Source organism: Agrobacterium sp. SUL3, assembly GCF_001263295.1.
GTDB classification, from domain to species: domain Bacteria; phylum Pseudomonadota; class Alphaproteobacteria; order Rhizobiales; family Rhizobiaceae; genus Agrobacterium; species Agrobacterium tomkonis.
On sequence record NZ_KQ414506.1, the window covers coordinates 175,351 to 230,878 of the forward strand.

55 protein-coding genes, 2 tRNA genes, 1 pseudogene and 1 riboswitch (2 of these 59 running past the window's edge) are annotated in these 55,528 nt (G+C 59.2%); of the genes and pseudogenes, 29 read left to right on the forward strand and 29 right to left on the reverse strand.

Features of this window, described 5'->3' with window-relative positions:
* The 4 genes from trpD to AKG12_RS17405 form a co-directional block, all read right to left on the reverse strand.
* Positions 1-43, reverse strand: partial view of an anthranilate phosphoribosyltransferase gene (gene trpD / locus AKG12_RS17390; protein WP_046798349.1) — the 5' end (the start) only. Its footprint begins 1,001 nt before the window's first position; only the first 43 of its 1,044 coding nucleotides appear in the window; its start codon is at positions 41-43; the stop codon falls past the left edge of the window.
* A gap of 16 nt (positions 44-59) precedes the next feature.
* Complete coding sequence (locus AKG12_RS17395) at positions 60-1,952, reverse strand: peptidyl-prolyl cis-trans isomerase (RefSeq protein WP_046798350.1); 1,893 nt, start codon at positions 1,950-1,952, stop codon at positions 60-62.
* A 270-nt stretch (positions 1,953-2,222) separates the two neighbouring features.
* Positions 2,223-2,357, reverse strand: a complete 135-nt coding sequence (locus AKG12_RS31045) for a hypothetical protein (RefSeq protein WP_256367998.1) — start codon at positions 2,355-2,357, stop codon at positions 2,223-2,225.
* 40 nt (positions 2,358-2,397) lie between these two features.
* Complete coding sequence (locus AKG12_RS17405) at positions 2,398-2,577, reverse strand: hypothetical protein (protein ID WP_046798466.1); 180 nt, start codon at positions 2,575-2,577, stop codon at positions 2,398-2,400.
* A gap of 437 nt (positions 2,578-3,014) precedes the next feature.
* Here AKG12_RS17405 and coaD point away from each other — a divergent pair, with 437 nt between their 5' ends.
* The 6 genes from coaD to AKG12_RS17435 all read left to right on the forward strand — a co-directional run bounded on the left by coaD (position 3,015) and on the right by AKG12_RS17435 (position 8,299).
* Positions 3,015-3,509: a pantetheine-phosphate adenylyltransferase gene (gene coaD / locus AKG12_RS17410; protein WP_046798351.1), complete on the forward strand. Its 495-nt coding sequence runs from the start codon at positions 3,015-3,017 to the stop codon at positions 3,507-3,509.
* Positions 3,510-3,538: 29 nt separating this feature from the next.
* Positions 3,539-4,108, forward strand: a complete 570-nt coding sequence (locus AKG12_RS17415) for a peptidylprolyl isomerase (protein ID WP_052819792.1) — start codon at positions 3,539-3,541, stop codon at positions 4,106-4,108.
* Positions 4,109-4,144: 36 nt separating this feature from the next.
* Positions 4,145-4,654: a peptidylprolyl isomerase gene (locus AKG12_RS17420; protein ID WP_046798353.1), complete on the forward strand. Its 510-nt coding sequence runs from the start codon at positions 4,145-4,147 to the stop codon at positions 4,652-4,654.
* A gap of 238 nt (positions 4,655-4,892) precedes the next feature.
* Positions 4,893-5,975 carry a tRNA preQ1(34) S-adenosylmethionine ribosyltransferase-isomerase QueA gene (queA, locus tag AKG12_RS17425; protein WP_052819793.1) on the forward strand — a complete coding sequence of 361 codons (1,083 nt, stop codon included), beginning with the start codon at positions 4,893-4,895 and terminating at the stop codon, positions 5,973-5,975.
* Complete coding sequence (gene tgt / locus AKG12_RS17430; protein ID WP_052819794.1) at positions 5,975-7,105, forward strand: tRNA guanosine(34) transglycosylase Tgt; 1,131 nt, start codon at positions 5,975-5,977, stop codon at positions 7,103-7,105. The genes queA and tgt overlap by 1 nt, the downstream gene beginning before the upstream one ends.
* A 36-nt stretch (positions 7,106-7,141) precedes the next feature.
* Positions 7,142-8,299: an aminodeoxychorismate synthase component I gene (locus AKG12_RS17435; RefSeq protein WP_052819795.1), complete on the forward strand. Its 1,158-nt coding sequence runs from the start codon at positions 7,142-7,144 to the stop codon at positions 8,297-8,299.
* Here AKG12_RS17435 and AKG12_RS17440 read toward each other — a convergent pair whose 3' ends face one another.
* The 5 genes from AKG12_RS17440 to AKG12_RS17460 all read right to left on the reverse strand — a co-directional run bounded on the left by AKG12_RS17440 (position 8,300) and on the right by AKG12_RS17460 (position 13,614).
* Positions 8,300-9,577 (reverse strand): type III PLP-dependent enzyme, encoded by a 1,278-nt coding sequence (locus AKG12_RS17440; protein WP_052819796.1) that lies wholly within the window; start codon positions 9,575-9,577, stop codon positions 8,300-8,302. It lies immediately after the preceding gene.
* A complete protein-coding gene (locus tag AKG12_RS17445) occupies positions 9,561-11,093 on the reverse strand; it encodes an AMP-binding protein (RefSeq protein ID WP_052819797.1) in 1,533 nt (510 codons plus the stop codon). Before AKG12_RS17445 ends, AKG12_RS17440 begins: the two co-directional genes overlap by 17 nt.
* Positions 11,090-11,353 carry an acyl carrier protein gene (locus AKG12_RS17450; protein WP_046798361.1) on the reverse strand — a complete coding sequence of 88 codons (264 nt, stop codon included), beginning with the start codon at positions 11,351-11,353 and terminating at the stop codon, positions 11,090-11,092. Before AKG12_RS17450 ends, AKG12_RS17445 begins: the two co-directional genes overlap by 4 nt.
* Before the next feature lie 106 nt (positions 11,354-11,459).
* The gene (locus AKG12_RS17455; RefSeq protein WP_052819872.1) at positions 11,460-12,200 is read right to left on the reverse strand and encodes a hypothetical protein; all 741 of its coding nucleotides are present in this window, start codon (positions 12,198-12,200) and stop codon (positions 11,460-11,462) included.
* A 286-nt stretch (positions 12,201-12,486) separates the two neighbouring features.
* Complete coding sequence (locus AKG12_RS17460) at positions 12,487-13,614, reverse strand: S-(hydroxymethyl)glutathione dehydrogenase/class III alcohol dehydrogenase (RefSeq protein WP_046798362.1); 1,128 nt, start codon at positions 13,612-13,614, stop codon at positions 12,487-12,489.
* A 647-nt stretch (positions 13,615-14,261) separates the two neighbouring features.
* Here AKG12_RS17460 and AKG12_RS17465 point away from each other — a divergent pair.
* The 3 genes from AKG12_RS17465 to AKG12_RS17475 are packed head-to-tail and all read left to right on the forward strand — an operon-like array spanning position 14,262 to position 16,508.
* The gene (locus tag AKG12_RS17465) at positions 14,262-15,410 is read left to right on the forward strand and encodes a pilus assembly protein (protein ID WP_285277756.1); all 1,149 of its coding nucleotides are present in this window, start codon (positions 14,262-14,264) and stop codon (positions 15,408-15,410) included.
* Entirely contained in the window at positions 15,391-15,933 is a 543-nt protein-coding gene (locus tag AKG12_RS17470) for a TadE/TadG family type IV pilus assembly protein (RefSeq protein ID WP_052819799.1), read from the forward strand. The genes AKG12_RS17465 and AKG12_RS17470 overlap by 20 nt, the downstream gene beginning before the upstream one ends.
* Complete coding sequence (locus AKG12_RS17475) at positions 15,930-16,508, forward strand: TadE/TadG family type IV pilus assembly protein (protein ID WP_046798365.1); 579 nt, start codon at positions 15,930-15,932, stop codon at positions 16,506-16,508. The genes AKG12_RS17470 and AKG12_RS17475 overlap by 4 nt, the downstream gene beginning before the upstream one ends.
* A 41-nt stretch (positions 16,509-16,549) precedes the next feature.
* On the opposite strand, the gene trmFO is transcribed toward AKG12_RS17475, so the two are convergent.
* From trmFO to AKG12_RS29470, 3 genes are all read right to left on the reverse strand, one after another.
* Entirely contained in the window at positions 16,550-18,004 is a 1,455-nt protein-coding gene (trmFO, locus tag AKG12_RS17480; RefSeq protein ID WP_052819800.1) for a methylenetetrahydrofolate--tRNA-(uracil(54)-C(5))-methyltransferase (FADH(2)-oxidizing) TrmFO, read from the reverse strand.
* A 494-nt stretch (positions 18,005-18,498) separates the two neighbouring features.
* Complete coding sequence (locus AKG12_RS17485) at positions 18,499-18,642, reverse strand: DUF1127 domain-containing protein (RefSeq protein WP_003495735.1); 144 nt, start codon at positions 18,640-18,642, stop codon at positions 18,499-18,501.
* Between the two features lie 480 nt (positions 18,643-19,122).
* Positions 19,123-19,269: a DUF1127 domain-containing protein gene (locus tag AKG12_RS29470; RefSeq protein ID WP_004433052.1), complete on the reverse strand. Its 147-nt coding sequence runs from the start codon at positions 19,267-19,269 to the stop codon at positions 19,123-19,125.
* A 663-nt stretch (positions 19,270-19,932) separates the two neighbouring features.
* Between AKG12_RS29470 and AKG12_RS17495 the strand changes: the two genes are divergently transcribed.
* The 5 genes from AKG12_RS17495 to AKG12_RS17510 all read left to right on the forward strand — a co-directional run bounded on the left by AKG12_RS17495 (position 19,933) and on the right by AKG12_RS17510 (position 23,383).
* Positions 19,933-20,015: transfer RNA gene (locus tag AKG12_RS17495), tRNA-Leu, on the forward strand.
* Between the two features lie 240 nt (positions 20,016-20,255).
* On the forward strand, positions 20,256-21,734 hold the full coding sequence (gene tig, locus AKG12_RS17500; protein ID WP_046798367.1) for a trigger factor: 1,479 nt from the start codon (positions 20,256-20,258) through the stop codon (positions 21,732-21,734).
* A 20-nt stretch (positions 21,735-21,754) separates the two neighbouring features.
* Positions 21,755-21,967 (forward strand): hypothetical protein, encoded by a 213-nt coding sequence (locus AKG12_RS31050; RefSeq protein ID WP_285277757.1) that lies wholly within the window; start codon positions 21,755-21,757, stop codon positions 21,965-21,967.
* Positions 21,946-22,509 carry an AAA family ATPase gene (locus AKG12_RS31055; protein WP_082178916.1) on the forward strand — a complete coding sequence of 188 codons (564 nt, stop codon included), beginning with the start codon at positions 21,946-21,948 and terminating at the stop codon, positions 22,507-22,509. The genes AKG12_RS31050 and AKG12_RS31055 overlap by 22 nt, the downstream gene beginning before the upstream one ends.
* 223 nt (positions 22,510-22,732) lie before the next feature.
* Positions 22,733-23,383 (forward strand): hypothetical protein, encoded by a 651-nt coding sequence (locus AKG12_RS17510; protein WP_046798369.1) that lies wholly within the window; start codon positions 22,733-22,735, stop codon positions 23,381-23,383.
* Between the two features lie 247 nt (positions 23,384-23,630).
* On the opposite strand, the gene sthA is transcribed toward AKG12_RS17510, so the two are convergent.
* The 3 genes from sthA to AKG12_RS17525 all read right to left on the reverse strand — a co-directional run bounded on the left by sthA (position 23,631) and on the right by AKG12_RS17525 (position 28,357).
* Positions 23,631-25,034 (reverse strand): Si-specific NAD(P)(+) transhydrogenase, encoded by a 1,404-nt coding sequence (sthA, locus tag AKG12_RS17515; protein WP_046798468.1) that lies wholly within the window; start codon positions 25,032-25,034, stop codon positions 23,631-23,633.
* Positions 25,035-25,767: 733 nt separating this feature from the next.
* Positions 25,768-26,301: a DUF1003 domain-containing protein gene (locus AKG12_RS17520; protein WP_046798370.1), complete on the reverse strand. Its 534-nt coding sequence runs from the start codon at positions 26,299-26,301 to the stop codon at positions 25,768-25,770.
* 115 nt (positions 26,302-26,416) lie between these two features.
* Complete coding sequence (locus AKG12_RS17525) at positions 26,417-28,357, reverse strand: LTA synthase family protein (protein ID WP_052819803.1); 1,941 nt, start codon at positions 28,355-28,357, stop codon at positions 26,417-26,419.
* 221 nt (positions 28,358-28,578) lie between these two features.
* On the opposite strand from AKG12_RS17525, the gene AKG12_RS17530 reads away from it, so the two are divergent.
* Positions 28,579-30,258, forward strand: a complete 1,680-nt coding sequence (locus tag AKG12_RS17530; protein WP_052819804.1) for an NAD+ synthase — start codon at positions 28,579-28,581, stop codon at positions 30,256-30,258.
* Positions 30,259-30,479: 221 nt separating this feature from the next.
* Here the strand turns inward: AKG12_RS17530 and AKG12_RS17535 are convergent, their stop codons facing one another.
* Positions 30,480-30,857, reverse strand: coding sequence for a glyoxalase superfamily protein (locus AKG12_RS17535; RefSeq protein WP_052819805.1), 378 nt, complete (start codon positions 30,855-30,857; stop codon positions 30,480-30,482).
* 191 nt (positions 30,858-31,048) lie between these two features.
* Between AKG12_RS17535 and AKG12_RS17540 the strand changes: the two are divergent.
* Positions 31,049-31,878: pseudogene (locus AKG12_RS17540) on the forward strand (TolB family protein).
* A gap of 72 nt (positions 31,879-31,950) precedes the next feature.
* Positions 31,951-32,132: riboswitch (cobalamin riboswitch) on the forward strand.
* A gap of 96 nt (positions 32,133-32,228) precedes the next feature.
* Entirely contained in the window at positions 32,229-32,942 is a 714-nt protein-coding gene (gene bluB / locus AKG12_RS17545) for a 5,6-dimethylbenzimidazole synthase (protein WP_052819806.1), read from the forward strand.
* A 52-nt stretch (positions 32,943-32,994) separates the two neighbouring features.
* On the opposite strand, the gene AKG12_RS17550 is transcribed toward bluB, so the two are convergent.
* The 4 genes from AKG12_RS17550 to AKG12_RS17565 all read right to left on the reverse strand — a co-directional run bounded on the left by AKG12_RS17550 (position 32,995) and on the right by AKG12_RS17565 (position 38,721).
* A complete protein-coding gene (locus AKG12_RS17550) occupies positions 32,995-33,948 on the reverse strand; it encodes a chymotrypsin family serine protease (RefSeq protein ID WP_052819807.1) in 954 nt (317 codons plus the stop codon).
* Between the two features lie 210 nt (positions 33,949-34,158).
* Positions 34,159-34,818: a hypothetical protein gene (locus tag AKG12_RS17555; protein ID WP_052760219.1), complete on the reverse strand. Its 660-nt coding sequence runs from the start codon at positions 34,816-34,818 to the stop codon at positions 34,159-34,161.
* 351 nt (positions 34,819-35,169) lie between these two features.
* On the reverse strand, positions 35,170-36,273 hold the full coding sequence (locus tag AKG12_RS17560) for a DUF2865 domain-containing protein (RefSeq protein WP_052819808.1): 1,104 nt from the start codon (positions 36,271-36,273) through the stop codon (positions 35,170-35,172).
* A 132-nt stretch (positions 36,274-36,405) separates the two neighbouring features.
* Positions 36,406-38,721, reverse strand: a complete 2,316-nt coding sequence (locus AKG12_RS17565) for an NADP-dependent malic enzyme (protein ID WP_046798378.1) — start codon at positions 38,719-38,721, stop codon at positions 36,406-36,408.
* Positions 38,722-38,949: 228 nt separating this feature from the next.
* Between AKG12_RS17565 and AKG12_RS17570 the strand changes: the two genes are divergently transcribed.
* Positions 38,950-39,789: a UDP-2,3-diacylglucosamine diphosphatase gene (locus AKG12_RS17570; protein WP_046798379.1), complete on the forward strand. Its 840-nt coding sequence runs from the start codon at positions 38,950-38,952 to the stop codon at positions 39,787-39,789.
* Positions 39,790-40,056: 267 nt separating this feature from the next.
* Here the strand turns inward: AKG12_RS17570 and dgcA are convergent, their stop codons facing one another.
* Positions 40,057-41,040, reverse strand: a complete 984-nt coding sequence (gene dgcA / locus AKG12_RS17575; RefSeq protein WP_052819809.1) for an N-acetyl-D-Glu racemase DgcA — start codon at positions 41,038-41,040, stop codon at positions 40,057-40,059.
* 143 nt (positions 41,041-41,183) lie between these two features.
* Between dgcA and AKG12_RS17580 the strand changes: the two genes are divergently transcribed.
* From AKG12_RS17580 to AKG12_RS17600, 5 genes are all read left to right on the forward strand, one after another.
* Positions 41,184-42,344, forward strand: coding sequence for an ABC transporter permease (locus AKG12_RS17580; RefSeq protein ID WP_046798381.1), 1,161 nt, complete (start codon positions 41,184-41,186; stop codon positions 42,342-42,344).
* Positions 42,345-42,354: 10 nt separating this feature from the next.
* A complete protein-coding gene (locus AKG12_RS17585; RefSeq protein WP_046798382.1) occupies positions 42,355-43,191 on the forward strand; it encodes an ABC transporter ATP-binding protein in 837 nt (278 codons plus the stop codon).
* Between the two features lie 7 nt (positions 43,192-43,198).
* Positions 43,199-44,569, forward strand: a complete 1,371-nt coding sequence (locus AKG12_RS17590; RefSeq protein ID WP_052819810.1) for an MlaD family protein — start codon at positions 43,199-43,201, stop codon at positions 44,567-44,569.
* 15 nt (positions 44,570-44,584) lie between these two features.
* Entirely contained in the window at positions 44,585-45,190 is a 606-nt protein-coding gene (locus tag AKG12_RS17595; protein ID WP_046798384.1) for an ABC-type transport auxiliary lipoprotein family protein, read from the forward strand.
* 102 nt (positions 45,191-45,292) lie between these two features.
* Positions 45,293-46,261 carry an alpha/beta hydrolase family protein gene (locus AKG12_RS17600; RefSeq protein WP_052819874.1) on the forward strand — a complete coding sequence of 323 codons (969 nt, stop codon included), beginning with the start codon at positions 45,293-45,295 and terminating at the stop codon, positions 46,259-46,261.
* A gap of 46 nt (positions 46,262-46,307) precedes the next feature.
* On the opposite strand, the gene AKG12_RS17605 is transcribed toward AKG12_RS17600, so the two are convergent.
* Positions 46,308-46,742 (reverse strand): PACE efflux transporter, encoded by a 435-nt coding sequence (locus AKG12_RS17605; protein ID WP_046798385.1) that lies wholly within the window; start codon positions 46,740-46,742, stop codon positions 46,308-46,310.
* A 377-nt stretch (positions 46,743-47,119) separates the two neighbouring features.
* On the opposite strand from AKG12_RS17605, the gene AKG12_RS30755 reads away from it, so the two are divergent.
* Both AKG12_RS30755 and AKG12_RS17610 read left to right on the forward strand, forming a co-directional pair.
* Positions 47,120-47,278, forward strand: a complete 159-nt coding sequence (locus AKG12_RS30755; RefSeq protein ID WP_197283332.1) for a hypothetical protein — start codon at positions 47,120-47,122, stop codon at positions 47,276-47,278.
* 151 nt (positions 47,279-47,429) lie between these two features.
* Complete coding sequence (locus tag AKG12_RS17610; RefSeq protein ID WP_046798386.1) at positions 47,430-47,681, forward strand: hypothetical protein; 252 nt, start codon at positions 47,430-47,432, stop codon at positions 47,679-47,681.
* A 190-nt stretch (positions 47,682-47,871) separates the two neighbouring features.
* On the opposite strand, the gene AKG12_RS17615 is transcribed toward AKG12_RS17610, so the two are convergent.
* From AKG12_RS17615 to AKG12_RS17630, 4 genes are all read right to left on the reverse strand, one after another.
* Positions 47,872-48,060 (reverse strand): hypothetical protein, encoded by a 189-nt coding sequence (locus AKG12_RS17615; RefSeq protein WP_046798387.1) that lies wholly within the window; start codon positions 48,058-48,060, stop codon positions 47,872-47,874.
* A 291-nt stretch (positions 48,061-48,351) separates the two neighbouring features.
* Complete coding sequence (locus AKG12_RS17620; protein ID WP_046798388.1) at positions 48,352-48,582, reverse strand: hypothetical protein; 231 nt, start codon at positions 48,580-48,582, stop codon at positions 48,352-48,354.
* A gap of 201 nt (positions 48,583-48,783) precedes the next feature.
* Positions 48,784-49,035: a hypothetical protein gene (locus tag AKG12_RS31305; RefSeq protein WP_046798389.1), complete on the reverse strand. Its 252-nt coding sequence runs from the start codon at positions 49,033-49,035 to the stop codon at positions 48,784-48,786.
* Positions 49,036-49,197: 162 nt separating this feature from the next.
* On the reverse strand, positions 49,198-49,530 hold the full coding sequence (locus tag AKG12_RS17630) for a hypothetical protein (RefSeq protein WP_046798390.1): 333 nt from the start codon (positions 49,528-49,530) through the stop codon (positions 49,198-49,200).
* Positions 49,531-49,964: 434 nt separating this feature from the next.
* On the opposite strand from AKG12_RS17630, the gene tolA reads away from it, so the two are divergent.
* Entirely contained in the window at positions 49,965-50,405 is a 441-nt protein-coding gene (gene tolA, locus AKG12_RS17635) for a cell envelope integrity protein TolA (RefSeq protein WP_082178920.1), read from the forward strand.
* 166 nt (positions 50,406-50,571) lie between these two features.
* Here tolA and AKG12_RS17640 read toward each other — a convergent pair.
* The 3 genes from AKG12_RS17640 to AKG12_RS30315 all read right to left on the reverse strand — a co-directional run bounded on the left by AKG12_RS17640 (position 50,572) and on the right by AKG12_RS30315 (position 51,311).
* Positions 50,572-50,647, reverse strand: a tRNA-Lys gene (locus tag AKG12_RS17640).
* A gap of 155 nt (positions 50,648-50,802) precedes the next feature.
* Positions 50,803-51,057: a GlsB/YeaQ/YmgE family stress response membrane protein gene (locus AKG12_RS17645; protein ID WP_003524764.1), complete on the reverse strand. Its 255-nt coding sequence runs from the start codon at positions 51,055-51,057 to the stop codon at positions 50,803-50,805.
* A 26-nt stretch (positions 51,058-51,083) separates the two neighbouring features.
* Positions 51,084-51,311: a hypothetical protein gene (locus AKG12_RS30315; RefSeq protein WP_156316071.1), complete on the reverse strand. Its 228-nt coding sequence runs from the start codon at positions 51,309-51,311 to the stop codon at positions 51,084-51,086.
* On the opposite strand from AKG12_RS30315, the gene AKG12_RS17650 reads away from it, so the two are divergent.
* The 3 genes from AKG12_RS17650 to AKG12_RS17660 form a co-directional block, all read left to right on the forward strand.
* A complete protein-coding gene (locus tag AKG12_RS17650; RefSeq protein ID WP_052819812.1) occupies positions 51,205-53,853 on the forward strand; it encodes a mechanosensitive ion channel family protein in 2,649 nt (882 codons plus the stop codon). The two genes, AKG12_RS30315 and AKG12_RS17650, sit on opposite strands and share 107 nt — an antisense overlap.
* A gap of 406 nt (positions 53,854-54,259) precedes the next feature.
* The gene (locus tag AKG12_RS17655; protein ID WP_285277758.1) at positions 54,260-55,372 is read left to right on the forward strand and encodes a hypothetical protein; all 1,113 of its coding nucleotides are present in this window, start codon (positions 54,260-54,262) and stop codon (positions 55,370-55,372) included.
* On the forward strand, positions 55,369-55,528 hold the 5' portion of the coding sequence (locus AKG12_RS17660) for a hypothetical protein (protein WP_052819814.1). The gene runs 164 nt beyond the window's last position; the window shows 160 of its 324 coding nt (coding positions 1-160); its start codon is at positions 55,369-55,371; the stop codon falls past the right edge of the window. The genes AKG12_RS17655 and AKG12_RS17660 overlap by 4 nt, the downstream gene beginning before the upstream one ends.

A 55,528-nucleotide genomic window follows, 5' to 3' on the forward strand; every position in this document is an offset into this window, starting at 1 on the left:
CTCCGTTCGCGACCTTGGCGATCAGCGGCTTCAGTTCGGCCATGGTTTCCGCCCCCCGGTCAGAAGCCGACCATCGCCTGATCGGCGAGGGCCTGATTGATGGTCACACCATAGTCGTTCTGCAGACGGTTGACCATCTGGTCCAGCATATCGTCGCCGGCTGCACGGGCAATGGCGGTAAATTGCTGGTCGTCATTGGCAAGCGCGTCGGCCGGGGCGTTGGTGTCAACCGAGGTGACCTTGAAGAGGATGCGGCTGGAACCCTCGGCATCTGCCGCCGTGCCAACCACGCCTTCAGCGCCGGAGAAAACGGCAGCAATCGTCTGTCGGCCGAAAATCGCATCCTCACTGGTGCGGCGCAGGCCGGATTTCTGTTCGACGGCAAGGCTGAGCTCGCCGGCAACAGCCTCAAGTGTTTCGCCCTTTTCAACGCGGGCCTTCAGCTCGTCGGCCTTGGCGGCAAGTGCTGTGCGCTGCTGCTCGGACGTCCAGTCGGCCACGACATCGTCGCGTACTTCGGCAAGCGTGCGGTCACGGGCGGGGATGATCTGCTCGGCATCGAACCAGATGTAACCTTCGCGGCCGAGATTGATCGGCAGGGCTTCGGTGCCGGGTTCGGTCTTGAAGACTTCCTGCGCCAGTTGCGGCGAAGGCAGGCCTTCGACCGCGTCGCCCTTTTCATCGAGGCCGGCGGCATCGATGGCGGCAATGGTGACGGGCTTGAGGTTCAGCTGCTTTGCGGCATCGGCAAGCGACGAACCACCGGCGCGCAGATCCTCGTAACGGTCGTGTACATTGGTGACTTCTTCCGCCGCTGCGGCAGTAGCGAGGTCCTTGCGGATATCTTCCTTGGCTTCTTCCAGCGTGCGGGTGGTTTCCGGCTTGATGCCGGTGACGCGCAGGATGACCGGGCCGAAGGAGCCTTCGACGACGGCAGACACGCCGCCATCCTTCTGGATGCCGAAGGCTGCGTCGGCAATCGACTGGTCGGGGATCGTGTCCTTGGTGAATTCGCCGAGCGTCACGTCGGAAGCGGTCTTGCCCTGATCCTTCACCACCTGATCATAGGTGGTGTTGCCGAGACGGATCTGTTCGGCGGCAGCGGCAGCCATTTCCTTGTCCGTAAAGGTCAGCTGTTCAACCGTGCGGCGGCCGGCGGTGCGGAAGCTGTCCTTGTGGCTGTTATAATAGTCGGCGATCTGCGCGTCGGTCACCGAAGCCTGATCGGCAATGTCTGACGGCTCCAGCTTCACATAGGTGAACTTGCGGAATTCCGGTGCGCGATATTTCGTCTTGTTGGTTTCAAACCACGGCGTGAGCACATCGTCGCCCGGTGCCTTGACCGGCGGGATGACGGCGTTGGAAAGAATGACGTAATCGACCGCGCGCTGCTCATTGCGATACTGCTTCAGTGCATCCACCAGCACCTGCGGTGCGGCAAAACCATCTGACACGGCTTCGACAATCTGGCTTCTGACGGCAACCTTGCTGCGTTCCTTGATATAGTCGTCCTCGCGGAAGCCGGAATTGCGCAGGCGTTCGCTGAACAGATTGCGGTCGAACTGGCCGTTGACCGACTTGAAGGCCGGGTCCTCGGCAATGAGCTTAGCAAGGCGATCTTCCGAAAGGCCGAGATTCATCTTGGATGCAAGCTCGTCGAGCGATGCCCCTGCCGCAAGCTGGCTGAAGACCTGCCGGTCGATGCCGAAGGCCTTGGCCTGTTCGGTCGTCAGCCTTGTGCCGAACTGGCGGCTGAGATCGGAAATCTGGCGCTGATAGGCGAGGCGGAACTCCTGCGGGCTGACCGTCTGGTCACCCACCGTCATGACGGCGTGGGAATTGGCGGTGACAAGCGATGCGGAGACGCCCCAGACGCCAAACGAAACAACAAGCAGGAGAAGCAGCAGCTTGGCTGCCATGGTTCGAGAAGCATTTCTCAGGGAATCGAGCATCGTTATGCAAACCTCACAGGAACGTCATCGCGGTCGCCAGCCTTCCGGCCCGCAACGTATCGGCGTTCCTTAAATCAATCCAAACGGAAATTGAAGGGAATTTCCCTTGGAAAAACGGGGTTTTGAAAACGCTTATGTGATTGGAGCGGAGTTTTTCCGCCTTCATCTTCGCCGGATTGCTGTCATGAGGCGCAAAATAAAACCGCCCGGAGCGCCCAGGCGGTTGCGAAGAATCGTTTTTTAATCGGCTGTTAGGACCGCCCGCCGCGCCTAGAAAGCGCGGTCGCGCCGGATCGTCGCCTTGAATTCCTCGTCTTCACGCCGCATCTCGGCGATGACGGAGATCATCGATGTCACGAACATTACGCTGATCAGGGCCAGAAGCATCGTCAGAAATGTGAACATGATATCGTCTCCGGGAGTTTCGAGGAAATTTTCCCCGTTATCAGTAATAATTCATATACTGGTAGCGGGCGGTCAGCTGCGGGTAGTCCGGTCCCTGGGCTTCAGGCTTCTGCTCATAAAGGCTAAACGTCGTTGCTACCATTGCGATAACCAGTACTGTCCAGGCGGTGCTGATGACGCTGATTTTCGCCGAAGTAGACTGTTTTTCTCTTACAAACATCTGTCCGTTCCTTTGGTTCTTTCTTAACGCGCCATGCCTCAACATGTTCCGCGTCAATCGTAAAAATCGATTAGCATCGCGCCTGTGAAACTTCCTTGAATGGCTCGTTCATCTGGCGTTCAGGAAACTGGCTAAGGGCGTCATTCGAGAAAAAGATACTCGGCAGCGAATGATGCGATGACCGAAAGGACGATCATGAAGGCCAGCATTTTCAATTCTCCGGATGCTTAACGAGTGAGGGGCGTTTCGGTTTCCCGATGTTGTGCATTTAAACAAAATAGCTCTGAAACCGCACTGAACGGCCCATTCATCGCGGGTTCACGGCACAGCCGCGGTTGTGCCGTGCGGTTATAATGTCTTGCGCCGCGTGCCTCTCCATGACAAAAGGCGGGCACATGATACCCAGCATCGAAGCGCGCCCACCATCTGAGAGCGATATGACGATTGCCTTTTATCCAGGATCATTCGATCCGATGACCAACGGACATCTGGATGTGCTTATCCAGGCGCTGAACGTGGCGTCGAAAGTCATCGTTGCCGTCGGCATTCATCCCGGAAAAGCGCCGCTGTTCAGCTTTGAGGAGCGGGCGGCGCTGATAAAGCAGGCGCTTGCCGAACATCTGCCGGGCGAAGCGGCGCGCATGGAAGTCGTCTCCTTCGACAATCTGGTGGTGGATGCCGCCCGTCAGCACGGAGCGCGCCTTTTGCTGCGCGGCCTGCGCGATGGCACCGATCTCGATTATGAAATGCAGATGGCCGGCATGAACCGCCAGATGGCGCCTGATATCCAGACCGTGTTCCTGCCCGCCGGCACCTCGTCGCGACCCATTACAGCCACATTGGTCCGGCAGATCGCCGCCATGGGCGGCAATGTCGACGCCTTCGTGCCGAAAGCCGTGCTTGAAGCCCTCAACGCCAAGCTGAAGCGCTGACTTCAGCCCCACATTCTGGAGCCAATCCGATGAAACTCGTTCGATTTGCCTTTGCCGGCGCCATGTTTGCAGGCGCACTTGCCGCCAGCACCATTGCTTCCGCCGCCGAACTTCTCACCGTACAGCTGAAGGACGGTCCCGTTGTCATCGAGCTGATGCCGGAAGTCGCGCCCAAGCACGTGGCGCAGATCGAGGCGCTGGCCAAGAAGGGCGCTTATGACAACGTCGCCTTCCACCGCGTCATCGACGGTTTCATGGCGCAGACCGGCGACGTGCAGTACGGCAACATGGAAAAGGGTTTCAGCGCCCAGCGCGCTGGCACCGGCGGCTCCGACCTGCCGGATATTCCGGCTGAGTTCTCCAAGACGCCGTTCACACGGGGCGTGGTCGGCATGGCCCGTTCGCAGGATCCGAATTCCGCCAATTCGCAGTTCTTCATCATGTTCGCCGACGGTCCGTTCCTGAACGGCCAATATACCGTGGTCGGCAAGGTCGTGTCCGGCATGGAAGCCGTGGACAAGATCAAGCGTGGCGCCGGCGGCAACGGCGAAGTTTCCAACCCCGACCGGATGATCAAGGTCACCGTCGGCAAAAAGTAAGGTGGGGCAATAGAGCCCGAACAGAGGAGAATAATCATGGCCGAGATCAAGGATCCGGAAAACACCATCATCATGGAAACGACGACCGGCAAGGTCGTGATCCAGCTGCTTCCGGAAGTTGCGCCTGGCCACGTTGCCCGCATCAAGGAACTGGTATCGGAAGGTGCTTATGACGGCGTCGTTTTCCACCGCGTCATCGAAGACTTCATGGCCCAGACGGGCGACGTGAAGTTCGGCAAGAAGGGTTCGGAAAGCTTCAACCCGGCACGCGCCGGCATGGGCGGCTCTGAAAAGGAAGACCTCAAGGCTGAGTTTTCCGCCATTCCGCACGTTCGCGGCACCTGCTCCATGGCCCGTTCGCAGAGCCCGAACTCCGCCAACTCGCAGTTCTTCATCTGCTTCACCGATTCGCCCTGGCTGAACAAGCAGTACACCGTGTGGGGCCAGGTCATCGAAGGCATGGAAGCCATCGACAAGGTCAAGCGCGGCGAGCCGGTGAAGGATCCCGATTCGATCGTTTCCATCAAGCTTGCTTCCGCGGCCTGAGGATAGAAGGTTTCTCCCGCCTTGCTGAATTGCAGGGCGGGCGAATGTTTTGCTGATGGGGTGTTCCTCGCACTCGACGTCATCCTCGGGCTTGACCCGAGGATCCATTACCCGGCGATGTCGTGGATCCTCGGGTCAAGCCCGAGGATGACGTCGAGGGGAGGAAGCCTCTTCACCAACAACGACCCGCCGGCAGTTTGCTGCGAGGCGGGTTTTGATATTTTCGAGAGCCCTTGCAATGCGTGTAGACCTGTTCGATTTCGATCTGCCCGAGGAGAATATCGCCCTTCGCCCGGCGAACCCGCGCGACAGCGCGCGCCTGCTGGTGGTCGATCCGAATGAAAACCGCATGGAGGACCATCGCGTTTTCGATCTGCCGTCTTTCCTGCGGCCCGGCGATGCGCTTGTGTTCAACGACACCCGCGTTATCCCCGCCCAGCTGGAAGGTGTCAGGCTGCGCGAAGGTGCGCCTGAGACGGCGGTTTCGGCCACGCTGCACATGCGTGCCGACCAGTCGCGCTGGAAGGCTTTTGCCCGTCCCGGCAAGCGTATCAAGGAAGGCGACCGTATCCGTTTCGGTTACGAGCGCGACAATGCCTGCGGCCTTGCCCATCTGGAGGCCACCGTCGAAGCAAAGGGCGAGGATGGCGAGATAACGTTGCTGTTCGACGTTTCCGGCCCGGTGCTGGATGAGGCGATCGCTTCCGTCGGCCATATTCCTTTGCCGCCTTACATCGCCGCCAAACGGCCGGAAGATGCGCAGGACCAGACGGACTACCAGACCATTTATGCCCGCGAAAAGGGCGCTGTCGCTGCCCCCACCGCCGGGCTTCATTTCACGCCTGACCTGTTTGCGGCGCTCGACAAGGCGGGAATCGAGCGGCATTTCGTGACGCTTCACGTTGGGGCAGGCACTTTCCTTCCGGTAAAGTCCGACGATACGGACGATCACAAGATGCATTTCGAGATCGGCCAGGTATCGCAGGAAACCGCCGACCGGCTGAATGCGGTGAAAACGCGGGGCGGGCGCATCGTCTGCGTCGGCACCACCTCGCTGCGGCTGATCGAAAGCGCGGCTGACGAGAATGGCGTGATCCACCCATGGTCCGACGCCACCGGCATCTTCATCACGCCCGGTTATCGTTTCCGTGCGGTCGATATTCTGATGACCAATTTCCACCTGCCGAAATCGACGCTGTTCATGCTGGTTTCGGCTTTCTGCGGTCTCGAAACGATGCGTGACGCTTACAAGCGCGCGATCGAAACCGGATACCGTTTTTATTCCTATGGCGATTCCAGCCTGCTGTTCCGGAAAAACTGATGCACGACAAATTCACCTTCACCCTGAAAGCCACGAGCGGCGGCGCGCGCCTCGGCGAAGTCGCCATGCCGCGCGGCGTCATCCGCACGCCCGCCTTCATGCCTGTTGGCACCGTCGGCACCGTCAAGGCCATGTATCTCGATCAGGTGCGTGAGCTGGGGGCCGATATCATTCTCGGCAATACCTATCACCTGATGCTGCGGCCGGGTCCGGAGCGTGTTGCCCGTCTCGGTGGTCTGCATGAGCTGATCCGCTGGCCGCATCCGATCCTGACCGATAGCGGCGGTTTTCAGGTCATGTCGCTTTCCGGCCTGCGCAAGCTGGACGAGAAGGGCGTGACCTTCAAGAGCCATGTGGACGGTTCGCTGCACCACATGTCGCCGGAACGCTCGATCGAAATTCAGGGCATGCTCGATTCCGATATCCAGATGCAGCTCGACGAATGCATCGCGCTGCCGGCCGAGCGCAAGGAAATCGAGCGCGCCATGGAAATGTCGCTGCGCTGGGCGGAGCGCTGCCGCGTCGCCTTCGGCGAACAGCAAGGCAAGGCCATGTTCGGCATCGTGCAGGGCGGCGACCAGCCGGATTTGCGCATCCGCTCCGCCGAAGGGCTGAAGCAGCTTGATCTCAAGGGCTATGCGGTCGGCGGCCTTGCCGTCGGCGAGCCGCAGGATGTGATGCTCGGCATGCTCGACATCACCCTGCCGGTGCTGCCCACCGAAAAGCCGCGTTACCTGATGGGCGTCGGCACACCTGATGATATCCTGAAATCGGTGGTGCGCGGCATCGACATGTTCGACTGCGTGATGCCGACCCGTTCTGGCCGTCACGGGCTTGCCTTTACCCGTCGTGGCCGCGTCAATATCCGCAACGCCCGCCATGCCGAAGATATGCGGCCGCTCGACGAGCAGTCCAACTGCCCGGCCTCGCGCGATTATTCCCGCGCCTATCTGCATCATCTCACCCGCTCCAACGAGGCGCTGGGCGGCATGCTGCTGTCCTGGCACAATCTTGCCTATTATCAGGAGCTGATGCAGGGTATCCGCAAGTCGATCGAGGAAGGCCGTTTCGCCGATTTTTATGCGGAAACCATAGAAATGTGGGCGCGGGGCGATATAGACCCGATCTGACGCTTCCCGACCTTTCTCCTGTTTCGGACGCTTTCCTTGGCACATGCGCCTTACGTTCTTTTCCGGGATGATACGACCGGCGCGGTGACAGCCTTCGCCGAGCCGGAAGAGATCATCGTCGCGGATGAGCCTGAGGCCTTTTTTGCCGCGCTCAAGCGCATGGAAGCGCTGCGACGGGCCGGGAAATACCTTGCCGGCTATATGTCCTACGAGGCGGGCTTCCTGTTCGAGCCGAAGCTCGCGCCTTTTGCCGACGAACCCCGCAACGTGCCGTTTCTGCGCTTCGGCGTCTTTTCCGGTCCACAGCCGGATGCCGGGCGGTTTGCGCGTCCCGACACGCTGCCGGATGCGGATGCGTTTCTTTCCGATCCCGTGCCGGCATGGACGCTCCAGGAATACCAGCAGCGCTTTGCGCGACTGCACGACCACCTGCGTCGTGGCGATTGTTATCAGGGCAATCTGACCATGCCCGTCACTGCCCGCTGGAGCGGCGATCCGCTCACCGCCTTCTGGTCGCTGATCGCGCGCCAGCCGGTGAAATACGGCGCGCTGGTCGATCTTGGTGGCCCGGTCATCCTGTCTCGCTCGCCGGAACTGTTTTTCTCGGTCGATGGCGAGGGGTTCATCGAAACCCATCCGATGAAGGGCACGACGCCGCGCGGGGCGGATGCGGAGAAGGACCGGGCAATTATCGCGGCGATGCTGGCTGATGAAAAGACGCTGGCCGAAAACCGCATGATCGTCGATCTGCTGCGCAATGATATTTCACGCATCACCGAGGTCGGTAGCCTCGATGTGCCGAGGCTGTTCGATATCGAGACCTATCCGACCGTGCACCAGATGGTCAGCCATGTCAGGGCAAAGCTTCTGCCTGACGTGACGGTGGAAGACATCTTCGCCGCGCTGTTTCCCTGCGGCTCCGTCACCGGCGCACCGAAAATGTGGGCAATGAAAATCCTGCGGGAGCTGGAAACCGGCCCGCGCGACGCCTATTGCGGAGCGATCGGCTTCATGTCTCCTGATGGAGATATGCGGTTCTCCGTGGCGATCCGCACCCTCAGCCTGTTCGATAACGGCCGCGCCGTCTTTAATGTCGGCGGCGGCATCGTCTTCGATTCCGTTGCCGAGGCGGAATATGACGAGTGTCTGTTGAAATCGAAATTCGCGGTGGGGGACAGGTTGTTGCGGGGGTGATCACCGCCCGATCACCTCAAACGCTCCATCCTCCACCAGCACTTCCTTCGCTGCCGCATGGCTGAGAAAACCCGAAGGGCTGGCGCTGGCGCCATAGGCGCCCGATTGCAGGATGGCGAGGAGATCACCGGCCTTCAGCCTGGGCAACGCGGCATTGCGGGCCAGTGTGTCGAGGGGTGTGCAGAGCGGGCCGACGATCGTTGCGGTCTCGTCGTAGTCTGCCTGCATTTTGGCGGGTGCGACGATGGGGTAGTTGCGTTTGACGATCTGGCCGAGATTGCCCGAAGCGGCGAGGTGATGGTGCATGCCGCCATCCGTCACCACGAAGGTGGTGCCCCGCGAGGTTTTTACCGAATTCACTTCCGCGACATAGATGCCGCCGGGGCCGGCGAGGAAGCGGCCGGGTTCGACGATGATATGGGCGTCGGTTATCAGAGGATGCGCTTTCACAAGCGCCTTGAGGTCGGGAATGGCGGCGCTGACTTTTTCAAGATCGAGCGGCGTTTCGCCTGCGAAATAGGGGATGCCCAGGCCGCCGCCGAGATCGATGGTTTCGAGCGGTCTGCCCAGCATTTGCGCCATGCGTGCGGCAAGGGAAATGGCGTGCCGCCATTGGGAGACAAGCATGTCGGCGTCGAGGATCTGTGTGCCGCCGTAGATGTGCACGCCGACGAGATTGATATGTCTGGCGCCCCTGAAGAGCGGCAGGACGTTTTCCAGCTCTTCCTCGTCGAAACCGAAAGCCGTGGCCTTGCCGCCCATGCGCATGGCGCCGGCTTGAGCATCCGGCACGGGGTTGATGCGGATCGAGGCTTTGACCGGTTTGCCGATCTCTTCGATACGGGCGATTTCCTCGGCGCTTTCAATATGGATTTCGCCGATGCCGCCTTCGATTACCTCGCGCAATTCGGCCATGCCCTTGCCGGGGCCGGCGAAGATGATGTTCTCAGGTGCGACACCCGCCTTGATCGCAGCGCGATATTCGCCGACGGAGGCGATTTCAGCGCCGGCGCCTTGTTGCCGGAAAAGTGCGATAATGGCGGGCAGGGGATTGGCCTTCACCGAATAATAGATATCGGCAAAGCCCGAGAGCGCCGTTTCAAGGTTCTGATAGGCGCGGCGCATGGCGCTTGCATCATAGAGGAAGCACGGCGTTCCGGTTTGGGCGACGATATCGTGAACCGCAAGTCCGCCGATGACAAGATCGTTGTCAGTGACCGCAAATTGCGCATTGGCAAGGGCCGGGCCGTGGCTCTGGGTTTTATCCGTGGGCGACATTGTCCGTCCGTTCGCGCACCAGCGCGCGGTAATCCACCTTGCCATTGGCGGTGACCGGAAGCCGGTCGACCAGTTCGATGGCGCGTGGGATCATGAAGGGAGCGAGCATTTCGGCGGCTTTCCTGAGGGCTGCCGAAACGTCGATATTTTCATTGGCGGCGGTTGCCACGGCATGCACCCTTTCACCGGCAAAGGGGTCCGGTAGACCGATGACGGCAACCTGCTGGAACAGCCCGGTGGACATCAGGCTTTCTTCCACCTCTGTCGGGCTGATGCGATAGCCTGACGATTTGATCATCGCATCGTTGCGGGCAACGAAGCTGAAGAAGCCATTCTCGTCTTCCACGGCCAGATCACCGGAATAACAGACGGTTTCGCCGCCCAGGGCCGCTGGAATGAAGGGATGAGGGCGCAGCACTTTTGCCGTGTCTTCCGGCCGGTTCCAGTAGCCGAGCGATACCGTCGGGCCGCGATGGACGAGAATGCCCGGCTCGCCCGGTTTTGCCCGCTGTCCCTTATCGGTGACGATGAAGATTTCACATTCCGGAATGGCCTTGCCGATGGAGGTCGGCCGGCTGTCGATTTCTTCCGGTGGCAGGAAGGTGGAGCGGAAGGCCTCGGTTAGACCATACATCAGGTAGATTTTTGTATCCGGCAGCTTTTCGCGCAGCGCCTTTACGGTTTCCTGCGGCACGCGCCCGCCGGAATTGGTGATATAGCGCAGATGCGGCAGGGGCGTCTTTGCGAGCGACGGGGCCGCCCTCGTCAGGATTGCCCAGACGGTCGGCACGCCGGCGAGACCTGTCACGGCGTGGTCGCGCAGATCGCGGACGATATCGTCGCCCAGCCGGAAGGTGGAGATGATCGTGGTGGCGCCCTGTTCCACGGCCGTCAGCAGCTGGTTCAGGCCATAATCGAAGCTGAAGGGCAGGATGGAAAGAATACGGTCGCTCGCCGTAATCTCCAGATAGGTCCGCACAATGCGCGCGCCGGCCAGAAGATTGCGGTGCGACAGCATCACGCCCTTGGGTGAGCCGGTGGAGCCGGATGTATAGAGGATCGCCGCAAGGTCCTCGCCGATTGCCGCCGAGGTTTTGGCAGGCGCGTTCGAGCGGGTCTCGATATTTTCCGTCAGCAATACGCTCACATCGGCCAAGCCTTCCAGCGCTGCGCCGAGTTCTTCCTGCATCGCCCTGCTGCTGATGACGATTTTCGCGCCGCAATCCGTGATGATATGGCGGATCTGCTGTGATTTCAGTAGCGCATTGACCGGCACAAAAACGCAGGATGCCATGCTGACGCCGAAGATCGACCAGCATTCCTCTATGCCGCGTGGCAGGAAAATGACGACTCTGTCGCCGCGTTCTGCGCCGGCCTGCTGCAGGGCAGCCGCGCAAAGGCTCGCCGCTTGCGCGAATTCCCGATAGCTCAGCGCGATATCTTTATGGATAAGGGCCTGATCGTCGCTTGCCGCCTGTGCGGCGAGCAGGTGGTGCAGCAGGAAATGCGGTGTCATCTCCTCCGTTCCCTGAGGACGAAGGCGATGAGATCAGCGGGTGTACCGAGATTGTCAGGCGTGAAATGTTCATCATCGAGAATGATGCCAAAACTCTCGCCGAGGAAGATCATCAATTCCAGAAAACCGAGCGAATCGATCGCGCCGCCTTCAAGAAGCAGGGTATCGTCGGTAAAAGGTGCGTGGGCGGGAAAACGGCTCGAGAGATAGGAATGGATCGTATCAGCAACGTTGGTTTCGCTTTTCTTTGCCGCAAGCATGCTTGTTCTCCGATTTCCCGTGTGTTTCCCATAAAACCCGCCTGAAATGACGCTTTATCTACAAAGGTCGATATTCTGTCAGGTCAGTTATGGTTCACTAAAATACCTAGGGTGGCAATAACACCAACTCTGAGTATGTTTCGTTAATAAAATGTGGGTTCCATGCGCCTTTTACTTGTATCGGCGCGAATTTATGTGCCGCGAACCCGCCGGCATTGCGCTCACCATCAAGCGCCGCCATCGTCAGGGCAAGCCTGCCCCGGAACAGAAGATGGCGAGCGATTGCAGAAATATGCCTTTGCGCGATCTCTCGGTCCTCGCAATAAATCAAGCGGGCGGAGGGCAGCTTTTTGGTTGTGGTTTTCAAGAACACCAGCGGATAGTGATGGCCGTCCGCCTGCATTATGGCCACGATACAGCCGAGCCGCAGGTGATCTTCCAGCATCTCACGCATTGCGGCCGGCAGGGTATCGGGCGACACGGCTGCAAGCGGGCTCAGCCGCGCGCCGGAAGGACGCAGAGCCTTGAGCGGCAGGGGATAAAAAAGCGTGTGATCCGTCACCGTCTGAAAACCCAGCCTCTCGTTCAGCTTGCAGGCTTCGGGAGACGGGGTGAGGTCGGTAAACAGTTCTTCCTCAGACGAGGAGGCCATTTGCAGCATACGCGGTGCAAACCACCGGCACGAAGGCTCGACATACCAGCTGGACAGGTTGACGACGATGCTGCCGGTTTCGGGCAGACGGCTTTTGATCGTCAACAGAACGCCCGCCGCGTCCTCACCCTTCATCAACAATTGCCCGATCGAACCGAGTTTCCGGCGCGCATGGTGGTCGCTGATAAGCGCCAGTCCGCGGGACCAGAAAGCCGCGCTTTTTTCGGGGAAACCTTTCGCCAAAAGGGCAACGGCGGCGGCGCGGTTTCCGTTGTCGATCGGTACGATTTTCAGAGGTCGCTCTCCGCTGTCTGGCGTTAACTGGCCGGGGAAAGAGATTTTTCAACCTCGCCGCGTAGTATTGCCTTACGACGATAGATTTACTGTCCCGTTAATCGTCTGGGCTGCAGGGCGGCGGCGGCGATCACGTTTGCATGCAAGGCAGGCGCGCCGAACGCGCCCGCCTCCTGTGATTTGCCGATCAATAGACCACGACGCCGCGGATGCTTTCGCCTTTGTGCATCAGGTCGAAACCCTTGTTGATGTCTTCGAGCGGCATCACGTGGGTGATCATCGGATCGATCTGGATCTTGCCTTCCATGTACCAGTCGACGATCTTCGGCACGTCGGTGCGGCCGCGTGCGCCGCCAAAGGCGGTGCCCATCCAGTTGCGGCCGGTGACGAGCTGGAACGGGCGCGTCGAGATTTCCTGGCCGGCACCGGCAACGCCGATGATGACAGACTTGCCCCAGCCGCGATGCGAGGATTCCAGCGCCTGACGCATGACCTTGGTATTGCCGGTGCAATCGAACGTATAATCCGCGCCGCCGATCAGGTCGCCGTTGCGCTTCGTCATGTTGACGAGATAGGGCACGATGTCGTCGCCGACTTCCTTGGGGTTGACGAAGTGGGTCATGCCGAACTTCTCGCCCCACGCCTTGCGATCATTGTTGATGTCCACACCGATGATCATATCCGCACCGGCAAGGCGCAGGCCCTGCAGCACGTTGAGGCCGATGCCACCGAGACCGAAGACGATGGCGGTCGCGCCGATCTCGACCTTGGCGGTGTTGATGACAGCACCGATGCCGGTGGTGACGCCGCAGCCGATGTAGCAGACCTTGTCGAAGGGCGCGTCGGGATTGATCTTGGCGAGCGCGATTTCCGGCAGGACGGTGTAGTTCGAGAAGGTCGAGCAGCCCATGTAGTGATGGATCTTGTCCTTGCCGATCGAGAAACGCGAGGTACCGTCAGGCATGACGCCCTGACCCTGGGTGGCGCGGATCGAGGTGCAGAGATTGGTCTTGCGCGAGGTGCAGGAATAACACTCGCGGCATTCCGGCGTGTAGAGCGGAATGACGTGATCGCCCTTCTTGACCGAGGTGACGCCGGGGCCGACATCAACGACGATACCGGCACCCTCATGGCCGAGGATTGCCGGAAACAGACCTTCCGGGTCAGCACCGGAGAGTGTGAAATCGTCGGTGTGGCAGATGCCGGTCGCCTTGACCTCAACAAGCACTTCGCCGGCGCGGGGACCTTCCAGCTGGACGGTCATGACCTCAAGCGGTTTTCCTGCCTGAATGGCAACTGCGGCGCGAACGTCCATTTTCGATCTCCTGGCGTTGTCTCATGATTGGATAGGGCTGTTTTGCCCGAGCTTGTCGGCAGGGACAAGGGGCAAAAGCGACCTTCACGTCTCAGTTACGACCAAAAAAGTGAAGCACGTCTCGTGCTGGACGAGAAGAGCGAGCCTCGGCAAAATTGTATCCGCAATGGAATATCGACCCAGCGTATTCAATTGAATATTTCGACTATAATAAATTATGAATATCTGATTTAAATACATGATTTTACATACTATTTTTGATATTTGGGTGATCTTTAATTTACGAATCTGGTGTTTAATTCGCCATGTAGAATGACGAATGAAATTGGGCGGCCATCAATCGGTGGTTCCGGAAAATACCTTTATCTCGCGAGTGCAATTGGCCTTCGCCACTTGTGTCGCGCCGCCATGATCGCGGTGAGCATCAGCGGTTTTGCTGAATTTATATCCTGTGGCCGGGGGAATTTCGCCCGACTGCAGTCTTTGTGTGTCTGGCTGGGGGGAGCCGGAACGATCCGTGGCGGTTGGACGAAAAGCGATCATTGCAGATGTTTCATATTGAAAAAATCTTGAGCGCGTCGGCGCGTCATTTCCGCCTGCTTCTGAGGGATCGGCGGGCAAATTTTGCGATCATGACGGCATTGCTGATGCCGGTTTTTCTTTTCACATTCGGACTGCTGTTCGAAGGCGGCCGGGCGCTGGCCTATTACAGCCAGTCGAAACGGGTGATCGCGCAGGCCTGTGAGCGCTCGACGAAACCGACCCGGACGAATGTGCCTATCGATGAGGTGCGCCGCAAAAACGTGCTGGATACGTTCGACGCGCTCATCACTTCCACCAAACAGGATGTGGTGAGCCGCGACGTGACGATCGACTGGCTGACCACCGATATTGAAGCGAAATTTACCTATAAGACGGTGTTGGGTGGCCTGTTCAATGTCGAAAAGATGGACTACGCGCTGACTTACCGTTGCGACGGTATTCCTCCCTATCCCTATGACGGCGAGGTGATCGTCAACAACACATTCGACCGGCTGAACGGTAAAGACCGGATTCTCAAAAACGGTAAAAGCCCCGACGCCCCGAATGGTTGCTGGGGCGTCGTCAGCTATGAGGAAATTGGATGGGACGGCGGCACAGGCCCCGGCATCGAGCTTCAGGACTGGAGCAATGCGGCGTGCCGCAAGAAATTCGGCTGGCAGGGTTATGAGGAGCCGAAGAAGGATGCCGGACCTGCTTGCGCGAGTGTTTCGCAGCCGGAGGTCGCTCCGACTGACGCACAAGATCCGAAAAACAACAAACCGAAAGAAACCGATGAGGACGCGTCGCAATCCGCGGCAACGAATCCATGTCCACCCAAGCCGGACGATCCGCAAAAACCCTCTTTGCTGAAAGCCGAAAATGGCGGAATACCGCCGACCAAATATGTGGTGGAACTGGATAGCCATTGGGATAAGCAGAAGAAAAGCGACGCCAACAGTTCCATCTTCAAGATTGTCGAACTGCATCCCGGAAAATATGAGGTTTCGGTCTGGTATAATGGCCGCAACGACGCCTATGGCGGCACCAACGACATCGACATCTTCCTGCAGCTCCAGCGTCCGCAATTAGGCCCCGAAAAGAAGATCATCGAAATGGCGCAGAAGGACAAAGTCTTCTGGGAGCGCCGCAGTTATTCGATCACGGTTGATATCTATTCCGTCTACAAGCTGACGATTGCCGCAGGCGGGAAAAGCGACAGTCTTGGCGGCATCATCACGGCTTTTGAGGTGAAGTATGTCGACTCACCGAAATAAAGGCCTCTTTCGCCGTTGCCGTGCTCGGTTCCGCTCTTATGCACTCGACATCCGGGCGGCCACCGCCGTCGAGTTTGGCCTGCTCATGCCGCTCTATTTCCTGCTGGTCTTCGGCATTTTCGAAGTCGGTCTGGCGCTGCTGCTCACTCTCAATCTGGCAACCGCGGCCAATGCCGGCGCGGAAATGCTGCGCAAGGCGGCGGCAAGCCATACGGCGGTTACCGAAATCGAATTCAGGCGTGTCATCGCCTCGAATTTCCTGCTCGGCACGACGGAAATCGACATGAAGATAACGCTCGTCCCGATCCCGGATGCGGATTTCACCGCCGTGCCGCTGACATTTCCCATCGAGAACAAGTTTCAGGCGCCGGATAAAAAAGCCGGGCAATATCTTCTGGCGCTCGGTTACAATTGGCTATTCATTCTGCCCACGACGCGCCTGCTGATCCCCGGTGGTAGCGACACGCAGCCGCAATTACAGAATGTCTCTCTGGCGATCACCGCCGTTCGGGTGACGGAATGATGGTGTTTCGGCTGAAATCCGTCCTCGCCGCCATGGTGCGGTCGCGCTCCGGCGTCGCCGCGGTGGAATTCTCCCTGCTATTGCCAATGCTGATCATCTTTCTGGCGGTGATGATCGAGACTGGTCGTGGCTGGCTCAGCTACGACCGTTTCGTCACGGTCGTCGACAATACAGCCCGCTGGTCCGCCCGTTTCCCGGAATTCGAGGAGCGGGTGAGGACGGGGGTAAAAACCTTTGTCATTCAGGCCGGGCAACCTCTTGACTCGAAGAAGCTCGATCTGACCTTGCGGAGCGCCAAATTGGTGGGCGGCGTCGCAACCGTCGAATTCGCGCCCTACGACTTCTTCGGGTCCGCAGAAGCCGTGACCTGGGACAAGATGCTGAAGGCGGGAAATTTCAAGGAAGAGGAAGCCGTCATCGTGATTTCGGGGCGTTATAAATATAGCCCGCTATTCTCGTTCCTGCACCCGACGACCATCGAGTTCGAATATGTCGCCACGGTCAATCCGTATTTCTCGCGGCACTATAAATATCAGAAGGGCAAGTCGGACTGGTCCTTCTGGAATGTTCGCTGAGGATAACGGTCACCGTACGTGCCCTGAACGGGCTTTCCCGTTCACTGCTCCCCTGCGCCGGAAACCTTGATGGGTTCGCCCATCCCCAGCCACTGCGCGCAATCCTTCAGCGCCCGAGCTGCAACCAGCTGACGTTTCATGATCGTCTTGTCCTTGCCGCGAAAACGTTTCACGCCCTCCGGCTTGACGATGGAACCCGGCTCCAGTTCAGGGAACAGGCCGAAATTGATGTTCATCGGCTGGAAGGAGCGTTTGCCCGGCTCATCATCTGAGGAGAGGTGGCCGCCGGTGATGTGGTTGAGAAGCGAACCGAGGGCCGTGGTGGCCGGCGGCAGGCTCAGGGCCTCGCCCTTCCGTTCGGCGGCGGCGAAGCGGCCCGCGAGAAGGCCGACCGAGGCGCTTTCCACATATCCCTCGCAGCCGGTGATCTGGCCGGCGAAACGCAGGTCCGGACGGGATTTCAGTTTTAGCGACGGATCGAGCAGGGTCGGGGAATCGATATAGGTGTTGCGGTGCAGGCCGCCGAGACGCGCGAATTCCGCATTTTCGAGGCCCGGAATCATGCGGAACACATCCGCCTGCACGCCATATTTCAGCTTGGTCTGGAAACCCACCATGTTGTAGAGCGTGCCGAGCGCATTGTCCTGGCGCAGCTGGACCACGGCATAGGCCTTCACGGTGGGGTTATGGGCATTGGTCAGCCCCATCGGTTTCATCGGGCCATGGCGCAGCGTCTGGCGGCCGCGTTCGGCCATGATTTCGATCGGCAGGCAGCCGTCGAAATAGGGTGTGCCTTCCCATTCCTTGAACCCGACCGTGTCGCCGGCAATCAGCGCGTCGATGAAGGCGTTATATTGCTCTTCGTCCATCGGGCAGTTGATGTAGTCCTTGCCCGTGCCGCCGGGGCCGACCTTGTCGTAACGCGACTGGTACCAGCAGATATCCATGTTGATGCTGTCGCGGTGCACGATGGGGGCTATGGCGTCGAAAAAGGCCAGCGCATCCTCACCCGTTTCTGTCTGCACTGCCGCCGCCAGATCCGGCGAGGTGAGCGGCCCGGTGGCAATGATTGTGCTGCCCCATTCCTTCGGTGGCAGGCCGGAAACCTCTTCGCGGACGATCGTCACCAGTGGGTGACTTTCCAGCATTTCGGTAACGGCAAGCGAAAACCCGTCGCGGTCGACGGCAAGCGCGCCGCCGGCCGGCACCTGATGTTTGTCGGCACAGGCCATGATCAGCGAGCCGGCAAGCCGCATTTCGGCATGGATGACGCCGACCGCATTGGCCGTCGCATCATCGGAGCGGAAGGAGTTGGAACAGACCAGTTCCGCCAGCGTATCACCCTTATGCGCATCCGTGCCGCGCACGCCGCGCATTTCGTGCAGGATGACGGGCACGCCGCTCTCAGCAATCTGCCACGCGGCTTCCGAACCGGCCAGTCCGCCGCCCACGACATGAATGGGAGAATGGGTCTTGTCTTGCATGCTGGCGTCCATGGGCCGCCGCGGGGCAAAGGCTCCCGTCCGACGGCTGTCTCTCGAGTGATTGTTCCGCACGGGTCCTGAAGGACACGGCATTGTTTGCGGGATGCACTAGCATGCATGGCCGGGGCAGCCAAATGTTTTTGAGGGATGGAGGGTATGAGGGGGGCGAGCTGCTAACTTCGCGACAAGGCTGGGAAGCAGGCAAGCATTTTTGGGAGCGAGTGCGTACCCTTGTTTCTTCTCCCTGCCGGGGAGAAGTCCGCGGCAGCGGGATGAGGAGGCGAGGGTGCGGCCTATCGCTGGCGTTGCCCCCTCATCCGACCCTTCGGGCCACCTTCTCCCCGACGGGGAGAAGAAATATGCGGCGATGCCGGGCGCCTATCCAAAGGCTAATTTCTCGAGCCAGACCCGAGAATCAAAAACGGCGCCAAAGGCGCCGTTTTCTTAAAACCTGTCGCTCGATCGTCGCGCCCTGGAGGTCGGGCAGCGGGACGATCGTTTACGCCTTAGCGGAACGAACGGGCTGCTACGTTACGGATGTCGTAACGGGTCAGACCGATGTCGCTCAGAGCCTGGTTGGAGAGGCTGCCGAGTTCGTTGATCGTGCGGCGGTAGGAGATCCAGTTCTTTGCAATGCGGATAGGGTTCATGGTCGTTTCCTCAATCTATCTCTGTTGATTTCGTCTGCCGGCTCAGTGTTTCTCTGTGCTCTCGGCTGTTGAGGTTTATATATAGACATTAAGCCATGTTGTGCAGTGCAGAATTTAGGCTACTGCCATGCATTTGTGCAGTATGTCGGCTAAATTTGCGGCTCTGAATATCATGTGGGCAAAATATGAGCGGAAATGCCTGTGTTTCAGGCGGTTTTGACCGATATGGCGGCCTTTGGCGGCGCTGAAGGGGCTTTTCAGGTGAAAAAGGAGCGGTGCGGCGGCTCTTGCATTATTCGCGCCGCGCAAATGGCAGGCATCTTGGATGCATTTTTCATCTGCCGACCGCGCGAGTGGCTACGGCAGAACCACTTTCGACCTGGAGAACCGCCCAAAACGAAAAAAGGCCGGAGGCGGGAGCCTCTGGCCTTTTTGGGTAGGTCGTCTCGCATCCGCCGCATCAAGCGGCGGGGCGTATAATTAGAAGCCGACGGCGGTCTTGGCGACGCGGCGGATGTCCTGACGGCCAATGCCGAGGTCACTCAGTTCGCGGTCGGTCATGCGGCCGAGTTCGGTTACGGTCTGACGATACTTGCGCCAGTTGGTGAGCGAGCGTGCAATGTTCATTTTCATCTTCCTCTTCGTGCTGTTCAGTCTCTGCGGCCAGTCTTGGGAGGCTTTGGTCCGGGGCTGAACTCGATCTCTGTATGACCACGAATATAATCGGTTTAATCAAAACAAAAACAGACAAAGCAAGATGTCACCTATGCGCGTAATGCAATGCAAGCCGGTAAATCAGGCTGATTGCGGCGATTCATGCATAATTTGTGACCAATTTGTGTGCTTTTGGTGATCGCCCGGGGGTTCGGCAGTGCGAAGGCGTGTGAGATGAACGGATAAGGGGCGGGGCAGGGTGCGGAAGCCCTGAATCGCCGGTTTGGAGAAGGGGCCGGCAATCCGGCAACTTGGGCTGCGGGGCAGGCTATATATAATGTCAATGTAGCCGCATAAATATTGCCTGTTTTACGCGCCTGCCTGCATGCGATGTGCCGGGCGAGGTAGGTCGGGAAGGCGATGGGAGGCGGATGTGGTGCGGCTTGCCGTTTTTTCTCCCAAAACGCCTCTGTCCGGCTGTTGCGCGCTGTCCCCGGCGCGGGCGGCGAATAAGCGGGGAGGGCGGCCGTCTCTTGCCACCGGCGCGGGGGATGAGAAAAGTCCGGAGGAAACGAAAGGCGTGGGAACGGCGTGCTTGACCCTTTCTGAACATTGTGACATACCGCCGCCCAACGTGCGGGTATGGCGGAATTGGTAGACGCATTGGTTTTAGGTACCAACGCTTCGGCGTGGGAGTTCGAGTCTCTCTACCCGCACCACAAGCAAAGCATGGCTGTGCCACGCTTGCGCCAGAGTGCATCTTTATAAGATGCGGGGAGCTTCGGGGTTCATCATCCCCTTTGCACCTTTGTCTCCGGCGCGGGCGCAATGTTGCCCGGCAGGCGCTTGTGTAAAGAAATAAGGGAAGCCACGGCCGGGGAACGATGTTTCCGGCGCAGTGCTCGAAAGTAAACCAACGGCTGTCTGAGCACCGCCGCCATGATGTGAAGGTTAGGAAAATGCAGGTTATCGAAACGCTCGCTGAAGGGCTGAAGCGCGAACTCAAGGTCGTTATTCCGGCCGCCGACATGAAGGCCCGTCTGGACGAGCGCCTGGTTGACGCCAAGGACAAGGTTCGCATCAACGGCTTCCGTCCCGGCAAAGTGCCGATGGGCCACCTGAAGAAGATGTACGGCAAGTCCATCATGGCCGACCTCGTCAACGAGCTGGTGCGTGAAAAGCCGACCGAAATCCTCTCCAGCCGCGGCGAGAAGTCTGCTACCCAGCCGGCCATCTCCATGACCGAAGACGAGCAGGAAGCCGAAAAGATCCTGTCGGCTGAATCCGATTTCGAATTCACCGTTGCTTACGAAATCATCCCGGCCATCGAACTGAAGGCCAATGACGGCATCAAGGTTACCCGCGAAGTTGTTGAAGTCTCTGAAGACGAAATCAACGAGCAGATCCTGAAGATCGCCGAAAGCGCCCGCACCTTTGAAGCCAAGAAGGGCAAGGCCGCCGATGGCGACCGCGTCACCATGAACTACCTTGGCAAGGTTGACGGCGTTGCCTTCGACGGCGGCGCTGCTGAAGATGCTGAACTGGTTCTCGGTTCGGGCCGCTTCATCCCCGGCTTCGAAGACCAGCTGGTCGGCGTCAAGGCTGGCGACGAAAAGACCATCACCGTGACCTTCCCGGCTGACTACCCGGCTGCAAACCTTGCCGGCAAGGAAGCCAACTTCGACATCACCGTCAAGGAAGTTGCCGCTGCTGCCGCCGTTGAAATCAACGACGAACTGGCTGAAAAGCTCGGTCTCGAATCGGCTGAAAAGCTGAAGGAAATCGTCAAGGGCCAGATCGAAAGCCAGTACGGCAACATCACCCGCCAGAAGGTCAAGCGTCAGATCCTCGACCAGCTGGACGAAATGTACAAGTTCGACACCCCGGCTGGCCTCGTTGACGCCGAGTTCGACAACATCTGGCGCCAGATCAACACCGATCTCGCCCAGTCCGGCAAGACCTTCGCTGACGAAGACACGACCGAAGAAGAAGCCCGCGAAGAATATCGCAAGCTGGCTGAACGCCGTGTCCGTCTCGGCCTCGTTCTCTCCGAAATCGGCGAAAAGGCCGGCGTTGAAGTGACCGAAGAAGAAATGCAGCGCGCGCTGTTCCAGCAGCTGCAGCAGTTCCCCGGCCAGCAGAAGGAAATCCTCGATTTCTTCCGCAACACTCCCGGCGCTTCCGCTTCGCTGCGCGCTCCGATCTTCGAAGAAAAGGTCATCGACAAGCTGCTCTCCGAAATCTCGGTAACGGACAAGACCGTTTCCAAGGAAGAGCTGCTGGCTGACGACGCCGAAGAAGCAACGGAAACCAAGAAGAAGGCCCCTGCCAAGAAAAAGGCTGCTGCCAAGGCTGACGACGCCGCTGAAGGCGAAGAAGCCGCTCCGAAGAAGAAGGCTCCGGCCAAGAAGAAGGCCGCTGAAGGCGACGCCGAATAATCTTCTTCAGTGGAAGCTGATTGAAAAAGGCCGTGGCGAAAGCTGCGGCCTTTTTGTTTTGGGTGCGCGCTTTTTCGGGATCAATATTTGCGGGTGATGAAGATTTGAAGCGCCGACATCATTACGTCATTCCGGATTATTATGGTCGAAACGCGTGGCCACCGGATCAGGTGGCGCAGGCCACATTTGAGGAATGTCGAACGGCAGCGTCATGGGTGTCAGAAACTATTTGATCGAGGGTGTTTCCGGCGTCGGTAAAACCTCGGTGGCAACGGAACTCCAGCGGCGTGGCTATCATGTCATCCACGGCGATCGTGAGCTTGCCTACAAAGGCGATCCTGAAACCGGCGAACCGGTCGATCTCGCCCTGTTTCAAGGCGGTGGAGATATTGCCTTCCGGCACCGACGCCATATTTGGGATGTCGAGAAAGTTCAGGAGCTTGCGACAGATCGAACGCACGCAATCACTTTCTTCTGCGGTGGCTCGAGGAACTTTCAGCATTTTATCGACGTGTTCGATGAGGTCTTTGTTCTCGATGTTGATGGTGCGACTTTGCAAAAGAGGTTGGCAGCCAGGCCCGCGGACGAATTCGGTGGAAACCCGGCTGAACGGGAGTTTGTCTTGCAACTCCATGCCACGAAAGAAGACCTCCCCGTTCATGCAACCGTCGTCAGTTCATCCAGACCTCTAGACGTGGTGGTGGATGATATTCTTGCCCGCTGTACAGGCCCAGCCGCAAAAGGGAGCATGAGAGCTTCCTCATCGTCGTTCTGATCACAATGCAGTGCAGCATGATTTTTTGTTGCATCTGCTCTTGTTCATCTCCCGTTCATCTGGCACCCTGCGCAGCATGATTTGCCCCGGTCGCGGAACGCGGCCGTTCGGGCATTGCGCGCCGCTTTGATGTGGCCTTATCGCCGCCAAACCATTGGCCTTAAGCTTTTACCGTGCCTGCCGGGTTCTCCCGGTGCGCCCTTAATTTGCCAGGGGACAAGATATGTCGCCACGAACGGGTTTCGCCCTTCTGTTGTCTTTGTTCACCGCCACCGGCACTGCCGCCCGTGCCGACGAAGCCGGGCTGATCTGGAAGCCGGTCAAGAATTCCGACCGGTCCTATACGGCGCGCATTGGCGCGAAGCTGCCGGTCGATACGCCGATCCGTGCGGGTTTGGAAATGGGCATGAATGCCTCCAGGACGGGGCAGGTGGTGGATACGCCGGTGCGGGTATGGGGCAATGTCACCTTGCTTGCCGAACAGTTGCCCGGCGTCTCGCTTGCCCGCGATGTCGGCGTCATCTTCAATGCACTGACCGGCTCGAGCAGCGTTTCCGTGACCTCGCAGCAGAAGCGCATCGTCACCCCGGAGCTGGATATCGAGGCGAACCGCAATTTCACCGTGCGTTATGACGGCACGGCGCAGCAATGGAACGGCCTCGACGTGTCGCAGTCATTGCGCCTTTCCCGCTCCGAGACCGGCACCGCTTTCGTGCTGACGGGGGCGAGCCGCAACAGTTTCAACGAATTCAGCAGCGGCGTGGCGGTGGAGCAGAAGATTGGCGACAATCTGACAGTGCGGGGAACGCTGGATCAGGGCTATGCGGATCACTTCCGGCCCGGCGTGAGTGCGCGGTATAGTATTCGCTGGTGAGTGGGCGGGCTGCCTGCGGTGCGCGTGCGCAGGTGAAATGCAAGATGGAGATAAAGGCCTCTCCTCCGTCATGCCGGACTTGATCCGGCATCCAGCAAGGGCGCGTCTGCGCCATGAGAGTCGTTTCAGCCCAAGGACTTGGGCTGGCTGGATACCGGCTCAGGCCGGTATGACGGGCGAGGATGCCAGGACCTTGGCATAAGCACTGGCTGAACAGATTGGTGCGTTGTTCTCTGGAACGCGCAGCTCAATCCTTCTTGATCTCACCCATGCGGTTCCACGCATCCAGCCCGGCAATCTTGTAGGCCTCAGCCAGCGTGGGGTAATTGAACGTATTCTCCACGAAATATTCCACCGTGCCTTTGAGGTTCAGCACCGCCTGGCCGATATGCACCAGTTCGGTTGCGCCTTCGCCGACGATGTGGACGCCCAGCAGGCGGCGGGTCTTTAGCGAGAAGATCATCTTCAAGAGGCCGCTGTCGAGACCCATGATGTGGCCGCGCGAGGTTTCGCGGAAATGGGCGATGCCGCATTCATAGGGAATGCCGCGTTCGATGACTTCTTCTTCCGTCAGGCCGCAGGTGGAGATTTCCGGTACGGCATAGATGCCGTACGGGAAGAATTGCGGCGGTTCGCCAGCCGGTGCGCCCACGGCGTGGCGGGCGGCGATGCGGCCCTGTTCCATGGACGTGGAGGCAAGGCTGGGGAAACCGATGATGTCGCCGGCGGCATAGATGTTCGGCACCGAGGTCTGGAAGGTTTCGGGATCGACCTTCAGGCGGCCACGGCTGTCGGCTTCCAGCCCGCAGGCCGAAAGATTGAGCGTATCGGTGGCGCCGACACGGCCGGCGGCAAACAGCACCGTCTCCGTTTTGAGCACGCGGCCATTGCCGAGCGAAACGAGGCATTTGCCGTTCTCGTCGCGCTCCACCTTTTCCGCCTTCTGGCCGAAGATCAACTTCATATTGCGATCACGCAGCTGATAGGTGAAGTCCTCGACGATTTCCTTGTCGATGAATTCCAGCATGGTCTCGCGCGGTTCCACCACCGTCACCTGCGTGTCGAGCGCGCTGAAGATCGTCGCATATTCGATGCCGATGACACCCGCGCCGACGACGACCATTGAGCGCGGCAGTTCCTTGATTTCGAGAATCTCATCCGAATCGAGTACCGCCTGGCCGTCGAAGGGGATGTGCGGCGGCCGGTAGGGGCGGGTGCCGATGGTCAGCAGGATGGAGGTGCCGGTGACGTTCATGATCTCGCCGTCGTTCTTCACCACTTTCATGGTGTTGGCGTCAACGAAGCTTGCCGTGCCGCGAATGTGCTGCACGCGGTTGCGGGCAAACTGGTGTTCGAGCACCTCGACTTCGTGATCCAGCGTGATGAGCAGGCGTCGGCGCAGATCGTCGGCGTCGATCTCCTGCTTGACGCGGTAGGAGCGACCGTAAAAGCCGCGCTCACGCCAGCCGGTGAGGTTGAGCGCGGTTTCACGCAGGGTCTTGGAAGGAATGGTGCCGGTGTGCACCGAAACGCCGCCGACGCGGCTGCCCTTCTCGATGACCAGAACCTTCTTTTCGAGCTTGGCGGCCTGAATGGCGGCCCGTCTTCCCGCCGGACCGCTGCCGACAACAATCAGATCGAACTGGTGCATGAAAAAAACCCCGGAATAGAATGCATTGCGATAACCGGATGTCGCATCCGGCGCGGCGTCGTCGCGAAATGGTCGTGATGCCATTTTGACGATGGGGAGTGATTCCCGCGTCAGCCTTGCCCGCAAGAGTGCAATGCAACAAACGCCTGCGTCAATCTGTAGCGCAAGAATCTGACGGATTCGTAACTGGGGGGGAATTTTAGGTGGACGCAAGGTGCGTGTGGCTTACCCCCCTCTGCCCTGCCGGGCATCTCCCCCTCAAGGGGGGAGATCGACCCGCGGGCAGGTTTTCCTCCATCTCAACATTTGCGAATGAAGTGGAGGTAGCGCCTCCTGCCGATCTCCCTCCTTGTGGGGGAGATGCCCGGCAGGGCAGAGGGGGGTAAAGCCACACGCGCCCGCGTCCACTATGCTCCAAACCCCCAACACCTTCATCCCGCACGGCGCTGCCGGACGGGGATAGCGGGAGCACTTCAGGCGATGGCCCGGCTGCGCTATTGTCGGGGTTGGTGTGGGTCGGATGCGTTGCGCAGCCGGGTCTTTCACCATGCCGTATCTCGCAAAGGGCTGTGCACCGCACTTTGCGAAATGGTTCTGTCGTCACGAACGCGCCACCGTCCCCATCAGAACCGTCCCTCGGTTTCAGCCACGTCTGGCATCCACCCGGCAGGACTGGATGCAAGATAACTGCACGCGGTAGGACGGGGAAAAGCGGGGATGAATTTTGCCGGTGTCAGCCGTCCTTACGGGTGACGTGGTGGTGGAGTGCGGCGAGATCCTGTCTCAGCGCCGCCAGTTCGGCCAGCACCTTAACGTCGATCTTTTCATGCAGTGACAGCACTTCCAGCTCGGCCTTCAGGTTCACCTCATAATCCTTGGCGGCCTCGAAACGGTCGCGGGCGGCCTGGCGGTTCTGCGACATCATGATGATGGGCGCCTGAATGGCGGCCAGCATGGAAAGCAGCAGGTTGAGGAAGATGAACGGGTACGGGTCGAAGGCGCGGGTGGTCAGGATGATGGTGTTGATGATCGCCCAGAAGATCAGGAAAAAACAGAAGGAGAGGATGAAACCCCAGGAGCCGCCGATCTTGGCGATATTGTCGGCCAGCCTGTCGCCAAGGCTTGCTCCAGCGGAAAATTCGGCATTGGTGTCGCGCGAGATCAGTTTTTTCTGGTGCGACAGTTCCAGAATGCGGCGCTCCACCTCACCGATTTCGCGGGAGGAACGCTTGAAATGCGACGTGATGTAGTCGGAGATATCTGACACGGTGTGTCTCCGGTTTTGATGAGGTGCCTGCGCTCTGTGCGAGATAAACCCGCATGGCGGTGGAATTCAAACGATTTCCGCTGCCATGCGGTTCAGGCGTCCCCGCCGAAAAGTATCAGACGGCCGGCGCGCCCTCGTGCAGCCAGTTGAAGCCGGGGAAGAAGCGCTCGCGGCCATATTGGGCGCCGAACATCATGTCGAACTGCAGCAGGCGGTAATCGCGCACCACGTCGGGAACGGCGTTCGGGGCGATAGACCAGTCGGGCAGGGCCTTGCCATCGGTCGCCACCAGCATATGCCGGTCGATGACGGAGAAGGCCTGCTGCACCTCGCCGAGCGTGCCGGTATAAAAGGGATCGGAGAAGCCGGCAGTCTTCAGCACGTGATAGGGCAAAAGCGCCGGGCTGATGCTGCCGATATTCTTGCGCACGCCCTTCTTGGAGGACCAGACGACGAGCGGCGTCTCATGCTCCTTCTTCATTACCTCCAGCGGCGCGCGGCGGCTGGCCACCATGCCCGGCATATAACCGCTTTCCACGAAGGTCTGGCCAAGCGGCGGCAGGTGGTCGCCAAAGAGGACGATGATGGTTTCACGGTCGCGTTTCTTGGCCCAGCGCATCATTTTCAAAAGCGCTTCATCGGCTTCCGCCACCCCTTGCGAATAGGTGGCCAGCGCCTGCGAGGCCGAGGCGGAGAGGTCGCCTTCGACGCCGATGGTGTTTTCGGCGTAACGGTTCGCCTCGTAAGGCCCATGTCCCTGAAGGGTGACGGCAAAGAGGAAGAGCGGGTTCTGCGCCTTGTCGGCCGTCGCCATGATCTCGTCCATCAGCGCATCGTCGGAGGCAAAGTTGCCGCGTTTTTCCATGGCCGGCAAAGTCGCTTCGGAGCGGAATTCCTCGAAGCCGAAATTCGTATAGACCTGCTTGCGGTTCCAGAACCATTCCTGGAATGGGTGCATGGCGATGGCGGAATAACCTTCACCGCGGAAGAAGCTGGCGAGCGAGGGCACCGGGCGGCGGATATATTGCTGATAGGGAATGCTGCCATAGGGCAGGAAGGCGTTGGAAAAGCCGGTCAGCGCCTCGAATTCCACATTCGCCGTCATGCCGCCGAACTCGGGCGAGAACACGTTGCCGGACTGTTTGGCGCGGATGGTCGGCATCGGATCGGCGGAGAGCTTCACCTTTTCAAGCCGCGTCGGATCCCACAGCGATTCGCTCATCAGCATGATCACATCAGGATAATCGCCCTTGTTGGCGGCGAAAGCGGCGGGCTCCGAGGTCAGGTCGGCGATGCTGTTTTCGCCATAACCCTGCGGCGCCGAGACATTGGCCATCGGAATATTGAAGGCGAAAGCCATCAGGAAGCCGTTGTGACGGTAGTTTTCCTGCTGATCCCACATCATGGGAATGATGTTGAGGCGATCGCGGACCCAGGAATAATGCGAATAGTCCATCAGCGAGGCAAGGCCGGCAAGAAGCGGCAGCGCCAGTGCGAGCCCCGCGGCGCGTTCACGCCAGCTCAATGATGGCGAATGGCGGCGCGCCAGCAGCCAGAGCGCCACGACAGCCGCAATGGCGGCGCAGATGCCGAGGCCAACCAGCACTGCCGTCAGCGGTTGCGCCTTCAGCATTGTGGGTAAGAGCTCGAAAATCTGGCGGCCGAACAGCAGGTCGGATGGGTAAAGCGGATCGGAGAGATAGGTCTGTTTCTGCGCGGAAATCAGCCCCGTCAGCGCGCAGAGCGGGGCAACTGCGATGAGGGACAGATAACGCCGGCCAAGGATCGCATCCAGCGCGACGAGAAGGGTGAGCACGGCGGCAATGGTGGTCATGCCCGGCCGGGCGGAGGAGGTGAGGAAAGCACCGACATCATGGAGCGAACCGCGGGCAATCCATTCCAGCGCCACGACGAGCACGATGGATGCGACCGTCAGATTGGCCAGCGTATAGACCGCGCCCGAAAGCTTGGAAAGGCTCCTTGTCCATGCAGGCGAAAAGACGAAACCAGCCTTTTCGGAAGCCGTTGTTTTTGGCGCCGAATCTCTCAAACTCATACTCCGGTATTGCAGGCGGACGCCCAATCCGGGGAGGTGAATCGGGCGTCGCAAAAGTGTCATGTAACTGTCACATAAGCGCGATGAACGCGACATGAACTTTGCGGAGGATGGCTGGAGCGGTGATAACCTTAGCGTGAACGCAGCGGTGGCGCATCGTCCAGGCGATGGCATGCAATTGCCGCGTTGCGGAGCGGCCACGGGCGCGGTATTGAAATGGCATGAGCGACAGACACGATATCCAGAACCATCTCCGGATTGCCGTCGGGCAGTTCAATCCCACCGTTGGCGACGTGGCGGGCAATCTCGCCAGGGCGCGTGAGGCAAGGGCCGATGCGGCAACGCAGGGCGCCGATCTCCTGCTTCTGACCGAGCTGTTCATATCCGGCTACCCGCCTGAAGATCTGGTGCTGAAGCCGGCGTTCCTGAAGGCCTGCCTGAAGGCCGTGGAAGAGCTGGCAGCGGACACCGCCGATGGCGGGCCGGGTGTCGTTATCGGTTTTCCGCGCCAGGGCGAGACGGGCCGGCACAATTCGGTGGCGTTGCTGGATGGCGGCAAGATCATTGCGCTGCGCGACAAGATCGACCTGCCGAATTATGGCGAGTTCGACGAAAAACGCGTTTTCGCCGAAGGGTCGATTTCCGGTCCCTATAATTTCCGTGGGGTCAGGATCGGTATTCCGATCTGCGAGGAAATCTGGAACGAGATGGGCGTGTGCGAAACGCTGGCCGAAAGCGGGGCGGAAATCCTGCTGGTGCCAAACGGTTCGCCCTATTATCGCGGCAAGCTGGACGTGCGCCACCAGGTGGCGCTGCGGCAGGTGATTGAAAGCGGCCTGCCTCTCGTCTTCGCCAACCAGCTGGGTGGGCAGGATGAGCTGGTGTTCGATGGCGCAAGCTTTGGCTTTAATGCCGACAAGACGCTTGCCTTCCAGATGAGCCAGTTCGAGGCAACGCTTGCCGTCACCGACTGGAAACGCACGGCAGACGGCTGGCATTGCGACAGCGGACCATTCTCGAAGATTCCCGAAGGCGAGGAGGCGGATTACCGCGCCTGCATGCTGGGCTTCCGCGATTACGTCAACAAAAACGGTTTCAAGAGCGTGGTTCTCGGCCTTTCCGGCGGCATCGATTCGGCGATCTGTGCCGCCCTTGCCGTGGATGCGCTGGGCGAGGAGCGGGTGCGCTGCATCATGCTGCCTTACCGCTATACTTCGGAAGAATCGCTGAAGGATGCGGCCGATTGCGCGAAAGCGCTGGGCTGCCGTTACGATATCGTGCCGATCGTCGAGCCGGTGGAGGGTTTCCTCTCGGCACTGTCAGATCTCTTCGAAGGCACGGAAGAGGGCATTACCGAGGAAAACCTGCAGAGCCGCACGCGCGGCACCATTCTCATGGCCGTCTCGAACAAGTTCGGCTCGATGGTGGTGACGACAGGCAACAAGTCGGAAATGTCGGTGGGTTATGCCACGCTCTACGGCGACATGAATGGCGGTTTCAACCCCATCAAGGACCTCTACAAGATGCAGGTCTATGCCATTTCCAGCTGGCGCAACGGTAATGTGCCGCCGGGCGCGCTCGGTCCTTCCGGCGAGGTGATCCCGGCCAATATCATCTCCAAGGCTCCGTCGGCCGAATTGCGCCCCAACCAGACCGACCAGGATTCGCTGCCGCCCTATCCGGTGCTGGACGATATTCTTGAGTGCCTCGTCGAGAAGGAAATGTCGGTTGAGGAAATTCTGGCGCGTGGCCATGATGTGGCCACCGTGCACCGGGTGGAGCATCTGCTCTACCTTGCTGAATACAAGCGCCGGCAATCGGCGCCGGGCGTGAAGATCACCAAGAAGAATTTCGGCCGTGACCGGCGTTATCCGATTACCAACCGGTTTCGTGACAGGTGATTGGTGGGTGGAGGGTGCTGCTCATTTCTTCTCCCCGCCGGGGAGAAGATGCCCCGAAGGGGCAGATGAGGGGGCTAGCTCTCCGCATATCTCTACCGTCGCCCCCTCATCCGGCGCGGCGCGCCACCTTCTCCCCGGCGGGGAGAAGAAATGAGCGGCACATGCTCGGTCCACAATGAGGATAAACAGACGGCGCGGACACGCCGCGCCGCCTATTCATCTCAAATAACCTGCCCCACATCGATGCGGTTGCCGTCAGGGTCTTCAAAAACAAAGGCGCGCAGGCCATAATCCTTGTCCTGCAGGCCCTTGATGATGCGCAACCCGTGGCTCTTGCAGAGCGCGTGCAGCGCATCGACATCGCTTACCATCATATGCGCCACGTTGAAGGGCGCTGCCTTATGGGTGGGCTGCAATGTCAGGTGCAGTTCGGCATTGCCCTGTTTGAGGATCATGAAACCAACGGGGTTGCCGTTTTCGAAGGTTTTTGTGAAGCCCAGCACACCGACATAAAAATCATGGGCCTTTTCGATATTTTTGACAGGAAGCATTGCGGCGATCCGCCCGAAGCGGATGCCGTGATCGGCGATGGTATTCATCGCGGAACCTCGGATCTGGGAGAAACGGGGAGGGTTACGGGCGGTGCCGGAACGCTGGCGTTTTTTCCGATTTGAATTTGCAGGACGGTGCCTGCGGTCATAGGATCATAATCACCATGGCGGCGAAAGCAAACGGAATGTCTGCACCAGCCAAGGGTCCGATCCAGACTATCGACAGCCCGGGAGGCAGCATGCGCAGTTCCATCGAAATCTTCAACATCCGCACCCGGCAGATGCGGGTGGTGTGGCAGACGCCGGAATTGTTCGAAGCGCCGAACTGGTCGCCGGATGGCAAATATCTGCTGTTGAACAGCGAGGGGTTGCTCTATCGCCTGTCCCCATTCGGTGACGCTTCACCGGAGAAGGTCGATACCGGCTTTGCGACGCAATGCAACAACGACCACGGCATTTCGCCTGACGGTTCGCTCTATGCCATTTCCGACAAGGTGGAATTCGGCAAGAGCGCCATTTATCTTTTGCCATCGACAGGCGGCACGCCGAAGCTGATGACGAAGAACCTTCCCTCCTACTGGCACGGCTGGGCGCCGGACGGGAAGAGTTTCGCCTATTGCGGCATTCGCGATCAGGTCTTCGACATTATTCCATGGATATTGGGAGCGGCGTCGAAACACGCCTTACCCATGGCGAGGGCCGCAATGACGGGCCGGATTATTCGCCGGATGGGGGATGGATCTATTTCAATTCCAGCCGCACGGGGCTGATGCAGATCTGGCGGGTGCGGGTGGACGGTTCCGCCGTCGAGCGCATTACCGACAGTTCCTATGGTGACTGGTTTCCACATCCGTCTCCCAAAGGTGACAAGGTGGTGTTTGTCTCCTATGGCGGCGATGTCTTCGACCATCCGCGTGATCTTGATGTGCGGGTGCGGCTGATGGATATGGATGGCGGCAATGTTGAAACGCTGTTTGAGCTTTTCGGCGGGCAGGGGACGATGAACTCGCCCAACTGGTCGCCTGACGGGGATGAATTCGCTTATGTGCGCTATTTCCCTGTGGAATGATGCGATTTGGTTTTCGTTGAGGTCACATTGCCGCACCGCCCTTACGATACTTGCATTCGCAAGTCCTCTTGATCATAAGTTTTCTCGTCAGGTGCCCGCCCTTGCGGCGGGAGAATCGGGAATTCGGTGAAAAACCGGAACGTGCCCAGCGCTGTGAGGCGGATGTCCTTTTCACAAGCCACTGAAGTTATTCGGGAAGGCGAAAGGGGCGGATGAAGTCGAGTCAGAAGACCGGCCTGGCAGGATAGACCGAACCGCGCGGACGGCGGCAGGTTGCTGAAGAGGTGCGTTGTGCGCGCGAAACCGGTATGGTTTCGGCACCGGCGCGCCCGCATTGTTGGGGTTAAACGATGCCGACCGATCCGTCCGCTGGCGATCCATTGCAAGCCAGCCCATTCGACCATGCGCTTTCGCCCGCCCGCCCGTTTTCCTGTGCGGAACGCGAGGCGATCTACCGCGCCATCGAGACGCGCCGCGATGTGCGCGACCAGTTCCTGCCCGATCCGCTGCCGGACGAGCTTGTCGAGCGTCTGTTGAAAGCGGCGCATTCGGCTCCCTCGGTCGGTTTCATGCAGCCGTGGAATTTCACGCTCGTCACTGATGCTGCCATCCGTCAGGCGGCCTTTGTGGCCTTCAGCCGCGCCAATGAAGAGGCAGCGGCGATGTTTACGGGCGAGCAGCAGGCGCTTTATCGCAGTCTCAAGCTCGAAGGCATCCGCAAGGCGCCGCTCAGCATCTGCGTCACCTGCGATCCCACACGCGGTGGCAAGGTGGTGCTGGGCCGCACCCATAATCCGCGCACGGATGTCTATTCCACCGTCTGCGCCATCCAGAACCTCTGGCTCGCGGCGCGCGCCGAAGGCGTCGGCGTCGGCTGGGTCAGTATTTTCCACGATAGTGACATTCGCACCATCCTCGGTATTCCCGACCATATTGAAATCGTCGCTTGGCTCTGCCTCGGCCGTGTTGATGCGCTCTATAACGAGCCGGAGCTGGCGGTGAAAGGCTGGCGGCAGCGCGTGCCGCTGGAGGAACTGGTGTTTCGTAACCGCTGGGGCGGTTGACCGGGCGGCATCCACCCCTCCCGGACAGCCGGGAAGGGTGGCCACCGTCTCTTCAAACGACGGTGCAGTTAAAAAGATTAAGGATGGGGTGAATGGGGCTGGCGAGGCTGATCGCGCCGCTTGCGCCCCAGAACAATCCGACGACATTATTGCCGGCGGTGTCGATGACAGCGCTGCCGCTATCGCCCGGCTGGCTGAAGACCTCGCCGGCGCGGCGCGGCGATATGCCGATCTGGTTGCGCATATTCGGCTGCTGCACGTCGTAAAAGCCGGAAACGACGCCATTGGTGATATTGCTGGTCACGCCCGATTTCGTGACATTCATGTTGAGCGCCGCAACGGCCGCCCCCACCGGCGAGGGGAGGTTGTAGATTGCGCCGATGGTGGCGAGCCGGCCATTCGCCGGGCTGGCGACGGCCGCATCGACGCCATAGGTCGTTCCCTGATAGACGATGTTGCCTTTCTGGAAAGCGACGATATTGGCGGCAAGATCGCCAAACCAGGTGCGCGCCGGCTGCGACACGTCATCGCCGACCTGGGCATTGTCCCGGCAGATGACATGCTCGTTGCTCATGATCAGCGGCGTTCCGTTGGCGGCCCGGACGACCAGCCCGATGGTGCCGACGGTGTCGGTCCAGGACCAGTAATCCGGACTGCCGCTGATGCCGCCGACCATCGGTTCCACGACTTTTTCGCGCGGGTTGTCGGAGAGGCGTCTGGGGTGATCCTTCCATTCCGTCCCGGGCGCGGGCAGTTCTCGCACCGCCTCGCTCGGGCGGTCGAAGGATCCTTCCCGCACCTGCAGCGGCGCGCCGCCCAGCGTCGTCATCAGACCCGCCTTCAGCGATGGGTCCGGCGCGCGGTGGTAAAGGATCAGGCCAAGCTCCTGTGTCAGTTCGCCGGCGTCGTCCTCAAGCAACCCGACGCCGATCGCCGTGACGCCGGGTATGCCTGTCAGCTGATGGTAATGCCGCTCCTTGAGCGCGGTGAGTTCCTCGAAAGTCATTCGCTTGCCTCATGGAAAAAAAAGGGGTGAAGGATGGATGCCTGGTTTTTTAGAGTTTTTTCGTTTTTCTTCGAATCACGAAAACACTCCAACTCCTTGTTTTGACGCATTTCCGGACGGAAAACCGGGTTCCACTTTTCCTGGAAATGCTCTTAAGGGGCGGCGCTCCCGTTGGGGTGAAGGGCTGCGCCGCCCGTGCCCCGCGAGCCCTCAGTTCAGCGGAATAATCTTGCCGCTGGAGGGAGCGCCGCCGCCGGCTGGCGGAGGACCGCCAGCCGCCGCCTGATCGGCCAGCATGCGGTATTGGGAGGTGCCTTTTTCAGTGCTGATGGTGCCGGAAACCGTGTAGAGATAGACGTCACCGGAGACGGCGTAGTCGTTGTTCTGATTGTTCACATAGAACTCGATCTCGACCGTCGACATATTGGTTGCGCGTTCCAGGAAGGCCTCCATCAGCATGGTGATCTGCTGATCCGTCAGGCCCTTGGAGCGCATTTCCTGTTTGGTTTTTTCATAAGAGGCGGAAGCGCCACCGCCGCCGAAGAACCATGTCCAGACCGAAAGATTGGCGCTGGCCGTGGTCTTTTCGTATTCGTTGATCTCCTCGCGGTAGGAAGCATCCAGCATTCCGAGCGCAAGCGTGTTGAGGTCCTTCACATCCTGGCTGGAAAGCGCCGAGATTTGCAGCTGGGCCTTGATTTTTCCCGTGGTATGCGCCGGCACGGTATAGGAAATGCCGGTCAGCTGCCCCATGCCGGAGACCGAGATGGAATAGGATTCCTTCGCTTCGCCTGTCGGCAAAGTTGCGATGACCGGGACGAAGGGATCGAGCAGTTTGACGCCGGTTGCGGTGATCTGAATGGATGTCATGTCTATACTCCTGATGGTTGTGGGCTTCATAGGTCAATGAAACTCTGATCGTCCACTCGGGCTCGAGATGGGCGACATCGTCGTCTGGAGATGCATGAAAGGGCGCGTGCGGCTAACACCGCACGTTATATACATATTTCGTATGTTGTGTTCTTCCACTTTAAGTGGATATTTGTATACTATGCACCTTTATGGAGAAGTCAATCGCGTTTGTGAGTACAACTTATATATGAATATTTGCCGGAGAATGAGGTGAAGAATGTGTTTTCTGCATCCACGAATATGCGTCAAAGCAGGTCGGGAGACACTCAGCCTGTACGGAAGTGACGCAGGCAGGGAAGACCGGTCTCTTCACTGCTGCGGTTGTATACCCTTCAGCGCCGGGTTCTTCAGGTCGATCCGGCCTGTCTGGTCCGGCAGGAACTTCGGGCCGATAACGCGCACTTTTGCGTCGTTCGGATCATAGTCGCGTTCAGGAACCGGTTGCTCCGGCGGTTTTGCGGCCTGTTGCTGTTCGGCCGGTTCCTTCGGCTTGTCACCTTGCGGTGATGGAATGGTGGTGATGCCGGAATAGGGCTTTTCGGCCTGCGGTCGGGCGGCCTCTTCCTGCTTTTGCATGTCCTGGTGATAGGCGGCCATGTTGCAGGCGCAGCCGGGCGCTTTCGCAGACGCGTTGCGATAGGCGAAGGCGGTGGGCAGGTCCTTGTAGGGTTTGCCGGTTTCGGCCGAGACCATGTCGGAGGTCTCCTGATCCGTCATGGAGTGGAAATAAAGCTCGGTCTCAGTACCCGGGCACATTTTCTGGCATTGCTCCGCCTGGGCGCGAAAGTCGAGCGGCGAAGCATTGGAGGCGATCGGGAAAAACGAACCGTCGCAGGTGCGCACGCAAAGGGTGCGAAGTCCGCCCTCGGCGGCGGCATTGGGGTATGGCGACAGGCCCGCCTGTCCCGGCTGATTATCTGGCTGGCGGAACGCATCGGGATAACGTGTCACATCGGGCGCTTGCGGCAGTTGCGTGTCCGTTTCCGGCATCGCGCTGCAGCCATTGGCGTCGAGCGCGGCGAGAATGCGCTGGCGCCTGATACCGCCATCATCGCTGCGCTGAGCCGCCATCGCATCGTCACGGTCACGAATGATGGCGTCACGTTCGGCCTCGGCGTCCACCAGCGCATCGCCGATTTCAGCGCAGAGGCCGGCATTGGGGTTACCGTAGACAATGACGCTGCCCGAGGAGCAGCCATAGCTGCGCATATCGTTCCTGATCTTGCGCACGACGATGTTCTGGCGGGCAAGCGCATTGGCGTAACGCCGCACCTCTGACGCATTGCCGATGACGCGTGGCGGTTCGCGCAATTGAGCATAAAGCGTATCGCAGACCTGATCCGCGAAGGCGGCGGCCGGGGCGAGGAAAACAAGGGGAAGCAGGAGGCCGATGATGCGGCTGCGCCGGGTCAATTGTGCGATCCGTTTAATGTCCCCAGCCGGTGGCAGGGGTGTTATACTTCACGAAATCCGTGTTTCAGGAAGATAACATAAGCTGTTGCCGCAATGCGGCAACAGCTTGTTCAAAATTGCGTTAATGCGCCCTCACACCGAAGGATGTGATGCCTGCACCACGGCAAAGGCCGCCATGTTGACGACGCCGCGTGAGGTGACGCTGGGCGACAGGATGTGGGCGGGCAGGGCCGTGCCGAGCAGGATCGGGCCGACATGCAGGCCTTCCGTCAGGGTGCGGGTGACGCCGAGCGTGATGTTGGCGGCATCGAGGTTCGGGAAGACCAGAAGGTTCGCCTCACCGGTCAGCACGCTGTTCGGCATCGCCCGCTTGCGCAGCGCTTCCGAGAGCGCCGAGCCGCCCTGCATTTCGCCGTCCACTTCCAGCTCGGGGGCTGCCGCCTGCACGATCTTCAGCGCGCGGCGCATCTTGCGGGCGCTTTCCGAGTCACGCGAGCCAAAGTTGGAGTGGCTGGCGAGCGCGATCTTCGGCGTGATGCCGAAGCGGCGAATTTCCTTGGCCGCCAGAATGGCCATCTCCGCCACTTCCTCTGATGTCGGATCGTTATTCACGAAAGTATCGGTGAGGAACAGCGCGCCCTGCTGGGTGATGAGCAGGCTGAGGCCCGCAAAGGAGCGCACGTTCTCCTGCTTGCCGATGATCTGGTTCACGTCGCGCAGATGGCGGTCATAACGGCCTTCCAGACCGCAGATCAGCGCATCCGCTTCGCCGCGCTTGACCGACAGCGCGCCGATGACCGTGGAGTTGGTGCGCACGATGGTGCGCGCCGCTTCCGGGTTGATGCCGGCGCGGCCGACCAGCGCGAAATAATCATCGACATAATCACGGTAGCGCGGATCGTCTTCCGGATTGACCACGGCGAAATCCGTATGCGGGCGGATGCGCAGGCCGAAGCGCTTCAGGCGCGTTTCGATGATCTGCGGGCGGCCGATGAGGATCGGGATGCCGGTGCCTTCTTCCAGCAGAACCTGGGCGGCGCGCAGCACGCGTTCGTCTTCGCCTTCGGCAAAGATGATGCGCTTCTTTTCGGCGGCCTTGGCGGCATTGAAGACCGGCTTCATGATGAAGCCGGAGCGCCAGACGAAACGGTTCAGCTGGTCGAAATAGGCTTCGAAATCGGTGATCGGCCGGGCAGCGACGCCGCTTGCGGCAGCGGCGCGGGCAACGGCGGGCGCAATGCGCAGGATGAGGCGTGGATCGAAGGGCGAGGGGATGAGATAGGTCGGGCCGAAGACCGGGGTTTCGCCGCTATAGGCTCTGGCCGCCACTTCGGAGACTTCCTCGCGCGCCAGCTCGGCGATGGCCTGCACGGCGGCCATCTTCATTTCCTCGTTGATGGTCGTCGCACCGCAATCCAGCGCGCCGCGGAAGATATAGGGGAAGCAGAGTACGTTGTTGACCTGGTTCGGGAAATCCGAACGGCCGGTGCAGATCATGGCGTCTGGGCGTGCGGCCCGCGCGACTTCGGGCATGATTTCCGGATTGGGGTTGGCAAGCGCAAGGATAAGCGGATTTTCCGCCATGCGTTCCAGAAGTTCCGGCTTCAGCACGCCAGCGGCGGAAAGGCCGAGGAAGACATCGGCGCCGTCGATCGAGTCAGCCAGCACGCGCTTGTCGGTCTTCTGGGCGTAGACTTCCTTCCACTCGTCCATCAGCGTGTTGCGGCCGTCATAAACCAGGCCTTCGATATCGTGGACCCAGATATTCTCTTTGTTGGCGCCCATGGCGACAAGCAGGTTGAGGCAGGCGAGAGCTGCCGCACCGGCGCCGGAAGCGACGATCTTGACGCTGGACAGAGACTTGCCGGCCAGTTCCAGCGCATTGGTGACAGCGGCGGCGACGATGATCGCGGTGCCATGCTGGTCGTCGTGGAAAACAGGGATATTCATCTTCTCGCGCAGCTGGCGTTCCACCTCGAAACATTCCGGCGCCTTGATATCCTCAAGGTTGATGCCGCCGAAGGTGGGCTCAAGCGCTGCGATGGTCGACACCATGTCATTGATGCCGGGCGCGTCGATCTCGATGTCGAAGACGTCGATGCCGGCGAATTTCTTGAAGAGGACGGCCTTGCCTTCCATGACAGGCTTGGAAGCGAGCGGGCCGATATTGCCAAGCCCCAGCACCGCCGTGCCGTTGGAGATGACGGCGACGAGGTTGGCGCGGGCGGTATAATCCGCCGCCATTTCCGGATTCTCATGGATGGCGAGGCAGGGGGCGGCCACACCTGGCGAATAGGCCAGCGCCAGATCGCGCTGGTTGCCGAGCGGCTTGGTGGCCTGGATTTCCAGTTTGCCAGGGCGCGGGTAGCGGTGGAAAAAGAGCGCCTGTTCCTCGATGTCGGCCTTTGCCGTGTTGGCGGGCGTGTTGTTCTTATCGTGAGAGGTCATTCTTCCACCGTCATGTCTGGTTTCATTCCGGCCCCCTGAATACAACAAACTTCCCCATGGTACAGCCGTTATTTGACGCACATTCATGCAAATACGGGCATGGCTTATTCGCGTTTTCGTGAAGCCATCCGTCATATTCCATACAAAAACCGGCCTCTGTCATGTTGCTGAAACACGAGTCTGGTTCTGAGAGGTAAGAAAGCCGCAGGGACGCAACCGAACAGGGGGATGAAATCCGTGGCCGGTCAAATCGAAACCAGACAGTTCAGAACGCTTTTCATTTCGGATGTTCATCTTGGCTCCAAGGCGGCCAAGACGGATTTCCTGCTCGACTTCCTAAAGTATCACGAAGCCGAGACGATCATCATGGTCGGCGACATCGTCGACGGCTGGCGCCTGCGCCGCAGCTGGTACTGGCCGCAGGGCTGTAATGACGTGGTGCAGAAGCTGCTGCGCAAGGCCCGCAAGGGCACGCGCATCATCTATATTCCCGGCAACCACGATGAATTCCTGCGGGAGTTCCCCGGCATGCATTTCGGCGGCATCGAAGTGGCCGAGCGCATGATCCACGAGGCTGCCGACGGCAAGAAATATCTGGTCATCCATGGCGACGAGTTCGACGTGGTGGTGCGCAACGCCCGCCTGCTCGCCTATCTCGGCGACTGGGCTTATGACGCGGCGATTGCCATCAACATCGCCATTGCCGCCGTGCGCCGCCGCATCGGCCTGCCTTACTGGTCGTTTTCGGCCTGGGCCAAGCTGCAGGTCAAACACGCCGTCAACTTCATCGGCGAATTCCAGCGCGTGGTGGCCGACGAGGCGCGACGCAACAATGTCGACGGCGTGATCTGTGGGCACATCCACCATGCTGTTATGGAAGACATGGACGGCATCCGCTACATCAACACCGGCGACTGGGTGGAAAGCTGCACGGCGATTGCTGAAAATGCCGATGGCAGCTTCGAGCTGATCACCTGGATGCAGACGAGCGACGCCACCGCCGGACAGGCCTCGGATGAGATGGAGCCGGTGGATATTCCGGGGCTGATCGGCAAGCACGCAGCCTGAGTTGGGGCCTGTGGGCTAAAGGAGTACCTGGCCTTCGGTGTTTCCTTGAGATCAATGCGCGCTCGTGTGGGATGAGCGGTCGCCGCTGGTTTCTTCTCCCCGCCGGGGAGAAGATCGCGGCAGCGGATGAGGGGGGCGAGCTCTCCGAAATCCGGCAACGGCGCCCCCTCATCCGACCCTTCGGGCCACCTTCTCCCCGGCGGGGAGAAGAAACAAGCGGCGAGGTTCGCGTTCCATCTTGTTTATTTCATCGTCAGTATTCTGGCGTTACCCCCACAGTTCCGGCTGCGCCGGATAGACCAGCGAGCCCTCATAAACCAGCCCCGGATCACGATCCTCAGCCAGCAGCAGCGGCCCATCGAGATCGGCAAAGGCCGTGCCCTGCGCGGCCAGCACGGCCGGGGCCATGCCGAGCGAGGTGCCGAGCATGCAGCCGACCATGATGGTGAAACCGAGCCTTTCGGCCTCCGCCTTCATGACAAGCGCTTCCGTCAGGCCGCCGGTCTTGTCGAGCTTGATGTTGATCGCATCGTAGCGGTCGCGCAGGCCGGCGAGGTCCTTGGTCGAATGCACGCTTTCGTCGGCGCAGATCAGCACCGGATGATCGATGCGGGCGAGGATATCATCCTTGCCGGCCGGCAGCGGCTGCTCGATCAGCGATATCTTCAGTTCTGCTGCAAGCCTCAGATAATATTCAATATTCTCGTCATTCCAACCTTCATTGGCGTCTATGATGATGCGCGCTTCGGGTGCGGCCGCGCGCACGGCCCGCAGGCGGGCTTCGTCGTCAGTGGTGCCGGTCTTGATCTTCAGCAGCGGACGGCCTGCATTTTCCGCGGTCTTCGCGGCCATTGTTTCAGGGTCGGCAAGCGAAATCGTATAGGCGGTGACGAGCGGCTTTGCCGCCTGTCCGAGAGCCTGTTCGGCGGCGCTCTTGCCGCTGATCTTCGCCTCAAGGTCCCAGAGCGCGCAATCGACCGCATTGCGCGCCGCACCCGGTTTCATCGCCTGCTGCAATTCCTGCCGTGTCAGGCCGGCGGCGATCCGCTCTGCCATCGCCTCGATATCGGCAAGGACACCCTCGATGCTTTCGCCATAACGCGGATAGGGCACGCATTCACCTTTGCCGACGAAGGAACCTTCACGGATGGTGCACGTTACGACATCCGCATGCGTGCGGGTGCCGCGTGAGATGGTGAAGCTGCCGGCGACGGGGAAGCGTTCTGTTGTGGCTTGCAGGTAACGGGGCATATTTTTTCACTTCCGATTGGGCGGCAAAAGACACATGACGCCAAATTTATCACGAATTGTCAGCCGTCACTGTGGCTTGCCGGAGGCCAAAACGTTATGAAACCTTTAAGAATCTCGTGACGGCTGCACTCGCTCGGAGCATTATGCAAGAACAGGACACACGGCAACAGGCGAACCCGGCCGCAATCACCGAAGACGGTTCCGTCTCCGGAGGCGGCTTGCGTTATGTCATGAGCGGTTCCTGGCGCAACAGCAATCTCTCTGGAATTTTCGAAAGCCTCGACAGGATCGAAAAAAACAAATCCGGCGGCTCCGTCGAGATCGATCTTTCCGCTGTCGAAGCCATCGACACGACGGGTGCGTGGATCATCCAGCGCCTGCGCAAGGATATCGAGGCGAACGGCGCGACTGTCACGCTCACCGGCAACGACCGGATCGAGGACGTCATCGGTCAATTGCCCGATAAGGCAGAGATGCAGGGCGAGCCGGTCGCCAAACCGGGGCTGGTGGAGCGCATCTTCGCGCCGATCGGCCAGGCCGTGGTTCAGAACGGCGCGGATTTCCTGGCGGGCATGTATATTCTCGGCTCCGCCGTGCGCGGCGCGCAGATGAAGCTCGGGCGCGGGCGAGGCGTCTCGCCGGCGGCGATCGTCAACCAGATCGACCATATGGGCGTGCGCGCCGTGCCGATTATCATGCTGATGTCGTTTTTGATCGGCGCGATCATCGCCCAGCAGGGCGCGTTCCAGCTCAGATATTTCGGCGCCGAGGTCTTCGTCGTCGATCTGGTCGGCATTCTGCAATTGCGTGAAATCGGCGTGCTTCTGACCGCGATCATGATCGCCGGCCGTTCCGGCAGCGCGATTACGGCGGAAATCGGCTCGATGAAGATGCGCGAGGAAATCGACGCCTTGAAGGTGATCGGTCTCAACCCCGTGGGTGTGCTGGTGTTTCCGCGGCTGGTGGCGCTGACCATCGCGCTGCCGCTTTTGACCATTCTCGCCAATTTTGCAGCGCTTTTCGGCGCGGCGATCGTGGCGCTGCTTTATTCCGGCATCACTTTCGAGGTGTTTCTGTCGCGCCTGCACGGCGCTGTCGAGGAATCGACCATTGCCGCCGGCATGATCAAGGCGCCATTCATGGCGCTCATCATCGGCATCGTCGCGGCGGTCGAAGGCATGAAGGTGGGCGGTTCGGCCGAATCGCTCGGCCAGCACGTCACCTCCTCGGTGGTGAAGTCGATCTTCGTCGTCATTCTGGTCGATGGTCTTTTCGCCATCTTCTACGCAGCCATCGATTTTTAGGGAGGGCGCGTTGGAGCAGCAGGACCAGACACAGCAACAGATCAAGACCGGGAAAGACGGGCGCGAGATCGTGCTTTCCGTCGAGGGCGTGACCGTTGGTTTCAACGGCCGGAACGTGCTCGAAAATCTCGATCTCGATGTCTATCGCGGTGAAATCCTCGGCTTTATCGGCCCCTCTGGTGCTGGCAAATCCGTGTTGATGCGGGCGATTTTGCGGCTCCTGCCACGGCAGGCGGGTGCGATCCGCATTCTCGGCACCGATTACGACAAGGCGAGCGAAGACGACCGCATGATGCTTGACCAGCGTCTTGGCGTGCTGTTCCAGCAGGGCGCGCTGTTTTCCGGCCTGACGGTGAAGGAAAACATCCAGCTGCCGATGCGGGAATATCTGGACCTGCCGAAGAAGCTGATGGATGAGCTTGCTTATCTGAAGATCGAGATGGTCGGGCTGAAGCCCGATGCCGGCGACAAGTACCCGTCGGAACTGTCAGGCGGCATGATCAAGCGTGCAGCCCTTGCCCGGGCATTGTCGCTCGATCCCGACCTCGTCTTCCTCGATGAGCCGACATCCGGCCTCGATCCCATCGGGGCGGCGGAATTTGATATGCTGATCGCGCGCCTGCGTGATTCGCTCGGCCTGACCGTCTATATGGTGACGCACGACCTCGACAGCCTGTTTTCCGTCTGCGACCGCATTGCGGTTCTCGGCGACAAGCGGGTTCTGGTGGAGGGGACATTGCAGGACATGTTCGCCTGCGACGACCCGTGGGTGCAGTCCTATTTCCGCGGCAAACGGGCGCGCTCTGTCGTTCTTCCGGACGGCAAACATGAAAATCCGGTGGAGTAACAGAAGCATGGAAACCAAGGCGAACTACACCATAGTCGGAATTTTCACGCTGATCGTGATCGCTGCCGCATTCGGCTTCGTTTACTGGATGGCGGAATTCGGCCGTGGCGGCCCGACGGCGCAGCTCGTCGTGCGTATTCCCGGCTCCGCCAACGGTCTTTCCGTCGGCTCGCCGGTACGCTTCAACGGTATTCCGGTCGGTACGGTGCGCGGGCTTGCGATTGATCGCGACGACCCTGCTTATTCCATCGCCTTTACCGAAGTGCAGGCGGATGCGCCGGTTTTCCCATCCACCCGCGCCGTGCTTGAAATTCAGGGCCTGACGGGTGCTGCCTATATCGAGCTTTCCGGCGGCAACAAGGATGGCGAGCGCATCCTGCAGAAAGCCGTCGAAAGCGGCGTTCCGGCCGAGCTGACGGCCGATCTCTCCAGCGTCACCAACCTGCTTGCCACCGCCGACAAGATTTTGAAACGCGCCGATGGCGCCATCGGTGAATTGCAGGGCTTCGTGCAGGATGCCCGTGGTCCGCTGACGCAGACGGTGCGCAATGCCGAGAAGTTCTCCGATGCGCTGGCGGCCAATTCCGACGGCATCAAGAATTTCATTGCAAGCCTCAGCTCGCTTTCCACCACCGTTCAGTCCGTCTCGGTGCGTCTCGACGGCACGTTGACCGCCATCGAGGATCTGGTGAAGGCGGTGGATGCCGGCAAGATCGATTCCATCCTGTCGAATGTCGACAAGGTGACGAAGGATGTTGCGTCGGCTTCCAGCGATATCCAGGGCATCATGGAGACCGTGCAGAGCACGGCACGTAATTTCGAGGCGGCGAGCACGGAAGTGCAGACCGTGGTAAAGCGTGCGGATGAGCTTTTGGCCTCCGTCGATCCCGCCAAGGTTAGCACCATGGTGGGTGATGTTTCCGCCGCAACCGCCGATGCGCGTGATGCGGTGGCGAATTTCAAACGGATTGCCGATGATGTCGGTGCCCGCCGCGCCGATATTGATCAGGCGGTTTCCGACTTCACCGACATGGGCCGCAAGCTGAACCTTGCTTCCAGCCGCGTCGATGGCATTCTTGCCAAGGTGGACGGCATGCTGGGCACCGATGACGCCAATTCGCTGTTTGCCAAGGCGCGCGAGACGCTTACCTCGTTCAAGGCCGTGGCCGACAATCTCAATGCCCGCATAGGGCCGATCGCCGACAATCTGACCCGCTTCTCCAGCTCCGGCCTAAAGGATTTCCAGGCGTTGATCGGCAGCACGAGACAGACAGTCGATAATCTCAACAATGCCATCACCAATATCGACCGCGATCCGCAGCGGTTGATTTTCGGGGGCGAAACCGTGAAACAATATGACGGCAGAACAAGGCGCTAAGAGGGGTATGGGCCAATGACACGATCGATGACCGGCCATAAACGCCGCGCCCTCATTCTGGCTCCGCTGCTTGCCGCGCTGCTGGCCGGCTGTGCCGGCGCGCCGAAGAACGACACGTTCGATCTTTCCGTGTCTTCGGCGACTGTAACGCAGGGGCCTTCGCTGAAAGGCCGGCAATTGCTGATTGCCGACCCGACCGCACTCAAGGCGCTGGACAGCGAGAATATCGTGGTGCGGCTCTCCGGCTCGGAAGTGCAATATCTCGGCAATTCGCAATGGAGCGACAGGCTGCCGCGCATGGTGCAATCCAAGCTGGTGGAAGCCTTTGAAGACACCGGCAAGCTCGGCGGCGTCGGCCGTCCGGGGCAGGGGCTGGCGATCGACTATCAGGTCGTGACCGATATCCGCGCCTTCGAGGTGGATACGGCGAGAAACATCGCCAATATCGAAATGTCGGTGAAGCTTCTGAACGACCGCAACGGCACGGTGAAGGCGCAGGAAGTATTCCGCGCCAGTGCACGTGTCAGTGGGTCCGGCAACGCCAATTTCGTGAAGGCGCTGGATCAGGCCTTTGCCGCCGCCACACGCGAGATCGTGGCCTGGACGCTGAAGTCGCTCTAAGTCCTCGCTACGGTCATTTCCGATATAAGAAATTAGCCTATCTTCGGGTGAGGTCGGTTGATGCCCGGCCTTGAGCGCAATCTCTCGATCTGTGGGTTCGTCATGCGATTTCTGGCGTTGCTTTGCCTCATGCTTCTTTCCGTTCTCTCGGGAACCGGTGCCGCCCTTGCAGCCGGCCTGCGGTTGATCGAGATTCCATCCACCGACGGCAAAGCTCCCATCAGGGCGGCTGTCTGGTCGCCCTGTGCGGCAGCGCCGGTGGAAGCCCGTATCGGTCCCTTCGTACTGCCTGCGGTGCGCGATTGCCCGATCGTTGACGGGAAATATCCGCTTATCGTCATTTCCCATGGTTTTGCCGGCACCTATTTCAGCCATCGGGATACGGCGGCGGCGCTGGCGGATGCCGGTTTCATCGTCGCGGCGCTCAATCATCCCGGCGATAATGCGATTGATATGAAGCGGGCAGGCGAACTTTCCGCGCTGACCGACCGGCCAGCGGATATTGTCCGCCTGCTTGATCATATGCTGACAGACTGGAAAGAGGCCGACGTCATCGATGCCGGGCGGATTGGTGTCTTCGGATTTTCGCGCGGCGGTTATACCGCGCTGGTGCTTGCCGGCGGCGTGCCGGATTTTTTAAACAGCAGATTGCCATGCCCGGACGAGCAGGCGGCCATATGCGCGCAGATGCGGGACAAAAGCGCTGTTGCGAAAGACTGGGTTCACGATAAGCGGATAAGGGCCGCGGTTGTTGCGGACCCGCTCAATGCCTTTCCCGGCGCTGAAGATCTGAAAAATATCGGTATTCCCGTCCAGCTGTGGAGTTCGGAACAGGGTGGCGATGGCGTTGTGCCGCAGGATATTGCCAGATTGCGCGATGAACTGCCGGGGAAACCGGATTACCGGATGGTGAAGGGGGCAGGGCACTTTTCGTTCATCGCGCCTTGCCCGGCAGACATGGCAAATGCTTTGCCGCAGATTTGCCGCGATGCGCCCGGCTTTGACCGGGCAGAGTTTCATCGCAGTTTCAACGCCGATGTCGTCAGCTTTTTCAGGGCCTCGCTGCGCTGAAGTCTTGCTGTCTTTTGCCGGGGCCGTCTTTTGCCGAGGCCGTCTATCAGACGGCATCCTGCGACTGCCATTCCGGCAGCGGGAAAATCCGGTCATAGCTCCAGTTGAAGACAAAAGCATAAACCACGTAAAACAGCGCAAACGAAATATCCATCACCAGCGCGTGGGCAAGGCTGATATTCAGATACCAGGCGATGAAGGGCATCAGCACGATCAGCAGGCCCAGTTCGAACAGCACGGCATGTGCGACCCGAATGGCGGGTGTCTTCAGCGTCGTGCCCTTCAGGCGCTGCATGGCGTGGTCGAAACCGAGATTGTAGATGTAGTTCCAGGCCGTGGCGAGTGTTGCGCTGACGAGGCCGACAATGCCGATATCTTCCATCGGCATGCCAAAGAGCAGCGCGCCGAGCGGAATGACGAGCAGAAGGCCGATGATTTCGAAGCTGAGCGCGTGGCGGATACGATCTTGCAGGGAACGCAATTTATTCTCCGGTGTGTGACCGGGCCGTCCCGCATGCTGTCGCCGATATGGCCGAGGTCGTCCTCGCGGTGAGGCATATAGAGGCTTTGGGCGAAATTTTCAAGCGTTGGGGTCTTGAGGAGCGCGGTTCGATGTCACGGGGAGGGTGAAGCTTGTTTCTTCTCCCCGAGGGGGAGAAGTCCGCGGCAGCGGGATGAGGGGGCGAGGGTAGAGATATACGGAGAGCTTGCCCCCTCATCTGACCCTTCGGGCCATCTTCTCCCCGGCGGGGAGAAGAAACACGCGGCGACGTTTTCATTTCTCGCACGCACCAACGAAACTGCGATGCGGAACAAGAACGGCGTTTTTTCGTTATCGCTCATGGAAGGAGGCGCGCCATGCAGCAGAATTCCTCTGATGGAAGAACTATCAAGGCCGCCAACACGGCAAAGGTCTCGACTTACACGCCCAGCCTCATTTCCCTCAAGGGAAGTTATGTGGCGATGATATTTCGCCGGCCGCTTTGCCGAAATCCGCTGGATGTGCGCAAGCAATAAGGGCGATACAATCAGCATATCGCTCCCATGCACATCAATGACGACGACTGCCGAAATGATTTGCTGCTTTAGATGTCTCTAAAGTGTGATTTTCAATCCGGTTCGTCTCCACCTAGACTGGAGAGCGCCACAAAAGCGAAGGGAGAATGACATGAAATCAGTTCTCATTATCGCCGCTGTCTTTGGCTTTTCCGCCAGTGCAGCGCTTGCCGAATGCGCGGGTCATGAAAAGATCAACGCTTCCGTTCCTGCCGTCGACCGTGAATTTAAAACCGCAAGCATCGTTCCGCCGACGGAACCGGTGGACAAACCCGTCGTCATTCTGAAAAAGACCGACCGCCTTCCAGCGGCAACGGTTGCGACGACCGGTGAGCCCGAAGCCGCAATGCAGCGCATGCAATAAGACAAGACGATGACCTTTTCATTCTGAAAATCCCGTGCGCGCGATCCGCACGGGATTTGCTTTCGGGAGCAAGGCCGTGGGAGAAGCCTCTCTGGCACGGGGCATTGCACGCACCCTCATTTCGCCGGGACTTCCATCGCCCCTGCACCGCGTCTTTGCTCCAAGACAGAGCCGATGTCCGCAGCCATGCTCAGCTGTCGAGTTTCAAGGACAGCTGCTTCGGCCCGTCGTTCTTTTTCAGCACATAGAGCGGCCGGGTGATGATGACTTCCGTTCGCCGCTGCAACTCGCGGCGCCGTTCCAGCGCGCGCTCGCGCATATCGCGGGAGCGGGCGACGACGGAGAGGGCATTTTCTATGGTTGCGTCTGCAGTGTTCATCGCTGACCTCCATAATGTTCACTTTATGTTCTCATTATTGATGGTCTATGTCAACACTATGGCACAGTCGCCGACCGGCAATCGATGCGCTCTGCGGGATCGGCTACCCGGATACGGCAGATGGCGTTGCAGCGGTATTGTGCGTGAGGCCGGTTTTCGCCTGAGTGGGGGTTTCACAACGCGACCTGGGGTTCCGGCAGCGTCGGTGAGGACACTCCGGGCACACAGGGTTGATTTTCGTGATGATGTCTGGATGACGCGGGCGCTGGTTCCGCCCGGCTTCAAAGGAGATCAGGAGAGGGAACGTTGATCCAACAATGCAGGGCCACCGGCAGACAAGAGGTCGGTGAGATGTTCGCTGGCGAGTGCTACGATGGCAAGTGCAGCCTGCTGACGGTTCCAGCCGGCGCTTTCCGCCTTTTCAATAAGGCCCTGTATAGAGGGTTCCAGCGCGAACTGGCACTCGGCCTGATAGTCCATCGTGTCGATCGAAAGCGACGGGGAATTGATTGAGGCCCGCATCCTTTGGTCTCCCTGTTTTCCGTCATGCCCAGCAAACGCAAAACGCAATTCGGAACATGCACATTCAGAGGCCGGTGATATGGGGAATGCCCAGCGGGCCCACATATCACTGGCAGCGAATCCCCCAGCAGGCGGAGTTAACGGTAAGTGCTGATCGCTGTCAACGAACGCGCGGTAGCGATGGTGGCGCAGCGCGCTTTTTCAGAGCCGTCCATTCCGGAACGGTTTTCGTCTCCAGACCAGCAAAGCCATGACGTAAAGCGCAAAAAGTATGAACCATGCGACCGGAAGCACCATAAACAGCGCCGCATAAGCGCAATTTCCCTCAAAACAGGAACCGAGCAGCCCGGAATCGGCAAGCGCTGCCGATAATAAAAACGCACATATTCCGCTCCCGACCGCGCCGAGGACGAACAGCAATATGTTGATGATCAATCTCATCGTGCCAATCATAGGGATGATTGAGACAGCTTTGCGGAAAGGGCGGCACGGCAACGCCTATAATTGCCGTTCCGACGGTTTTTCCGGAGCTTCGCCGCTGTCGGAGGGTGCCCGGGTTTTCAGAACCCTTCGCCGCCGCAGGCCCTGCCTTTGCCGGGCAGGGCCGCCATTGCTTTATTCGGTGATGGTATATTCGCCGAGTTCGCAGAGGTTCTGCGTATCTTCAAGATCTTCCAGCGCATCTCCCTGGAATTCGAAGCGCATGTCATATTTGCAGACGCTGCGGCCATCGGCGATGGTGATTTCCATCTCTTCGCCGGGGCCAAGCGCCTTCTTTCCGAACACATCGTCTTCCCAGTCATCAACGCCCACCGGTGAGGTGTAGAAGGCGTTGAGAACGGAGCCCGTGCCGTTCTTCAGCGTGAACACCAGGTCTTCCGCCTGCGCCGCACCTGCAACCGTCATTGCTGTGCCGAAAAATACTGCCAATACCCATTTCGATGTCATGACATCCCCCTTTTGCCCTTGTTCTGGCAGGCCATGCATACAGCCAAACCAGCGGCTTGCAATGTAAACCGCAGCTATTGGTTAAGACGCGAGGCCGCATTTTCGGGGAGAGTTTTTTCAGTCGTCTTTAATTTTATTTAATCATCGATTTCATGTTTATTATTTTTGTTTATTATAGTTTATATATAGATATATTTTCATATGTTTTTTATTGTGTTCTGGTTTTTAATTTATTTATTTGTAGTTATTCGTTTTAATATTGTTTATTTATCCTAGTATTTCCTATCGTCGTATTTATGATTTATTCAAGGCAGAATTTTCTCTCTGCGATTAAATATTTCAAGGGTTTTTACTGACGAAATCGACTTTTCAAAAAGATGGTTGTGACTGGCCGGCCAGAGCGGCGGATCGCTTCCCGATAAAGGATATTGGATTTGATCAACCGTTCTTCTTTGGTATTCCGTCGTTTCAGCCTGCCCGGTCTCGTGGTGTTGAGCATCTTGGCTGGCGGCATTCTGACGCCGGTTTCGGGCCAGTCGCGGATTTGCAAAGATCCGACGCCTGCCAGCAATCTCAATGAAATGTTCGATGCGATCTATGCCTGCTGGGTGCCACCGGAAGACACCGAGGGGCTGGTGGTGACGCTGCGGTTCATTCTGCACAAGGACGGCCAGATACGCGGCAAGGTGGTCGTCATTGCCTCGCGTCCCCAGGAGGAGAGCCCGAGACGGCAGGCGTTTATCGATTCCGCCATCGATGCGGTAAAGCAGGCAGCGCCCGTTCGTTTCACGGAGGAATTCGGAAGCCGTATTGCCGGTCGGCCATTGGAGCCGCGCTTCATCGGGACAAAAAGCGTATCGGAAACGAAGTTGTAGACTTTCCGGGGAACTGTTGCGCCGGCGGGGCTGTCTGGCTCGACATTGCCCGTGACAAGTACCGTTTCTTTCGCGAGCATTGCTGGGAAGGAACGATTGCGCGAACTCAATCGCTTGGGCGATGCTTTAAGTAAGCATCGCAACATCTTGTCATTTAAAGAGAATTTGGTGGGTGATGTAGGGCTCGAACCTACGACCCGCTGATTAAGAGTCAGCTGCTCTACCAACTGAGCTAATCACCCGACCGACACCGTGTGGCGGTGTGAGGGGGGCTATAAAGGGGAAGTTTGGGCTTGTCCAGCGCGGAAATGAAATTTCTTCGATTTTTGTGACGAAAAAATTTCAGTCGCGCTGGAAAAGGCTGAAAATCCGGGGTTTTACAGATTTTCCTTTTTGCCTAGCCGCGTCTGAAAGCCCTGCCGATGAGGATGAGGATGCAGGCGCCGATGAAGCCGGCGATGAGATAACCGAGCCAGCCGGTCAGAACGATTCCAAAAACAGACAATATGGCGTTGGCGACGATCGCGCCGACGATTCCAAGAAGGATGTTCATGAAAACACCCATATTGCTTTTCATGAATTGTTCGGCGAGCCACCCGGCGACACCACCGATGATGATAGCTGCGATCCAGCCAATACCAGCAGATTCCATGATTTCCTCCCATGTTTGCTGCACTATCAAAGGTGATGATTCTCGTGGTGAAAAGCAAGGTAAACTCCGGAAAACCTCGCTTTATGAGGGTGGTTTTCCCCGTCGCAGGCGCTAAAAAGCCTGTGACGGCGTGAAGAGACGAAAGGCATGGATGTGCGGTTGATGTTCGGCGGATTGATGAATGGCAGACGGGTGTTCGGCGAACCGGCGACTGGTCGGGGGCGAAGCAGTGCCATGGCCATGATATTGGTCATGATGTTTTCGCTGCTTGGCGGTTTGCTGCTGCCCGCAATGCCGGCATCTGCGCAAGGGGAGACAACGCCGCCAGCGCCTGCCGTGATTCAGGCCACCACAGTCGAGCAGGCGCGGGCGGAACTGGAAAAATGGAAGGCCGATGTTGCAACGATCGCCGGGCAGGTGGAGGCGGGCGGCAGCGATGATGCGCATCTGGTGGATATGAAGGGCCGTGCCGATGGCATTGCCGCCGATGCCGCGGCGGCCAACACCAAGCTGCGCACCCGGCTGGACCAGATCAAGACGCGTCTCGATGCGCTTGGCGAGCCGCCGGCCGATGGCCAGCCGCCGGAAGCGAGCATGGTGACGGAGGAGCGCGCCCGGCTGACGGCGGAGCGTGCCGAGGTGAATGCGATTGCCGGCGAGGTGGAGAGCATCGCCACCAATGCCGCGCAGATTTCCAACAATATCACGGCGGTTCGCCGGGCGCTTTTTGCCGCAACCCTGTTCAAGCGCACGGAAGTTTCTGCCCAGACGCTGGGCGACGCCTCTTCGGCCTTCGTCACCGAGGTGACCAACCTCAGCAACGCCTTCAGCAGCTGGACGGGGTTCGTGTGGAGCTACAAGCGGTTGCCGATGTTCGGGGCCGTGATGCTGTCGATCATGGCGGGGCTGCTGTTTCTGGTCGGTGGTTACCGGTTTTTCGGCAGCCGCATGGACCGGCGGGCCTTTACCGGCGAGCCATCTTATCTCAGAAGGCTTTCGGTGGCCTTCTGGTCGACCATGGTGCAGTCGCTGTCGCTGTTCCTGTTTCTGGCCACCTCGGCGTTTTTCCTCGATAATTTCAACGTGCTGCGATCCGATATAGCGCCAATCCTGTTCGGGGCCATGGCGATCCTCGGCTTCGTTTATTTCGTATCGCGGCTGAGTTACGCGATCTTTGCACCCACCCAGCCTGAATGGCGTCTGTTGAAGGTGTCCAATCGCGGCGCGCATACGCTGTCTTCGGCGGTGCTGCTGATGGCGCTCGTCAATGGTCTCGACTATCTGTTTGGAACGATCAGCGAGACGCTTTATTCGCCGCTGATCGTCACCGTCGCCAAAAGCTTCGTCGCTTCGATCATTATCGGCATCATCCTGCTCACCGTATCGTTCCTGCGGCCGATGATCGGCGAGGGGCAGGATTATGAGACCGGCAACCAGCGGCTGCCGCGCTGGCTGGTCATCCTGCTGCGCGTCGGCGGTCTCATTCTCATCGGCGCGTGCCTGACGGGCTATGTCGGTCTTGCGCGTTTCCTTGCCACGCAGATCGTCGCCACGGGCGCCGTGCTGGCAACCATGTATATCGGCATCCTGTCCGGCAAGGCGATTTCGAGGCAGGGCGCCTTTGCCGAATCCCTTGCCGGGCGTTATCTCGCGCGGCGTTTCGGTCTCGGTCCGGTTGCGCTCGATCAGGCCGGCCTTGCCGCAGGGCTTGGTATTTATGTCGTGGCGCTTGCTTTCGGCGTACCGCTCATCCTGTTTTCCTGGGGCTTCCAGCCGGGCGATATCGAAAGCTGGGCCTATCGCCTGCTGACGGGCATTACCGTCGGCAATGCCTCGATCTCGCTGATCGGTCTCTTCGGCGGCGTTCTCGTTTTCGCTATCGGCTACATCATCACGCGCTGGTTCCAGAAGTGGCTGGATAATAACGTCATGGCGCGAGGCCAGGTGGATGCCGGGGTGCGCAACTCGGTCAAAACAGGCATCGGTTATCTCGGCATCGCGGTTGCTGCGATCTTCGGCGTGTCTTCCGCCGGTCTCAACCTCTCCAGCCTGGCGCTGGTCGCCTCCGCCCTTTCGGTCGGTATCGGTTTCGGCCTGCAGAACATCGTCTCGAATTTCGTGTCCGGCCTCATCCTTCTGGTCGAACGTCCCTTCAAGGTGGGCGACTGGGTGGTGACGGGCACGACCGAGGGCACCGTCAAGCGGCTGTCCGTGCGCGCAACCGAGATCGAAACTTTTCGGGGCCAGTCGATCATCGTGCCGAATTCCGAGTTCATCAATTCCTCCGTCGGCAACTGGACGCACCGCAACCGCATCATGCGTGCGGAAATACCGGTTTCCGTGGCCTATGATTCCGATCCGCAGCAGGTCATGGATATTCTGCTGGAGCTGGTGCGTGCCCAGCCGCCGGTGCTGCGCAACCCCGAGCCGCATGTGGAATTCCTTCGTTTCGGCGATTTTTCGCTGGATTTCGAATTGCGGTTCCACCTTGCCGATTTGTCGACAGGGCTTGGTGTGAAAAATGCGCTGCGGATCGCCATCCTCCAGCGCTTCCGCGAGGAAGGCATCGATATTCCATTCCCGCAGCGTAACCTCAATATTCATGTGGAAGGCGACGCCAACCCGCAGATGATGGCGGCGCTGCTGTCGGAGGAGGGGGATAAGGCAATGGCGGCCCATACCGGGGCGGCATCGCCGGTCGCCGGAACCCCGCCGGAAAAGGATGCCGGCAAAGCGGGTGACAGGATTGTCGCCGAACCGAAGGCCGTGGCAAAAGTGGCCGGCAAGGACAATTGAGCGGCCACGGCTGATCTTGATCGTTGCGCCGCCGGCGCCGGGTCAGGCGCGTGCGGGGCGGGCCTCGCACCCGATTGCGTTGCGGCAAATGATGGGTAGGGGCGGAGACGCTTTTTTACTTGACGGCGGCCGGACGTGTCCGGTCTCCGTCATGAAAATATAATCAAAATACCCGTAATGACTGTATTGTTATGTAAACTGCAAGTTGATATATTGTGGTTATTACTTAGTTTATTTCTTTCCTGTCGGGGTTCAAATGCCGGATCCAGTCGATGAGAATGCCCAGCCTGCCCAGCCTGCCCAGCCTGCCCAGCCTGCCCAGCCTCCGGGCCAAGTTCCTGTAAAAACGTCTCTGCGGGAAAAATTGAGGAGTGCCTGGAGGTGGGCGACACCCCATGCCGCCAGAGTGTCCTTGCTGGCGGCAGGTGTCGTTATCGGTTCTGCCGGTCTGTTTTTCCTGATGGGCGAAACCGATGTGACGGATGATTACCTGCCGAAACGCTGGAATGAATCCATCCGCAGATTGGGTATCGAGCCGGTCTATCCTCCACAGGAGGATATCTATGTGGGAGACATCATCGCCGAGGTCGTGGATTCCGGCCACAAGTTCAAATCTTTGCCCACCGACCTCGAAAGCGAATCCTTCATCGGCCGTTACGTCAAGATCACCCAGATACCGAATTTGCGGGGGTATCTGGGGGTCAAGTCTGAGGCGCCTTATTTCGGCGACAGCACCTGGTCGGAGGATAAAAAGTCTCTCTCGATTGCTCAACCGCGTACCGAGGTTGCGGTTGATGGAACGACGTCGGGCCTGGTGGTGAAGGACGCGCTGTTTCCCGTCATCAAGATAGAGCGCAAGGAAGGAATGGCAGGACTTTTACGCAATATCGCCTTCGGTGGCGCACGGGCGGATATCGAGGAAATCGAGCTTCAGAATGTGCAGACTTATGCGATCAATCCCTTCCACGCACAAAATGCACTGATGGGGTTTTGCAATGATGGCGGCACCAAGGTCTATTGCGACGACGACTATATTCGCGAAAAACTCTCCTACATCCTCAACCGCAACATTTTGAGAACCGCGGAGACGGAGGATTGTGGTTCGCGCTATATTTACGACATTCGCCTGCTGGTCGTCCGTCAGGCGTTTCTGACACGCGGGGTGAAGGTCACCAACGGCCGGGCACGCGCCGCTTTCCTCGATGCGGGAGGGAACAAGGGCGACGTCCAGAAGACTGTGGATGGTGCGACCGTTGCCGCGACCACAGGCCCGCAGGGCCAGCAGCCGGCGGCCGAAAACATGGTCGGCAATGACAACAGCATTCGCAGCACGAACAGTTCCGGCCTCTTTTCCGATAGCCAGTTTGCGAGGCCGCTTGTCATCGGCTTCAACAGCGTTTCCATCGGCATGCGCAACAGCACGCCCGCATGGCTGGACGCAGCGGCAAAAGCCGCCGCTGGCAAGGACGTGAAAGACCGCGCCAAGATTTGTGCATCTTCGCAGGAGGTTGCGAAATGAGACGGGCCATTTTTCTCTTCGGTATGTTTTTTCCGTTTTTGGCAGGTGCGCAGGATGTATTTCGTCCGTCTGTAACAGGTGGAGGTATTGCGCAATTCAACGATGATTGCATCTATCGTATTCCACCTTGCGGCAAGGATGGTGGCGGCGTTTTTC

What these genes read in the sequence shown, in the direction of transcription:
- AKG12_RS17550 (WP_052819807.1), bottom strand. Translation starts at nt 33,948, where the DNA reads ATGACTTTCGAGGAACTCACCGCGCTCAAGGAGCGGCATTACCATCAG.
- dgcA (WP_052819809.1), bottom strand. Translation starts at nt 41,040, where the DNA reads ATGCCCCGTTACCTGCAAGCCACAACAGAACGCTTCCCCGTCGCCGGC.
- AKG12_RS17565 (WP_046798378.1), bottom strand. Translation starts at nt 38,721, where the DNA reads ATGACCTCTCACGATAAGAACAACACGCCCGCCAACACGGCAAAGGCC.
- AKG12_RS17415 (WP_052819792.1), top strand. Translation starts at nt 3,539, where the DNA reads ATGAAACTCGTTCGATTTGCCTTTGCCGGCGCCATGTTTGCAGGCGCA.
- AKG12_RS17510 (WP_046798369.1), top strand. Translation starts at nt 22,733, where the DNA reads ATGTCGCCACGAACGGGTTTCGCCCTTCTGTTGTCTTTGTTCACCGCC.
- AKG12_RS30755 (WP_197283332.1), top strand. Translation starts at nt 47,120, where the DNA reads ATGCAGCAGAATTCCTCTGATGGAAGAACTATCAAGGCCGCCAACACG.
- AKG12_RS17525 (WP_052819803.1), bottom strand. Translation starts at nt 28,357, where the DNA reads ATGAGTTTGAGAGATTCGGCGCCAAAAACAACGGCTTCCGAAAAGGCT.
- AKG12_RS30315 (WP_156316071.1), bottom strand. Translation starts at nt 51,311, where the DNA reads ATGACCAATATCATGGCCATGGCACTGCTTCGCCCCCGACCAGTCGCC.
- AKG12_RS17470 (WP_052819799.1), top strand. Translation starts at nt 15,391, where the DNA reads ATGTCGACTCACCGAAATAAAGGCCTCTTTCGCCGTTGCCGTGCTCGG.
- AKG12_RS17630 (WP_046798390.1), bottom strand. Translation starts at nt 49,530, where the DNA reads ATGACATCGAAATGGGTATTGGCAGTATTTTTCGGCACAGCAATGACG.
- AKG12_RS31055 (WP_082178916.1), top strand. Translation starts at nt 21,946, where the DNA reads ATGGGTGTCAGAAACTATTTGATCGAGGGTGTTTCCGGCGTCGGTAAA.
- tig (WP_046798367.1), top strand. Translation starts at nt 20,256, where the DNA reads ATGCAGGTTATCGAAACGCTCGCTGAAGGGCTGAAGCGCGAACTCAAG.
- AKG12_RS17610 (WP_046798386.1), top strand. Translation starts at nt 47,430, where the DNA reads ATGAAATCAGTTCTCATTATCGCCGCTGTCTTTGGCTTTTCCGCCAGT.
- AKG12_RS17530 (WP_052819804.1), top strand. Translation starts at nt 28,579, where the DNA reads ATGAGCGACAGACACGATATCCAGAACCATCTCCGGATTGCCGTCGGG.
- AKG12_RS17600 (WP_052819874.1), top strand. Translation starts at nt 45,293, where the DNA reads ATGCGATTTCTGGCGTTGCTTTGCCTCATGCTTCTTTCCGTTCTCTCG.
- AKG12_RS17590 (WP_052819810.1), top strand. Translation starts at nt 43,199, where the DNA reads ATGGAAACCAAGGCGAACTACACCATAGTCGGAATTTTCACGCTGATC.
- AKG12_RS17620 (WP_046798388.1), bottom strand. Translation starts at nt 48,582, where the DNA reads ATGCGGGCCTCAATCAATTCCCCGTCGCTTTCGATCGACACGATGGAC.
- tgt (WP_052819794.1), top strand. Translation starts at nt 5,975, where the DNA reads ATGCACGACAAATTCACCTTCACCCTGAAAGCCACGAGCGGCGGCGCG.
- AKG12_RS17580 (WP_046798381.1), top strand. Translation starts at nt 41,184, where the DNA reads ATGCAAGAACAGGACACACGGCAACAGGCGAACCCGGCCGCAATCACC.
- AKG12_RS17555 (WP_052760219.1), bottom strand. Translation starts at nt 34,818, where the DNA reads ATGACATCCATTCAGATCACCGCAACCGGCGTCAAACTGCTCGATCCC.
- AKG12_RS17420 (WP_046798353.1), top strand. Translation starts at nt 4,145, where the DNA reads ATGGCCGAGATCAAGGATCCGGAAAACACCATCATCATGGAAACGACG.
- AKG12_RS17405 (WP_046798466.1), bottom strand. Translation starts at nt 2,577, where the DNA reads ATGTTTGTAAGAGAAAAACAGTCTACTTCGGCGAAAATCAGCGTCATC.
- coaD (WP_046798351.1), top strand. Translation starts at nt 3,015, where the DNA reads ATGACGATTGCCTTTTATCCAGGATCATTCGATCCGATGACCAACGGA.
- AKG12_RS17395 (WP_046798350.1), bottom strand. Translation starts at nt 1,952, where the DNA reads ATGCTCGATTCCCTGAGAAATGCTTCTCGAACCATGGCAGCCAAGCTG.
- AKG12_RS17450 (WP_046798361.1), bottom strand. Translation starts at nt 11,353, where the DNA reads ATGCTTGCGGCAAAGAAAAGCGAAACCAACGTTGCTGATACGATCCAT.
- AKG12_RS17465 (WP_285277756.1), top strand. Translation starts at nt 14,262, where the DNA reads ATGCCGGTTTTTCTTTTCACATTCGGACTGCTGTTCGAAGGCGGCCGG.
- AKG12_RS31305 (WP_046798389.1), bottom strand. Translation starts at nt 49,035, where the DNA reads ATGATTGGCACGATGAGATTGATCATCAACATATTGCTGTTCGTCCTC.
- AKG12_RS17645 (WP_003524764.1), bottom strand. Translation starts at nt 51,057, where the DNA reads ATGGAATCTGCTGGTATTGGCTGGATCGCAGCTATCATCATCGGTGGT.
- AKG12_RS17440 (WP_052819796.1), bottom strand. Translation starts at nt 9,577, where the DNA reads ATGTCGCCCACGGATAAAACCCAGAGCCACGGCCCGGCCCTTGCCAAT.
- AKG12_RS17570 (WP_046798379.1), top strand. Translation starts at nt 38,950, where the DNA reads ATGAAATCCGTGGCCGGTCAAATCGAAACCAGACAGTTCAGAACGCTT.
- AKG12_RS17460 (WP_046798362.1), bottom strand. Translation starts at nt 13,614, where the DNA reads ATGGACGTTCGCGCCGCAGTTGCCATTCAGGCAGGAAAACCGCTTGAG.
- trmFO (WP_052819800.1), bottom strand. Translation starts at nt 18,004, where the DNA reads ATGGACGCCAGCATGCAAGACAAGACCCATTCTCCCATTCATGTCGTG.
- AKG12_RS17615 (WP_046798387.1), bottom strand. Translation starts at nt 48,060, where the DNA reads ATGAACACTGCAGACGCAACCATAGAAAATGCCCTCTCCGTCGTCGCC.
- AKG12_RS17595 (WP_046798384.1), top strand. Translation starts at nt 44,585, where the DNA reads ATGACACGATCGATGACCGGCCATAAACGCCGCGCCCTCATTCTGGCT.
- AKG12_RS29470 (WP_004433052.1), bottom strand. Translation starts at nt 19,269, where the DNA reads ATGAACATTGCACGCTCGCTCACCAACTGGCGCAAGTATCGTCAGACC.
- queA (WP_052819793.1), top strand. Translation starts at nt 4,893, where the DNA reads ATGCGTGTAGACCTGTTCGATTTCGATCTGCCCGAGGAGAATATCGCC.
- bluB (WP_052819806.1), top strand. Translation starts at nt 32,229, where the DNA reads ATGCCGACCGATCCGTCCGCTGGCGATCCATTGCAAGCCAGCCCATTC.
- AKG12_RS17475 (WP_046798365.1), top strand. Translation starts at nt 15,930, where the DNA reads ATGATGGTGTTTCGGCTGAAATCCGTCCTCGCCGCCATGGTGCGGTCG.
- AKG12_RS31045 (WP_256367998.1), bottom strand. Translation starts at nt 2,357, where the DNA reads ATGTTCACATTTCTGACGATGCTTCTGGCCCTGATCAGCGTAATGTTC.
- AKG12_RS17445 (WP_052819797.1), bottom strand. Translation starts at nt 11,093, where the DNA reads ATGACACCGCATTTCCTGCTGCACCACCTGCTCGCCGCACAGGCGGCA.
- sthA (WP_046798468.1), bottom strand. Translation starts at nt 25,034, where the DNA reads ATGCACCAGTTCGATCTGATTGTTGTCGGCAGCGGTCCGGCGGGAAGA.
- AKG12_RS17485 (WP_003495735.1), bottom strand. Translation starts at nt 18,642, where the DNA reads ATGAACCCTATCCGCATTGCAAAGAACTGGATCTCCTACCGCCGCACG.
- AKG12_RS17650 (WP_052819812.1), top strand. Translation starts at nt 51,205, where the DNA reads ATGGATGTGCGGTTGATGTTCGGCGGATTGATGAATGGCAGACGGGTG.
- AKG12_RS17535 (WP_052819805.1), bottom strand. Translation starts at nt 30,857, where the DNA reads ATGAATACCATCGCCGATCACGGCATCCGCTTCGGGCGGATCGCCGCA.